A 56,484-nucleotide genomic window follows, 5' to 3' on the forward strand; every position below is an offset into this window, starting at 1 on the left:
ACCGCGTGGTGCGCTGGTTGGAGACGTCGATCGCCGAGCCCCCCTTCGCCGGGCGCCGGTCAGCCGATCTGCTCGACACCCCCGAGGCCGGAGCGGTGCTGTGCCGCCTGCGCGCCTGGCTCGACGCGGCAGACGGGCGCGTCAATCGCCGGAGTGGCCGCGCGTGACCGCCGACACGCTCCTTCCCGTCGCGCTGGACCCGGCCTTGCCCTCCGCGGATCTGGCGGCGCTGGTCGCCGAGGCCCAGGCCTTTGTCCAGCGCGCCAAGGCCGACAAAACCCGCACCATCTACCGGACGGCGTGGCGGCGCTACGGCGCGTGGTGCGATGCGCATGGGCTCGATCCGCTGAGCCCGGATCCGCGCCAGCTGGTGCTGTTCGTCACCGAGCTGGCGCGCGCCCTCAAGACCGCCTCGATCCGCACCTACCTGTCCGGGGTGGCCCACCATTTGCGCCAGGAGGGGGTGCCGGTCGACCTCCAGCACAAAGCCATCGTCGAGGTGCTCGCCGGCGTCGCCCGCACCAAAGGAACGCAACCCACCAAGGTGGCGCCGCTGCTGCCGGAGCTGATGCGCCCGGTGCTCGCCGCCCTACCGGCCAGCCCGCTCGGCGCCCGCGACGCCAGCCTGCTCCTCACCGGCCTGCACGGCGCCCTGCGCCGCTCCGAGATCGCCGTCCTCGATCGCGCCGACGTCGATATCCAGCCACGGGGTGTGCTGGTGACGCTGCGCCGCTCGAAGACCGACCAAGCCGGCCGCGGCGCCGTGGTGCCGCTGGTGGCGGCGCGCGAGGCGGCGGTGTGTCCACGCGCCGCCCTGCTGCGGTGGCTCGCGGTGCGCGGCGATGAGCCCGGTCCGCTCTATGTGCAGGCGACGCGGGTTGGGGACCTGCGCGACGGGCGGCACCGGTTGTCCGACCGCGCCGTCGCCCGCATCGTACAGAGCGCGCTGACCCGCGCCGGGCGTGACGCCACCGGCTATGCCGGGCACAGCCTGCGCCGCGGCCTGGCCACCGCCGCCGCCCAAAAGCAGCACACGTTGGCCGCCATCATGAAGCAGACCCGCCACAAGTCGGCGGACATGGCGCTGTCCTACGTCGCCGATGTCGAGCTGTGGGCCAGCGTGTCCGACGGTCTGTTCGACTGAGTGGTACTGTTCCGGGTCGACTCTTTTCGGTCACGCATAGCTCGGCTTCAAACCGGGTTTCCTCGTGCAACCAGAGGAGGGTGGGGGGGTGTGCTGACCGATGCGACTATCCACGTTCCCACCTCGATCTTCGTGGTCCAACTCCCTGAAGGCATACCCACCAACCCGGCCGCCTATCTCATGTATCTCCCCGCAACCGTTCCAAAACGCTGAAGAATGTTCCCAATTAGCACTCTTAGGCATTGCGCAATGTTTTTTCGACTTCCAAGATAAATGTTATCTAAATATCTTGAACCAATCAGGAGTGGAATCTAGAACAAAACATGAAATTCTGATTTGAAGGAGAAGACCTTGAGTTTTGTGGATAAAGACCAACTGATCAATGATATCTGTGATGCCATTAAAGGCATACAATCTTATACTCCGAAAGTTGGTGTTTTTGGAAGCTCAGGTGTTGGGAAATCAAGCTTATGCAACGCGCTTTTTGGGAAGGATGTCGCGCCGATTAGCGATGTTGAGGCCTGCACCAGAAAGCCTCAAGAAATCCTCATCGGAACCAGCGATGGTAAATCAGGAATTGTTCTTGTTGATGTCCCAGGGATTGGTGAAGATCAAGAACATCACAGAGAGTATACGGAACTTTACAAAAGCATCGTCCCGGAATTAGATTTAGTTTTGTGGGCTATCAAGGCTGACGACAGAAGCTATGCTTCCGGTCTTGATGCATATAAGTCTGTATTTGGATCTGAAAGCCGCCCTCCCGTTATTTTTGTAATTACGCAAACTGACAAGATTAGTGATGCCGACGACTGGGATCGTCAAGAATATAAGCCGGGAGGAACTCAAATACATAACATCACAGAGAAAGAACATGACGTTTCAAGGCGCTTTGAAGTGTCAACAAAGAACATCATTTCTGTTGCAGTATCTAAAAAGGGCAAATCTTATAACTTGATGCCCCTTATCGATCTTATCGTTGATGTTCTCCCAAACGAAAAGAAATATTCTTTTACACGCGAGGCAAAGGAAGAAAATGTAAGTGATGAAGCAAAAAAAAATGCAGCAGAAGGAATCTGGCAGTCTATTAAGAATGTTGCAGGTGAGGCTTGGGATAGTGTGAAGAATGAGATCCCAAAGATTATCGTTGCTCATGGTCCGAAGCTGATAGCTTTGCTTGGAATTTGGCTGAAACGGCGTTTTTGAGAGCATCGCACTGCGAGGCGTTGCTGCGGTAGCTCAACGTCCGCGGTGACGGTCCCGGTCCGCGTTGCCTACAGGCGGCGCGGACCAAGGTTTGACGCCACCGGCTATACCGGCGACAGCCTACGCCGCGGCTTGGCCGCCGCCCGGAAGCAGCACACGCTGGCCGCCATCATGAAGCAGACCCGACACAAGTCGGCGGACATGGCGCTGTCCTACATCGCCGACGTGGGGTGTGGACCAGCGTGTCCGATGGCCTGTTCGACTGAGTGGAGTCAGGCTACGGAGGAGTAAGGAGCGTTAGCCCGGTCGCTCTTTCTCTTCCTCACACGCCAGGTGTCGAACCGCGGAGGGGTGGCGACGTGCTGTTGTGATCTGCTGGCTGCGCCTGTCCGAGTTCGTCTAGAACATGCTGATAGTCGCCTGATGGCAGCGCGCGTGGATCCTCGGCCATGTGCCGCAAGGCAGCAAGGCCGGCCTCGGTGAACCGCGCTCGCAGCCAGTGGGCACCGTCATCCCGCAGCTCCAGCAGTCCACGGTCCAGCATCCCCTGGATGATCGTCCCGGGTTTAGGCTGACCCTTGTTCGGTCCGGTGGCCCACCGCTTCACCAGGATGCCGTTCTCCAGCCGGGGGGCCTGACCAAAGCGCACCATGAATTCGTTGCGGATCAAGGCGCGTTCCCGTGGCGTCAAGGTGGTGTCGCTCACCGGATCCTCTCCCTCAGTCCTGTCCGCGTGAGACGCGGAACCAATGCTCGGCATACTGCCGGCACAATTCCGCCTCCACGCCATCTCCGATGCGTTCGGCATCGGCGGCCCGGCCAAGCCACTGGGCCTGCTTCTGGACTGCCGATCCAGTGACCCGGACCGGCGCAGGACGGACTCCACCGGCACCGGCAGACCGTGCCGTGCTGACCCTAGGTTGAGACGCTTGGCCACTGCGGGGGATGAGTGCTGACATTCAACCTATCGGGTGTCTTGGAGAAAACAAAGGGACGGCTTGGATGACCCAGTGCCGTTCCTCAGCCATTAGGCATTTGCGCTTTCCTGACTTGGCGTCGCCAGAGTCTATCACACCGTCGATGGTCGTGGCGGTGCTCTATGATCTCGACTGCCCGCAGGTCAGGCTTCCCGACAAACACCCGCGTCAATGCAAGCCGCCAAGACAATGTCGGTGAGCGGCTGATGAAGCTCCTCGGGAAAGGTAACCGTCGGGCTCCACTGTCCATCAATGTCCCGATGAAGGGGCGAGGTGAGAGAGGTGGCATGATTGCCATCCATGATCTCTCTCGATACACGGAGGCCTCGAACCTTGAACTCGACGCCGTGGATGACAATGACGACATCAACCAACGCCAGAAGCTTCCCACCAACAGGAGCTTTCCGGACCCTGACGACTTCAGCCAGGACTGTCTCTTCTTCACTCACTACAGTCTCATAATGCTCTTTACGGGTTGGTTATGCTGAAGGGGGCTGCTCTGGTCAATGCTCCCGACCGCCAATCCGACAGCTCTCTGCATTTCAGCGGCGCCCCAGTGGTCAAGGGCAGCGGTGGCTGGACCGTTGACATCACCAAAATCCGGGCTGAGGTGGGCGACCCCCTGAAAGCCCGAATGGCACTCGGGACGGTGGATCGGCGCCCAATATCAACCAGCATCTGTACTCCAACATCTTGTTGGTTCATCGAAGGAAGAAGCTTGGTGATGGTTCTCCATCAGCGTCGACGCAGGGCCACCCTACACAGGAAATTCTATCAGCTGATCAATGATATAGCTCGTTGATCTGTATGGCTGCAGTTGGCCGTCGACCGCGAATGCGGCTGGCCCGGCGTTCGGGAATCCTGCACAATCCCGGCATGAGCGGGCAAGCCATCGTGTCATCGACGGAGTCCCTGGCCGGGCTGGTGGAGCGCGTGACTTTCCACAGCGCCGAGACCGGCTTCTGCGTGCTTCGGGTAAAGGTCCGCGGGCACCGCGACTTGGTTGTCGTCGTCGCTCACGCCGCCATGATCTCATCCGGTGAGTGGATCCAGGCAAGCGGCAGCTGGGTCAACGATCGCACCCACGGCCTCCAGTTCAAGGCCACCTTCCTGAAGGCGACCCAGCCGACGACGCTGGAGGGCATCGAGAAGTACCTGGGCTCCGGCATGATCAAGGGCATCGGCCCGGTCTACGCCAGGAAAATGTTGAAGGCGTTCGGTGAGGCGGTGTTCGACATCATCGAGGCCGAACCCGGTCGCCTGCGCGAGGTCACCGGCATTGGGCCCAGGCGGGCCGACCGCATCATCAAGGGATGGGCCGACCAGCGGGCGATCAGGGAGATCATGCTGTTCCTGCACGCCAACGGCGTCGGCACCTCCAGGGCGGTCCGCATCTACAAGACCTACGGGCAGGAGGCCATCCAACTCATCACCGAGAACCCATACCGGCTGGCCCGGGACATCCGTGGCATCGGCTTCAAGACCGCTGATGCCATCGCGGCCAAGCTGGGCATCGAGAAGACGGCCATGGTCCGCGTCCGGGCGGGCATCGGCTATGCCCTGGCCGAGGCGATGGACGAGGGGCACTGCGGCCTGCCGGTGGAGGACCTGGAGAAGCTGGTCAGCGACCTCCTGGAGGTCGGCACCGACTTGGTGGCCGAGGCGCTGACGGACGAGCTTCGCGACGGCGCCGTCATCGCCGACCAACTGGAGGGCAGGGACTGCGTCTTCCTGGCTGGGCTGTACCGGGCCGAGCAAGCCATCGCTGCCCGGCTGCGGGGCCTTGCGGGCGGGACGCTGCCCTGGCCCGCCATCGACATGGACAAGGCGCTGGAATGGGTGGCAGGGAAGACAGGACTGACGCTGGCGCCGAGCCAGCGGGAGGCTGTCCGGCTTGCCTTGGCATCCAAGGTCATGGTCATCACCGGCGGCCCAGGCGTCGGCAAGACGACCCTGGTCAACTCCATCCTGAAGCTCCTGGCCGCCAAGCACATCCGCATCCTGCTGTGCGCCCCGACCGGCCGGGCGGCCAAGCGGCTCTCGGAGAGCACCGGGCTGGAGGCCAGGACCATCCACCGGATGCTCGCCTTCGACCCGGCAGCTGGTGGCTTCAAGCACAGCGAGGAGAACCGACTGGAGTGCGACCTGCTCGTCGTCGACGAGACGTCCATGGTCGATGTGCCGCTGATGAACGCGTTATTGAAGGCAACCCCCGACAGGTCGGCCCTGATCCTGGTCGGCGATGTCGACCAGTTGCCGTCGGTGGGGCCGGGGCAGGTGCTGGCCGACGTGATCGCATCCGGCGCCGTGCCCGTAGTGCGCCTGACCGAGGTCTTCCGACAGGCGGCGGCCAGCCGCATCATCGTCAATGCCCACCGCATCAACCAGGGCCAGATGCCGGATCTGACACCCATAGAGGGCTCGGACTTCTACTTCGTCGAGGCGGCGGAGCCCGAGGATGGTGTCCGCAAGCTCATTGAAGTCGTCAGGAATCGGATCCCGAAGCGCTTCGGCTTAGACCCCGTGCGCGATGTCCAGGTGCTTTGTCCAATGAACCGTGGGGGCCTCGGCGCCCGATCGTTGAACGTGGAACTCCAGGCGGTGCTGAACCCGCCTGGCGATGTCCGGGTGGAGCGCTTCGGCTGGACCTACTGCTTCGGCGACAAGGTGATGCAGACCGAGAACGACTACGAGAAGGAGGTCTACAACGGCGACCTGGGCATCATCACCGCAATCGATCCCGAGAACAGCGAACTGTTGATCGACTTCGACGGCCGTGAGGTCGCTTACGACTTCGGTGAACTTGACCGGGTGTCGCTGGCCTATGCGACGACGATCCACAAGAGCCAGGGCTCGGAATACCCGGCCGTTGTCATCCCGCTGGCGATGCAACATTGGACGATGCTCAGGCGCAATCTCGTCTACACCGGCGTCACCCGCGGGAAGAGGCTGGTTGTCATTGTGGGACAGCGGAAGGCGCTTGGAATGGCCGTACGATCACACCAGGAAGGGCGCCGGTGGTCAAAGCTGAAGGAGTGGCTGTTGGCAAAAGCAGCCTGACCGGTGCGGGACCGTTGTCCTCTTCCACAGGGGGAGCACGTCCGCTCCGGAATAGCTTGCTTCCCCGAGCAGGGGGGCGGCGCGTTGTCATCCCTATCAGCGATGACGGAAACGATTTCTCGGCACGGGTTGGGCGGGCGCGACAAGGTTGCCCAGGGCTTGACGGGGGCGGATGGCTGGTGGTCGCGCGGGGGAGGCAGGTTGCTCGGAACACTGGACCCGCGAGAGGCGGGTGGAGATCGAACCTCTCTGGTCCCGTGTTCCTCCAGCTCTCCAGCTTCCGGCCGTCTTCCGTTATGCTGTCGGGCGCCAACTCCGGCGGACCAAGGACGTCGGGATCAGCATCCGCTCCGCCGTAGCTGTCTTTAGTTGATAATGGCGATGTTGTTTAGCTGACACCTATCGCGCTGCCCTCAGGGAAGCCTACGGAATGACCGGGCGCCTATCCGCAATGCCTACTCGCTCCGGCTGCGCTTGGGCTGTTAAAAAAGCGGCGGCAGGCGGGACGGACCCCGGCGCCGGCCGGTGGCTGTTGGCCGGACCAGACCGCCCTGCATATCGGCGATTGAGCGGAACGGCAGGGGCGGGGCTTGGCAAGCGGGCTGCAGGAAGGCGAGATCAGGCAAGCCCTCCTGGAGGGCGGCCGCATCCGTAACGTTCTCATCGTCTCCAAATGCGTCGGCGCCGCCGTCGAGCACCTGGCCTATCTGCGGGCGAGCTGGCGGCGCGATTTCCTGCCCCTGCGCACCTGGAACGACCGCGCCGACTTCGGCTTTCGCGGCTGCATTCCGGTCTACATCGCCGGCGACCCCGAGCTCGCCCGCTACAAGGCGTTGGCCCGGGAACTGCCGGTCGCCGGCCCGCTGCCGCCCCACTGCGGCACCGCTGGGCTAAGGGGGTGAGTAGCAATGGAATGGGAAACCTAGGTAAGCCCCCACCAAGCTGCAGCAGTCTGTCCGATTCGCACTTCATGCCCCTGCCTATAGAGCTAAACGTCTCCAACCAAACCAACTTATTCACAGGAATCTGGTTGCGAGAGAGTGGAGTCTGGTTGGCACGAATCAGCTTATTCAGTGGAATCTGGTTGCTAAGCAAATAGATATAATTCAAATAGCTTTCGAATAGCCTCGCAACCAGATTCCACCATTGACCGGAGCCATTGGCATCTGCCGAATGCGTGCCATGGGGAACATCCACCATCTCATCACAGCCCATGGGCTGGAACGTGCACGCGACCTTGCCGACACCAAACTGGAACGGCAAGAACTGGAGATCGCTGCCGCCGTCCTCGCCGATGAAGGTGAAAGCCTGGGCATTTGCCATGCGGGCTTTGCCCTGACCTCCCTGCCTCACAAGAACACACCAGAACGGCTGTGGCGCAGGGAGGGGCACCGCGTCACGCTGCTGGTGGAATCTGGTTGCACGGAGAAAGGCGAGCTGATCGGCGTGCCCTACGGCTCCAAAGCGCGCATGATCCTAATCTACCTCCAGACCCAAGCCATCCGGACAGGATCGCGGGAGGTGGAACTCGGGCGATCCATGAAGGCATGGATGACCGCCATGGGGATCGGTGCCATAGGTGGCGCGACCTACAAGGCCGTGACCGAACAGGCCAAGCGAATCTCTGCCTGCCGCCTGACCTTCTTCAGCGATCAGGGCGGCGCTCGCCAACGTGATAATGGCGCGTTCGTTGACAGCGCGATTGAACTGACCGGTGCCCTGAACGACGACGCTCAACCAATGCTGTGGCGTGAGACGGTCAAGCTCAACGAGGCGTTCTATCACTCCCTGATTGAACACCCGGTGCCGGTCTCGGAAGCCGCGCTGCGGACCATCGGCAACAAATCCCTGTCGATCGACATCTATGTGTGGCTCGCCTACCGCCTGCATAGCCTCAGCAAGCCAACACCCGTCTCCTGGCAGGCACTGTACGCGCAGTTCGGCGCCGGCTGCGCTTCTCTGCGCACTTTCAAGCAGCCGTTCACCGAGGCGCTGCGCATGGCTCTAGCCGCTTATCCGGACGCCCGGGTCGGAGTGGAATCTGGTTGCATCATGCTGCACCCCAGCCGGCCGCCGGTCACGAAGCGGCTGGCAGGGGCCGTGTCATGAAGATCATCGCTGTTGTCTCGCCAAAGGGCGGCAGCGGAAAGAGCACGCTGACACGCAACCTCGCTGCTGCTGCTGCTGGTGACGGGGTACCGGTGGCGGTCATCGACACTGATGCGCAGGGGACTTCCGCCGAATGGGCCCGTGTGCGGGCTGATGCCGACGCTGTGCCAGTTCCAGGGTTCACCGCCGAAACCTCCGCCGCGGCGCGACGGGCTGATGCGGCTGGCGCACAGCTCGTCCTGGTCGACACCCCCACTGCAATCGAGAAGGACCCGGAGGGCTTCAAGGCCTTGGTGCTGGCGTCGGAATTGGTGGTGATCCCCACCCAGGCGCTGCCTGACGATGTACGCTCGGTCGAAACGATCATGCGCGCCGTCCAGGCTCTTGATCGGCCGGCGATCTACTGCCTCAACCGGGTGAAGCCGCGGGTAAAAGAGACCGACGGAGCTCGCCTCCGGCTGATCCGCTCCGGCGATGTGGCGGCGGCGGCGATCCCCGACAGCGTCGACGTGGTGCGCGCGATGGCTAATGGCTATGGCGTGACGGAGGTCGGCGGACGCGGGGCGGATGAGGTCGCCGCGCTGTGGCAGGAAGTCCGGCGGAGGATCGGCCTGTGACACCGACGGCAAAGCCGGCCCGCAAGAAGCTGGGCTCAGCATTCGGCGACGATGGCTTGGTGCCGGCAGAGCGCCACCGGGACACCCGCGGCGATCTTCTGGTGTCTGCCCGGATCAAATTAGAAACGCGTCGCGAATTTATAGAGGAAATCGGGCGCCTGTGGAAGCGGGCGAACGACGCCTTCCTCGACGTCGGCCGCCACCTGATTGAAGCGAAAGCGCGCCTGGAGCATGGTGAGTTCGGCGAGATGGTGGAGCGGGACATGCCGTTCAGCCACCGCACGGCCAACATGCTGATGAAGGTGGCGGAGGCGGTCGACACTGGTGCGCTGCCCTTCCCCGCCGATCAGCTGCCCCCTTCATACGCGACGGTCTACGAGGTTGTGACCTTGAAACCGGAGGAACAGCAGCAGGCTGTGGCCGCCGGGTTGGTCAATCCTACCGTGCGGCGCGAAGACGTCGTCGCGTTCCGCCGGCAACTGCGCGTGCAAGCGTCGCGGCCGACCAGCTCACCCAGCCGAAAGGCGCTGGAGAAGGAACTAGCAAAGCTAAAGGTGGAGGAGCGCCGCATCCGGGAGCGACGCACTGAGATCGAACATATGCTGTCCAATTTGGAAGACTGATTTATCAGCAGAGCCGATGCCGTTCCGGCGTTCCGCATTGAGTATCCAGTTCGCCCTGCGATAGTTCATCCGGCACCCTGTGATGGAGCGTAGCGCAGTCTAGCAGCGCATATGCTTTGGAAGCAGAGGATCGCGGTTCGAATCCTGCCGGATCTACCATGCAGCAGTCCACACGGGTTTCCCTGTTTTTTGCCGGTCGCCCCGTCCGGTCTGCCCCCTCTTCAGAGGAACCACTGGTCTGAGGCCCCGTTCAGGAGAGGGGATCAACGCCAAGGTGAGACGATGCCGTCCTCGCACCGCAAGATCATGATCAACCGGGCGCCGGTGCTGACGCTGTGGGCCGCCGTGGTGGCGGAGCGGTTGGGCCTGGACCGGGACGAAGCCCTCACCCTGGGCAAGGCTCTGTCGGGTCTCACGGCGCAGGCGAAAGGCGTCCGGCTGGGGATCTATGAGCCGACACCGGAGACGGTGGGTGATCAGCGCAAGGCACTCCAGCTGGGCGAGGAGATTCCCATCGACCTGATGGGGCGATCGATCCCCGCCGTACACACCAAGGACGGCCTGCGCGCGGTGCGCCACGGCAAGCCGATCACGCCGGCGAGCGTAGAGCGGTACCTGGGCAGCAAGTTCGGAGCGGATCTGGAGGAGGTGCGCCACGCTATGACAGGGCTGGCCCACTCCATGCCAGCGGCGGACCTCGCCCGGCAAGCATTCCGCCTGTACGAGGCGTTCCGACCGGAGGTGAAGGCTGGCACGGCCGGCTGGGGCGCAGAGGGCGAATTGGACTTGGCGAAGCTCATGCGCGCTGCCCATCTCCCCTGATCAGCTGCCCCCGTCATACGCGACGATCTATGACGTCGTAACTTTGAAGCCGGAGGACCAGCAGCACGATGCTGGTCCGGCGTTCCGCATCAAGCATCCAGTTCCTCCTGGGATGGTTCAACCAAGCGCGGCCACCTTGGCGGTGAGGATCGTGCGAACCTGGAGGATTTTGTCGGCATCGACCTTGACCGACAACGCCGCCCGCGGCTTGCGGCCGAGGAAGAAGGCGATGCGCTCGGCGTTGGCGCCGCTCGGGTGGGGCAGGCCGGCGAGGACGCGGGCAGAATCGAGCACGCCTTGGCGGGCGAGCGCCTCCACCGCCTCGGCCACCTTGAGCCCGAGCGGCACCACCAGGGCTCCGGGTAGTGCCGCCAGTTCCGTTGCCAACCCGGCCTGCAGCTGCTCGCGCAGGAGGGGCGTGGTCAGCATCGACGGCGCGCCGCTGTAGTTGGCACCGTCGACGAACACCGGGTTGCGCAGCGCCGAGGTGAAGTGGACCAGACCAGCGTCCGCACCCCACAAGGAGGCGGTTGAGGCGAGCTCGAGCAGGCGATGAACCCCGATGCCATCGAGCAGGGCGACCAGGTTGCTGCGCATCGGGCCGGAGAAGCTGGCGAAGACCTTGGCGGCGGCGAGGGCGTCGGGGGCATTCAGGCCCTGGCGGAGAGCGCGGCGGGCTTCCCGTAGGGCGTTGCCCATCTGCTGGTGGCCCGGCGTCAACCCAACCAGAACGATCCGGGCACCCGGGGTGACGTGCTCGAACGGGGCGTAGGCGACGTCGATGCGCTTGCCGCCCTGGAGACGGCTGTCGAGGAGCAGACGCTGCGGCTGCCGGATCTCCGCGTCGAGCGCGTCGTCGCTGAGGTCGCGGAGAAGGGGGGCGAAGCGAGCAAACAGGGGCGTATCCATGGTAGCTCCTAGCGGAACAGGGGTTTTGGGGCGTAGGCGCAGGTGATGACCCGGCCGGCGGCGGCAATGACGTAGGCGTTGCGGCTGCGATAGGGCTCCAGCGCCTTGACGAGGGTCGGGCCGGCGCGGTGGCGCAGGGTACGCATGCTGGTGCGGGTCAGGGCGTAGGTGCGGGCGCCATCACCGGCGTCTCGGGACTCGCCATAGTCGAGGATGAGTTCGGCCACCAGCGGCGGAAACGCGCGCGCAGTGGCGCGCTCCCGCGCATGGCGGGTGAAGTTGTGTACCTCAAGCATGATACGGGCCCCTTGGGAGATCAGGAGGATTGGCGCAGAAGCAGTTCGACTGTGCGGCCGGCGACCAATGCCGGATCCAGGTCGAGGGCGGCGGCCAGAGCCACGGCAGTCCCAACGTCCAAATCGGGGGTGCCATTGAGCCAAGCGGCGGTCCGTTCCGGAACCACGGTGGATGCGGTGGCCAGAGCGGCGACCGACAGGCCCTTCTGTTCGGCACGCCGGGTGAGGGCGAGGCTGAGATCAGAGACAGTCCGGGCGGTGCGGAAGTCCAGGTGGGCGGCGTCGGGGGTGTATTCCCAGCAAGTGGTCGGAACGAAACTCCGGCGGCCGGCCAACCACTCCCGAGCAAAGGCGACATCGACAAAGGTCCGGCTGCCTTTGGCTTTAATGCCGGCGGCGGCGAGCGCGTTGCGGACAGCGCCTTCGGTCATGTTGGCCAGCAAGGCCAACTCACGCACTGAGAGCTCAGAGGGGTAGGGGCTTTCGAGCTTCCAACGGGCGTTGGCGGTCGTGATGGCGCGCCGGCACTTCCCGTCCTCGGTCATATAGGGGTGGGTTTCCCCCCCCTCAGCTCCCTGTCCACCGACACGCGGGATACCGTCAATAAAGACAAGGGCATCTTGCAGCAGGTCTTCATTGAAGTGGCGGGCCTCACCGACCTGGAAGGCATAATCGTAGATGATCGTTATCGTGGGCGCGATGCGGAAGGAGTCCAAAGCCACACGGCTTGGGGATTCGGAATGGTATTGCTCAGAGTCAAAGCCGATGAAGGCGGCTGCCGCTTCGGCGCTGCGCGTCATGGCCAGGAAATCGGCGGTGAACAGCAGGATGGTGCGGAGTTCATCCAGGAGTTCTGTGGCGAGAAAGGGAGCTTGAGGAGTGGGGGCCATTGCGTCTCACCATGCGATCGTGCTGCATGGTCACCATATTCTTCAACGGTGAGCGCCACAAGCAGAAAATGCGATCCTACTGCGCGTTTATCATATTCAATGAGCGATCGTTCCTCCAGCTGCGTCCAGGCTCCACAGAGCCCCCCCTTCTCTTATGTGTGATAATGTCCTTTATCACTTATATAGGAGGGGGTAAGCTCTCCTGATCAGCTCTAAGTGCAGAGAGGAACTGAGGTGGCAAAGTTCGAAAAGATATTCGGGATACCGTCCACCCACGTCCTTAAGACTGAGTTCCGCAGCCGTGCCGGCGGGCAGAACGAAAGTTGGACCCACGAAGAATACGATGAGCAGGGAACGTTGGTCGCGCGGTACGAAAGCTGGGCGCATACGACCATCCATGGCACTCCCACAAGTGAGGGCTGGAAGAAGTTTGATCCTGCAGGCACCCTCATCGTTTCGGGCGATAAGCTGCCCCTATGAACCAGATCATTTTCCCGCGCCGCACGGTGGTTACGGCGATCGACGTACTGAACGAGCACCTGACCCAGGCTGACACGTCGCATTTCCTTTTGACGCTCGGTCCGGACGTCAAGGCGGCGGTTCGAGGAGAAGGCGTCAGCGTCCGAAAGCGGATGAACGATCTGATCGGCTTTGTGGACGAGCATCCCGCGCATCCCGTCGATGGTGGGACGTTGGAAGCGGTCATCGTGGAGAAAGCGATGTCCCTGCTTCCGCCAACCGAACCCAAGCGTCCATGGTCGTCGCCGCCACGCCTGACGCCCGCCATGGAGGGCTTCAAGCGCGCTTTGGAGCAGGCGGGCTTCGTTGTCGCCGATGGGGGGCTCAGGCGAGTCCTGCCGGCCGACCTAGCCCTTCCGGAGACCGAGTCCGAACTGGTTCACCTGCTCGATCGGCACGGATTGGCCACGGCAAAGGGGCACCTGGAACAGGCGTTCGATGCGCATGCGCGCGGCAACTGGGCGTCGGCAAACGGTCAGCTCCGCACCTTCTTCGATGCGCTGCTCGACGAGCTGGCCGTCAGACTAGACCCGAGTGCCGGCGCCCTCGGCAGCGGGCAGCCACGGCGGACGAAGTTGGCGGCCCAGGGGTTCCTCAGCAGTGCGTTGAACGAGTGGGATGATAGGGGAATGGGCTTCATCAACGGGCTTGTGAAGCGCCTGCATCCGCAGGGCGCGCATCCCGGTCTCTCGGACGAGGATGACAGCACATTCCGACTGCACATCGTGTTGCTCACGGCGGCGCTGTTGCTGCGGCGCTTCGATCAGATGGCGGGCTCGTGAACCACCTGGAGCCCCTTCCTTCACCACTCCTTTCCGAGTTGGTCACGGCCGTCGGCGAACACGCGGCCGTTCGGTTTCTCGAATTCTTCGCCGTCACCATCCGCAACCCGCACACCCGCCGCGCCTACGTCCGCGGCGTGACCGATTTCCTGAGCTGGTGCGAGGCTGCCGGGGTGCCGTCGCTCACCGCGGTGCAGCCGTTGCACGTGGCGACCTGGATCGAGGGATTGACGCGCAGCCACACGGCGCCGACGGCCAAGCAGCGTCTGGCGGCAGTGCGCGCCCTGTTCGACTGGCTGGTGGTGGGCCAGGTGGTGGCGGTGAACCCGGCGGCCTCGGTACGGGGGCCGCGGCATGTCGTGCGGGTCGGCAAAACCCCGGTGCTGGATCCGGCCGAGGCGCGGGCGTTGCTCGACAGCATCGATGTCGGGACGGTGATCGGCCTGCGCGACCGCGCGCTGATCGGACTGATGGTCTACAGCTTCGCCCGCGTTGGCGCCGCCCTGGCGATGCGGGTGGAGGACGTCTATCCCCAGAGCCGTCGGCTGTGGGTGCGGCTGCGCGAGAAGGGCGGCAAGGCCCACGCCCTGCCCTGCCACCACACGCTGGAGGATTATCTGGTGGCTTACCTGGACGACAGCGGGTTGCGGGACGAGCCCAAAGGGCCACTGTTCCGGACGATCGGCCGCGGCACCAGCCGACTGTCCGACCGGCCGCTGCCGCAGGCGAGCGCCCACGCCATGGTGCGCCGGCGGGCTGCTGCTGCCGGCATCGCCACCCCGCTCGGCTGCCACAGCTTCCGTGCCACCGGGATCACCGCCTACCTGGCCAACGGCGGCACGCTGGAGACCGCCGCTGCGATGGCCAACCACGCCTCCACCCGCACCACCCAGCTCTACGACCGCCGCGGCGATCGGGTCAGTCTGGACGAGGTCGAGCGCATCCGGCTTTGAGGGGCAGATCTGGGGGATGCTGGCCGCACTGGTCCGAGGCCGATACAGCGGTCCCTTCAGGAGGTGCGGTCGGCACGGTTCGCCGCAGGCCGCTTTGAGTGGCACTGCCTTGTGCCCAGACACAAGTTGGATCATAATCCAACTTATGGCGGAATATCTGAAACAACTTGTCTAATGATCCCACTCATCCTCATGGCTCCTGGGGATGTGGCGCGGAGCGTGGCCGCGCGGGCTCGCGCCCGGCGGGTCGCTCTTGGGCTCACCCAGCAGGAGGTCGCCGACCGCAGCGGGGTGAACATCTGGACGCTGCGGCGGTTCGAGGCCAGCGGCAAGCTGGCGTTCGACGCGCTGATCCGCGTCGCCGTCGTGCTCGATGCGATCGAGGCGTTCGGCGCGCTGTTCCCGGAACCGGAGTTCCGCAGCCTCGATGAGGTGATCGAGCGGCCGAAGCGGCAGCGGGGCAAGCGCCGGACGGTGGTCCGATGAAGCATGTCGGCGTTCTGGCGGTGTCGCTGCGCTGGGGGGAGGGCGACGAGGAACCCGTCGGCCGCCTCGCCAGCCGTGACGGGAAAACCTATGTCGAGTTCGACGACGCCTTCCTCGCTTCCGGCCGGGTGCTGTCCTGGTTTCTGCGAACCCCGCGCCCAGGCGTTCTGCAAGGGCCGGACGCGCCGTTCTCCGGTCTCCACGGCGTGTTCGACGACAGCCTGCCCGACGGGTGGGGGCGGTTGCTGATCCATCGCCGGGCGACCACCAGCAAGATCAATCCCCTCTCGCTGACGCCCCTCGACATGCTGGCCTGCATGGGAGAATGGGCGATGGGAGCCCTGGTCTACCGGCCGGAAACCGAGGAGCCTGTGGACACCGGCGCCATCGATCTCGACCGGATCGCCGCGCAGAGCCGCCAAGTCCTCAAAGGGGCGCCCGAGGCGCTCTTCCCCACCTTGCTGCGGGTGGGCGGCTCGCCCGGCGGCGCCCGGCCGAAGGCGGTGGTTTGCCGCGACGATCAGAGCGGCGATCTGATCCATGGCGCCCTGGTGGCGCCGGAGGGCTGGTCGCACTGGCTGGTGAAGTTCCGCGGCAGGGACGACCCGGCGGACATCGGTCCGATCGAGCAGGCTTATGCCGGGATGGCGCGCGCCGCCGGTTTGACCCTGCCGCCCACCCGCCTGCTGCCGAGCGGAAGCCCGAAGACGCCCGCCTACTTCGCAGCGCAGCGGTTCGACCGTGTCGGTCCGGCCGGCCGAACTCACCTCCACTCCGCCTGTGGCCACCTCCACGCCGACTTCCGGCAGCCGAGCCTGGACTACAAGACGCTGATGATCCTCACCTTCCAGCTCACCAAGGATCACCGGCCGGTGGTCGAGATGTTCCGGCGCGCCGCCTTCAACGTGTTCGCCCACAATCGGGATGATCACGGCCGCCAGTTCGCCTATCTGATGGACCGGACGGGCAGCTGGTCCTTGGCGCCCGCCTACGACCTGACCTATGCGGACGGACCCGGGGGCGAGCATTTCACCGCCATCCTGGGCGAAGGGCGGGAACCCGGTGAGCGGCAGCTGCGGGCGATGGCGGCGGAGTTCTCCATCCCGCCGGCCGATGTCACCGGCATCATTGACCAGGTGCGCGGCGCGGTGGACCGCTGGCGCGACTTTGCCGAGGATAGTGGGGTGGGGCGGACCTCACGCAGCCGGATCGGCGCCGTAATCGCGCCGCGGCGGACCGGCAGAAAACCCTGATCAACGACGACACTGAGAGGGACGATGAACATCACCTTGTCCAATCCACCGTCGCGGGCGCAGCGGCGCTTCCTGACGATCGAGGGCGTGCCGGCCTCGACGCCGCAGGAATCCCTCTACGCACAGCATCCGTCGAGCACTCCGACCGGGGTTCCGGGCCAGCAGAAATGGCTGATCACCGATCCGACCCGGGACGCGCCGACCTCCCGCTGGCTTTCCTACCGCGAGACCTGCGTCAGGCTGGTGGAGCGCAACCCGGGCAATCCGCTGGCGGCGGCCTATCTAGAGGCGGCCGAGAGGGTCCTGACCTGGCGGGCGGCGCTGCCTGAGCACCTGCATTTCTGGCGTGAGGACTGATGATGAATACCAACGCCTCAACGCTATCGCTTCGGATGCAGCGGCGTTTGCTCAACATGCAGGGGATGCCGGCATCTTCGATGCTGGACTCGGTCTACGCACAGCATCCGCCGGGAACGCCGACCAAGCCAGTGAAGGGGCCGGTGTCGTGGTTGCTGGACAATCCTAGTCGGGAATCGCCGACGGAGGATTGGCTTGCCTACCGCGCGACCTGCGAGCAGCTCGTGGCCAGACATCCGAACAATCCGAGGGCGCAAGATTGCCTCGACGCGGCTCAGGAGGTTCTGACCTGGCGGGCGGCGTTGCCGGAGCACCTCCATTTCTGGCGTGAGGACAAGCATGAACCAGGAACGCGCTGACCAAGGGGGGCTGAGCTGGAGATTTTCCGTTATCCTGATCCTCCCTCGAACCGCCCTGCGAGGACGTCGGCACGCTCGCCGAGCGTAAGCGCCTTCGACGTGACCCGGTCGGGCGGGGGGACGGTGTGCTGAAACCCTGTTAACGCGCACACAGCGCTTTCCAGCACCGCTCATGCCGGCAGTCAGGGCCGTTTCTTATTACGAAGCTTTTCACCTCAACCTTCGCGAGGGACGCCTCTATGACGACGAAACCGCCCCCTTCACCGACCCCGGCCTTCAAGCCCGCGGGTCCGTCCAGTATGGGCTGGACCGAGACCACGCCGGCTGGGTCGCAGAGGAGGTTGGGGCTTATCGATCTGGCGAATGGAGTGCGGGCAGTGACAGTCCCGTTAACACCTTCGGTGACCGGCCCGGCGAAGCAGCCGCCTTTCGGGCTGCTCTCGGGCAAACGTCCGGTATCTGGCGAGAGCTAGCCGGCCATCCCATGCGAAGACGCGCGCCTTTGCGCGCGCAGCACCAATGGTGAGGGCTAAGGAGAGGGAAGCATGAACGATCCGGCACTCAAGCGTCATCAACGGGCTTGCCTCACCCCGCGGGGTGAGCCGACCGCCTCTGTGGCGGAGTCGATCCTGGTACAGCACCCGCCATCCCTGCCGAATCCGCTTCCGCAGCCAAATCGTTATCTCTGCATCCTGACCCCAAGCAGCTGGTCCTCGACGGCAGAATAGTCCGCATGCCATGCGAGATGGCAGGCAAGAGCCGAAGCCGTCGACGAGGCCACCGACCCCGTGCCCGCTGCCATGGCGCACGCTGCACAGGCGGTCCTGGACTGGCGGGCGGCGCTGTCCGAACAGCGGCAGTTCTGGCGTGAGGACACCCCTGCTTCGAGGAGCACTGACCAGGGGTGCCGAGCTGGAGATTTTCCGTTATCCTGATCCTCCCTCGAACCGCCCTGCGAGGAAGTAGGCACGCTTGCCGACCGTAAGCATCGTTCGGTGTGACCCGGTCGGGCGGGTGGCGGCGTGCTGAAACCCTGTTGACGCGCGCACAGCGCTTTTCAGCGCCGCTTATGCCGGCAGTCAGGACCGGAGACTGCGATGGACCGTCCTTTTTCCATCCCGCACCCCGTGTCGGCTCCAGGCGCCCAAAGGGTCGACCATCACACGGCCGGGACGGTCGCGGAGCGGCAGCCGGCGAGGCAACAAACGTTTTTCGTCCTGTTCAGTCCACCACAGCCAGAGCGATGGATGGCGGCAGGCCGCGTCGGACGAAGGCTGGTTCCTCGCGGTCCAGCCAGGTCGACGGAGCGCGGGCCCGCAGGACCTTGTGCCCTTCGGCAACGCACGCCAGCAGATAATCCTCGATCGACAGCCCGAGATCGTCCGCAACGGCCTTCGCGCGTTCGAACGCAGGCCCCTCCTCGCGGAACCGCAGGGTCACACTCATCACCGCCTCCATCCGACCTGGTTACGCAGGGCCCGTCAGCCAAACACCGCGCGATGCGCCCTGTCCAGCCTCACGGGGGCGGCCAGGAGGCGCTTCGCGAGGAGGAACCGTCGGCATCCGGGAGGACGCGCTGCGAAGGGGGGAGGATTCCCTGATGACGACCGTCCTGACGCGCGCCGAACTCCATGCCCTGGTCTGGGAGCGGCCGATGACCAAACTCGCGGCCGAGTTCGGGCTTTCGGGCACGGCGCTCCAGACGCTCTGCAAAAAGCATGAGGTGCCAACCCCGCCCTGCGGCCACTGGATGAAGAAAGCCCACAACAAGCCGGTGCGCGTGATCCCGCTGCCGCCGCGGCCATCCGATGGGGCCGGTAGCGACCGCATCCTTATCCACCCAGGGCTGGGATTGGCTGTCAGTCCGGCGGCCGCCGCAGCACGCGAGGCGGTGAGGGCAGGGACGGAGCCCGCGACGGTTTCCGTTCCGGCGCCGCGCGACCGGCTGGTCGACGCCACTCTCGCCAAGTTGGCAAAGGCCAAGCCGGATCCCCAGGGTTTGGTGAGCGTCCGCGGCGCCGGCGTCATCCAGGTCACGGTCCGTCCAGTCTCGGTTGGCCGGGTGGGCGTGGTGCTGGATGAACTCGCGCGCGCCGCCGCCAGCCGTGGCGTCGTCCTCGACGCCCGGGAGGGCTCCGCCCGTTTCGAGGTGGAGGGGGAGACGGTCACCGTCGAGCTCGTGGAAGTCGCCGACAAGGTCGCGCACACCGCCACCCCGGCCGAGCTCCAGGCGCTCGCGGTCTGGGAGGCGAAGCAAGAGGCCGACCGGAAACGCTATGGCCATGCCTCTGGATGGGGGCGGCCGCACATCCCGAAATGGGAAGAGCGTCATCAGGGCCGTCTCGCCGTGCGTTTGGAGGAGGTCCGCGTCCGTCGGGACAGTCCATGGGGACCGGCCATGCGCCGCACCTACGCCGACCACGGCCGGCGCAAACTTGAGGCGATGGCGGTGACGATCGTCGCCGAGGTCGTCGCCATGGCGGTCACCAAGCGGGAGAACCGCGACGCCGACGAGCGGCGGCGCCGGGAGGCGGAAGAGCAGGCGCGTCGGCGGGCGGAGGCCGAGCGCCGTGCGGCGCTTGAAAAGCGGCGGAGCACGGCGCTCGACGAACTGATCGTCGAACATGAGCGCATCCTCCAGCTTGAGCGGTATGTCATCGCCCTCGACGCGGCGCTTGCCGGGACGGAGATCCCGCCCCGGGTCGGCCGGTTCGTTTGTTGGGTGCGCGCCCGTCTTGACCGCCTGAAGGCCGAGATGGCACCCGCGGCTCTCGAGACGCGCCTCGAAAGCCGCGGCTTGTTCGCCGAGGACGAGTGAAGTGGTCAGAGCACCGGCCTCACATCTCGTACCCCCGGTTCCGGTTGCGGTTGGCTTGTTGACGTCGTTGGATAGTCTGCCGGAAGAGCGCCTCCTCTTTTTGTCCGAGCGACTGCTTGCCGGCGTCGATCATGCCGCGTTCGGCCATTTCCTGACGAACAGTGGCCAAAGCCCGGACAACCATTTGTTCGGCCGTGAGTCTCTCACCAGCCAGCAGGAGGCGATCACCCCAGATCCTCTTGATCTCCGCGACCTGCGTCAGTTCCTGCCGACGGATGTCCTCGTTGGTGACCGTGAGCAGGTGTTCCCGCAACCGCTCCAGGCCGCCATGGTCATCGGCCTCCAAGGTCAGCACCGGCAGCGGTGAGTGTGCAGGAGGAGGGGCTGCGGGAGGGGGAGCCACCGGTTTCGCGGTTCGGGTGATCTCGGCAGTAGGAGGCTGGACAGGGCCATGGTCGCGCGTGACCGAACGCAGGGGCTCCGTCTGGGCGTCGCTCTTCCGGGGAGTGGGGGGAGCACGCGTGAGAGAAACCTCCTGGACCTTCTGGATATCGAGCGTCAGTTCTGCGCAGTCGGACCCAGACCCCCCAAACGTGGAAAAGCGGAGAAATCGCCGGAAGCGACGTTTTGTTTCTCGCTGAATCGCGATAAGCGCGTTACTGATGCGAATACTATTGTGTTCGAATATGTAGCCGCGCCTTGCCAATAAATCCGCTTGTGCCGTTCCTTCGTGGTACTTTATCAGAAGATCCTCGTCGCAATCCTTCAGATTTATTGGAACGTATTTTTTAGATTCGATTTCTTCTTCCGTGATGCGGATCAAATATATGATTTTCTCCATCGCACTCCTCATTCGCTGAAAAAAGCGGAAAGCGCTTTCTTCTGAAAAAGGAGGAATCGTAAGTGATGAATAGGTCAACCGAATTCCGATAAGCAAGAAGTCAAGTCTTGACTTATTCGCGATTCTGTGCTATGCCCGTAACCAGCAATTCAATAAGGCATAGCACAGACTGACGCAGAAAATTTTCTGCTCTTCTTGGCTTTCTTTTCGACATTGATGCTCCTAGGGCAGCCGAGAGCGGAATTTCGGGACAGTCTGTCTCCCGAGTCGCCCATGGAGGCGATAGTCGGAGGAGCCACCCTGACGCAATCCAAGGAACGCCGATGCTCCTGCTGAATGCAGGGGGCTTCCGGTCGCTTCATTGTCTGGATGCCGGCCATGCGCCGACGCCGTCCGCCTCCTTCCGTCCGATCTGCCGAACTCCCTCTCGTGAGCGCTGCAATGTGCGGATTGCCCAAGGGCCGACGACCCGATGGCCAGCGTCTGCCCGAAAGCAGTACTGGTGTGGCGCGCAGCCCGGCTTGAGATCTTGCGCACCGGAGCGGGCGATCGACCAAACCGCGGGACGGTCCCGCTGGTTCAAGAAGGTCTCGGTTCCATCCTGCGCACCTGGGCTGTGCCGCGCGGAACAGCCGCTCCAAAAGCGCCGGGGACCTCGCCACTGACGAACGCGCCGGTAGCGCACGGCCGCGTCCCGGCTTTTTGTCCGCGCCACCACGTGGTCGACCATCGGCCCGCCAAGACGCCGTGCGCGGCGACGGAACGCATCCCGATCTGTTGGGCGGTGGTCCCTGCGCGGGACAGGCACCCGCGCCGCGGCGTCTGCGCGCGGGCGCGCCACCGGCGCGCGCCGGGACCAGCAAGGGCGCGCGCGGCAGCGCGCGTGCATCCGAGACGCGCGCTGGGCGCGCCGCGCGATGACGTCTCGGATGTGGCCATACGCTGTGGCTGAGCCGTGAGACTGAGCCTCGTCCATGAAAGCTGCGCGCGTCAGCATCCGGCGCGCGCAGCTCCCGCCACAGCCGCGCGCGCCGTGACCTTTGGCTCCCGGTCCTGCTGGAATTGCCTGCGATTTCGGTATAGCCTACCCCAATAGACAGTGATCCATGCCCAATTACTTTTTCGTCAAAAAGGTATTTGGGTATGGATCACTGCCAAAACGGTCAAGGGTGGAGAAGCGCATGCCCGCGCGCGTCGAAGAGGACTGGCAGGTCGGCCGCTACCGCGAGGTCGCCGCGCGCGCGCCGAAAGCCTCCGGTCGCGTCGGCCGAGGCGGCCGGACCTTCCACGCGCGCGTCACCTCGATCACCCACGCCAATGGCGGCGCGCGGCGCGCGGCCGGCGGGCTCGACTATGACGCGCGTGTCGAGCGCCACCGCAGCCGCGCCGACGAGCTGGAGAGCGAAGGGGGGCAGGGGCGCGCCGAGATGCGCGCGGCACTCGACGCCTGCGCCGATGCGACCACGCGCAAGAACGGGGTGGTCGCCCGGCGCGTCATCGCCGAGCTTCCTTGCGAGATGGACGCCGCCGCGCGCCGCGCGGTGGCCGAACGCATCGCCGCCTGGTTCGAGCAGGCCGGGCATCCCGCTCATTGGGCGGTGCACGCGCGCAACGGCAAGGGCGAGTATCAGCCCCACCTCCACATGACCGTCGCCGCGCGCCACTGCAGCCGGCGCGCCGACGGCGCCTGGGAGGCCGCGCCAGCCGGGCGTTCCGGAGTGAAGGGCGGCGGTGGCGCGCGTCCGGTCCTCGCCGGCCCGGCGGCGCTGCGCGCCTGGCGCCGCGAGGTGGTGGCCGCCGCCATCAACGCGGTGGCGGAGGAGCGCGGTATCCAGCTCGCCGCGGCGTGGCATGGCGGCCGCCTCGCCGAAACCGGCATCGATCGTCCCGCCAAGCGCCGGCGGCCCGAGGTGGCGTTGCGCGCGCCCGACCGGGCACGCGCCAGCGACCATGGTCTGGGCTTGGCCAACAGGATGGCCGAGAGCGAGGCCGATGCGGTTCGCCAAGCCCGCGAGGCCCATGTCGCCGAGCAGCGGCGCTGCGCCGCCGGTGCGGCGGCCGCCGCGCGGCATGTCGCTCTGGCGATGGATGTCGCGGCGGTCCGCGCCGGCCGCGGCCGGGTGTCGGCGGCCCGGATGAAGCCGATCCTCGACCAGCTCCTGGTGTGGAAGGACCGCGCGGAGCGGCTGCGGGTCACCATCGCCGAAGAGCGGGCGCGCACAAACGCGCCGCCGCCCAGTCCAAAACAGCGCCAGACCGCCGCCGACCTGGCGACGCAGTTGGAGGTGGAGTTGCCGGACGGCTGGGACGTGACCGCCGGTGCCGCCGGCGCCGCGGTGCGGCTGCTGATGGCGCTGCGGCAGGCCCGCCGGGTGGCGCACGCCGACAAACAGGCCCGTGCCATGGCGGAACAGGAGCGTGACCGGGCGCGCCAGGAGGAGGCCGCGGTTTTGGCCCGCCCGCCCCTGGTGCGCGAGGTGGTACGGGAGGTCGAACGCACGGGCGTCGCCCTCGATGGGAAGCCGGCCACCCCGGACCAGCTCATTGCCCGGTTGCTGGACGATGAGGACACCATCCGCCGCCAGAAACGGGAGCTGGACGTCCTGCGGCAGCGGCCTGATCCGGCGGATCTGCAACAACTTGCCGGTCTCCTCCAGTACCTGAGGAAGACCCCCAACGGGAAAGGCGCATGGACCGCGGAGTGGGTGAAGAGCAGCGCCGAGCAGCTCCTGGCATCGACGCGGTACCGCGGGATCGAGATGTGATCCTGCGGTGGTGGGGGCGCCAGAGCGGGGCCAGGTGATCCGCCGTTGGTTTGGCGGTCATTGCGCCGAACCCGAGGCGCTTCACCGCTCTTTGAAGGGAGAGGAGCGGTGACGTCCCCGCTTCACGGGCACCGTTTCCCTTGTCTGCTTGGCACGCTCACGTGGCTGCGGATCATCGCTCCAGCGCTGCGGCACGGGACACGATGGCCCGCACCGCCCGGAGGGCCGACGCGTTGTCCTGAATGCCGGTGAACAGCCGGCGCAGCTCGACGACCGCCGCCCACTCACCGGCTCTTTGGTAGGCGGCCAGCACCGCGGCGGTCTCCGCCTCGGAGATGATGAACATGACGAAGCAGACGCCTTTCCAGTTGCGAGGGGCGGAGCGGGGGCGGCGACATCAACAGACGGATCTGTACCATGTCGCGGTGACGCCGGGGCTGCAGCCATTCGTGACCGTTGCTCATCGCGAGCTTGCCGTCGATGTACCGACAGCGTTCCCGCCTCCCTCGAGGAGGGGAAAGCCATCAATCCGGAGGCGGTGATCGGTCCGACGATGGCCACCGCCGTCCATTCTCCGATTCGCCAGGCAAGGACGGGAACAGGTATTCCGGCGGCATCCACGCCGCGCTCCCGCTCTCCCGCTTATCCACAGCCTGGCGCTTTGTCCCGTGGGGTTGGGACACGGGTCCGTGGGGTTGGGGCACGCGGAACCGGGTTATCCCGTGGGGTTGGAACACAAAGCAACTAATAGAGAATCTACTATCTCCAACTGGCTTCGTGCCCTAACCCCACACTTGACGCAGAGTATCCGGAGCCGTCACCGTGTGTCGCCATGGGTGAATTACACGACGTGATCATCGCCGGCGGCCGGGAGGCTGCCCTTTCCAGCGCCGACGCCAACCTTGTTGACATCGCGGCAGGGGTTCTTGGCGATGAGCGGGGCACCCATGGCTACACATATTCGGGTTTGTGTTTGACCGCTCTCCCCCATCGCCGGATCCCCGACGACCAGGCATGGGAACGTGTGGGACACAAGATGCGGCTGGTCGTGGAGCCCGGCCGGCTGCAGATCGGCGATCACCTCCGGCTGTTCGGTGTGCCCTATGGCGCCCGAGCCCGGATGATCCTGATCTATCTCATCACCCAGGCCGTCAGGACGAACAGCCGGGAGATCGCCCTCGGGCGGTCGATGCGGGCATGGCTGGAGGCCATGGGGGTATCGGTCGGCGGCGAGACGGCGAAGGCTTTCCGGGAGCAGGCGATGCGGATCGCCGCCTGTTCCATGAAGTTCTTCTGGGAGGCTGAGGGTGGTGCTTCCGGCTTCGACAAAGGCGGTGTCGTCCGCCGCGGCCTGATCTTCGATGGCAACGACGACAGCCCCCTGCCGCGCCTGTTCGACGAAGCCGTGATCCTCGACGAGGTGTTCTATCACACCGCCCGGCAGCATCCGGTCCCCCTGCTCGACGCCGCGGTCCGGCATCTGCGTGACCGCTCCATGTCCCTCGACATCTATGTTTGGCTCGCCTACCGGCTGCATGCCTTGGCCAAGCCAGTGCCGGTGTCGTGGACCGCTCTCCATGCGCAGTTCGGCGGCGGCTTCAAGGAACCGAGGTTTTTCCGCCGGCCCTTCCTCGAGGCTCTGACGGTGGCACTGGCAGCCTATCCCGATGCGCGGGTCGAGATCGCGGATAGCGGTGCTGGGGTGATCCTGCATCCGTCGCGGCCACCGATTGGCAAGCTGCTGGACGGCTGATCCATCTTCGCAGCCAGGCTCTCTGTCAGGGAGAGACGCGGTGCCCGGCCAAGAGTGCGCACCTGCCTCAGGGGTACATCCTCGGCTGTGCCTGCGCTGAGGCGTTTTGAGTCTGCGCCCACCTCTCCGTCATCATTGTAGGCGCGCGGTCGCTGAAGATTTGCGCGCTCGACAGGCAGAGGCGCGCACAGCGCGCGCACTCCGTGCCACCGGCATGCGCGCGCCGCGCGCCAGCTTGGGATCGACGCGCGCGCGGTCCGGCGCGCGCGCGTGACCTAACCCCACAACAGGTGGTCGGCGCGCGCGCCATGCTGCACGCCGGCACTGCGCGCAGCGCGCGCGCAGTCCACGCCATCGGTGCGCGCGCCGCGCGCCAGCTCGGGATCGAAGTGCGCGGTCCGGCGCGCGCGTGACCTAACCCCACAACAGGTCGCTGGCGCGCGCGCCATGGTGCGCGCCGGCACTGCGCGCAGCGCGCGCGCAGTCCGCGCCATCGATGCGCGCGCGCCGCGCGCCAGCTTGGGATCGAAGTGCGCGGTCCGGCGCGCGCGTGACCTAACCCCACAACAGGTCTCTGGCGCGCGCGCCATGGTGCGCGCCGGCACTGCGCGCAGCGCGCGCGCAGTCCGCGCCATCGATGCGCGCGCGCCGCGCGCCAGCTTGGGATCAAAGCGCGCGCGGTCCGGCGCGCGCGTGACCTAACCCCACAACAGGTCTCTGGCGCGCGCGCCATGCTGCACGCCGGCACTGCGCGCAGCGCGCGCGCAGTCCGCGCCATCGATGCGCGCGCGCCGCGCGCCAGCTTGGGATCAAAGCGCGCGCGGTCCGGCGCGCGCGTGACCTAACCCCACAACAGGTCTCTGGCGCGCGCGCCATGCTGCACGCCGGCACTGCGCGCAGCGCGCGCGCAGTCCACGCCATCGGTGCGCGCGCCGCGCGCCAGCTCGGGATCGGAGCGCGCGCGGTCCGGCGCGCGCGTGTCCTAACCCCACAACAGGTCGCTGGCGCGCGCGCCATGGTGCGCGCCGGCGCTGCGCGCAGCGCGCGCGCAGTCCGCGCCACCGGTGCGCGCGCGCCGCGCGCCAGCTCGGGATCGACGCGCGCGGGGTCCGGCGCGCGCGTGTCCTAACCCCACAACAGGTCGCCGGCGCGCGCGCCCTGCTGCGCGCCAGCTCGGGAACGAAGCGCGCGCGGTCCGGCGCGCGCGTCCTAACCTGATGACAGGTCACCGGCGCGCGCCGTGGTGCGCGCCGGTGCTGCGCGCAGCGTGCGCGCTCCTTCAGGACCAAAGCGCGCGCAGCGTCGTGCAAGCGAGATTGTGCGACCTATTCAATAAGAGGGACCATGCCGGATCCTCTGAAACGCACTGCATCAAACAATCATCTGCTCAAATATGTGGGATTGCATGGTCACTCGCTGGTGACCCTCGTCATATGATAGAGCCAGCCGGAACTTGTGGAGGGGCCGGCATGCCAACGACAACGACCTGGACGACACGGCACGCGGTGACGCGGATGCATGGCTGCGATCTGGCGGTGGTCTGGCGGGGTCCGGATCTGTGGAGCTGGACCGTCACGGTTGCCGGTGAGCAGGTCCGCTCCGGAAGTGCCCGGACGATGACCGGCGCTCAGGACGCCGCGCTGCGCGCCGCCAAAGCCCATACGGACGATGGCGGACGCATCCAGCTGCCGCTGTTCTGATCGACTACAGAGTGCTTTTCGCAAAAAGGGAGTAGATGCGCAGATCTGTGGCGCTATTCACAGGTCATTAACGTGGAGCACCCTATGGTGACTTCAGGTTCTCATCCTCCCTGAACCGAAACCTAAAGGCCGCACCTGGTTGGTGGCGGCCTTTTTCTTTTCTAAATCTTTGACCAGGCTGCTGCTCAGTTACCGCTCTACACACCTACAGCAGGTCGGCGGCCGGGTTCTGATGCACGGCGCCGGTCTGGAAGTAGCGGGCGGCGATGCGGTGGCTCTTGTGGCCGGAGAGCTGCATCAGCAGGTCGAGCGGGATGCCGTCGCGCCCGCCGGTGGTGAGGAAGCCCGAGCGCAGGGAATGCGCGGCGTAGGCGGCCGGATCTAGGCCGGCGGCCCGGGCAACGCGCTTCACCGGCACGTCGGTGCCCGCGCTCTGCTGGTCGGTCCTCGAGCGGCGGATCTGCAGGGTGAAGTCGCGCCCATCTCGGACAATCCGCGCACTTTCGTGTAGTGCCCCCGACACCTCGATGCCGTAGAGCTCCCGAAGATGCCCGGTGATCTCCCGCGTCGACATGCCCCGCGCGTACATCGACACGATCTTCTCGTCGAAGCCGGGAAAGCGGCGCTGGTATTTGCCGATCAGCGCCGGATCGAACGTTCCCGTCCTATCGCGCGGGATGGACAAGCCCAATTGAGCCACCCTCGGTCAGCACCGTCTTGTGGCCGTAGCCGTTGCGGCGGTTGCCGCTCTCGTCACCGGCGAGGTGATGATCCAGCTCCGCCTTCAGCGCTCGCTCCGTCAGCGCTTTCTTCAGCTGGTCGAGCAAGCCGTTCTGGTCGAATGCCGGGACTAAACATCTAGGATAACCCCGCCGAGCACGAAATTCCGGACACTCCCCCTCAAAGCGCCCTCTACCGATCATTTCAGCAGGCGGCTGTCTCACTCAACGTTGGCACAGAGGGATCGGCACGGTCCAGTCATAGAGAATTGATCAAGCTGCGTCCGATCACGCCCAGCAGAACCTCGCTCGTCCCACCCCAAATCGACTGTACGCAACTGTTGATGACGTCCTGAGTTGCCCGTGTTCCGCTCGCCCCGCTGATACCCATGGCACCGCGCAGCTGAACGCCCGCCATGGCCAGTTTCTTTAGGGTCTCGGTCGCCCGCAGCTTGGCGATGCATGCCGACCGGGGATTGGAACGGCCCATGGCCTGCTCGGCTATGCAACGGTCGATGAACGCCTGATTGACGGCGCACTGGCTGAACAGATCGCCCAGCTGAAACTGCGTATTCTGGTAATCGAGGACGGTCCCCGCCGATGCCGGCCGGGCGCCGCAGTCGGCGATAAGATCGCGCAGGACAACGACGGCCGACGCCTGGGCATAGATCGCCAGAATCAGGCGTTCGATGCTGAGGAACGTCATGAGGTAGAGGAAGCCCATCCCCTCGGCCCCCAGCAGGCGGTCGGCCGGGAGCCGGCAATCGTCGAAGCACAGCCGGGCGGTGTCCAGGGCCGGAACCCCCGACTTCGGGATCCTTTCCCGGAAAAGGCCGGCACAAGGCGCCTCGACCAGGGCCAGGCTGATACCGGCCTGCCCACCGATGGCCCCGCGGTCGCTGCGTGCGGCCACGATAACGAGATCGGCCAGCGAACCGTTGGAAATGTGGATCTTCTCGCCGCTCAGGACGAGTTCGTCGCCATTGCGCAGGCACCGGGTCTGCATGTGGTGGATGTCGCTGCCCGACCGTGGCTCGGTCAGCGCTATCGCCCCCAGCACCTCGCCGGAACAGAAGCCGGGCAGGTAGCGCCGCTTCTGCTCCCCGGTACCGAGCCGAACCAGAAACGGTGCGACGATGTCGCTCTGCAAACAGGTCAGCAGCCCCGAAATCCGTCGACGAGCGAGTTCCTCGATGATCACCACCGAATCGAGGAAACCTCCTCCCCGCCCTCCGTATTCTTCCGGAACCATTCGGCACAGCAACCCGTTCGCTCCCGCCCGGCGCCAGATGTCGGCAGGAACGTGCCCGGCTTCGGCCCACGCACGGTGATGGGGAACCACTTCCGCATCGAGAAAATGTCCCACCTGCTCCCGCAGCAGATCGTGATCGGAATTGAATATATCGCGTTTGAGCATCCTGCCCCGTCACTTTCTGGATCAGCCCGCACTGCCGGCCGGCCGGCCATTGCGACCGGCCGCTGTAACCGGCCGTGGCCCCCGGTTTCAGGCCGGCTCCGGCACCAATGGCCGGCGACCGAGCTCAAGAACGTGCAGGATATGGGAGAGATCGGCCTCGTCATTGACCGCGTCCAGCACCAGCGTGCGATAGCCGAGCGCGCGGTAACGGGCGATGCAGTCGGCCACATCGTCGTAACTGCCGACCAGATACGGACAGAAGGTCTTGTAGTTCCTCAAGGGTTCCAGCCAATAGACACCGAATCGCCCGTCTTTGGCCTTGTCGGCGATGGCGCCGAGCTGCTTGAGCCACACGGAATCGCTGACGTTCATCGCCATCCGGTGGGCCAGCTGACCCCGCCGGTCGGCAGGAAAGCGTGCGTGCGCCACCTCCCAGGCCGCGGCACTTTCGGGACGGGCGATGATTCCCAAACGCAGGGCCAGCGGATGCCGGCTTTCCGCATCTCCGCGCGTCTCCAGCGCTTCGGGCGGTCCGGTATAGCCCAGCTGCGTCGCCCCCACCGCCGCGGCGGCGGCGGCGGCGGCCTCGGATGCACCGGAAACATAGAAATCCGGCATCAGAGCGGTGTCGAGTGCCGGAGCCAGCCGCAGTCCCTCGACACGGTAATATTCGCCGCGGAAGGTCGCCGCCTCCCCGCGCAACAGGCTTTGCAGCACGCGGGTATATTCGATCAGGCGAGCATAGCGGTCATCATGCGCCGTCCCGTCTCCCAGCTGCGTCAGGTCGCGGGCAAAGCCGCCGGCGACCATGTTCAAAGCCAGCCGCCGGCCGTAAAGAAAGGCCAGCGAGGAGACTTTGCGCGCCGCCGTCAGGGGATGCATGTAAAGCGGCTGGGTGGCGACAAGGGGAACGAAGCGTTCGGTCCGTTCCAGCACAGCCTGCGCGACCGTCCACGGGTCGGCCAGACTGTTGTCGGTATAGATCAGCATGCCGGCGGCTCCAGCCGCTTCGCTCCGGCAGGCCACCGCGGCGATCTCGTCCAGATAGGCTCGCGGCATGAAACGATCCGAGGGCGGAGCGGTCGTGAAGAGTTTCATTGTCTGCCTTCTTTCGGTGTCGGTGAAGTCAGGGGAAGGCCATGCCCGTACCGGAGACCACCGCCGGCCCATGGCCACCAAGGATGCTGTCGAGGCTTTCCGGCGCGTCCAGCAGGTGCAGCACGCGGTCCACCCGCTCCATCAGGCGGGGCCGTCCCAACGAAGCGGCGAAAGCCCGCCGGAGCATCCGGTTGAGCTCGAGCGCCTCCGGGCAGCGGTCGCCACGGAACTGGGAGTAGTTGAGATCCACCGCCTGTCCCAGCAGCCATGCCCAGCGGGCGGGAACCATGGCTGCCGGAACATAGGCTTCCGCCAGGCGGCGGCGCCATCCTTCGCCGGCGCCGGCGGCGGCCAGGGCATGCTCCAACGGGCGCGCCTGCAACGCGGCGACCGCCATGCCTTGCGCGTAGAGCGGATTGAATGTCGCCAGCGTGTCCCCGATGGGAAGGTAGCCTTCCGGCAAGCGGCCTGCGATCGCGTCGAACCGCTTCAGCCTTACGCTGGCAATGCGGAAGCTGCGGATATCGGTGAGCAGGCGCTCGCGCGCCAGAAGCGAGGCGATGCGGCCATCCGACAGGGCCGCGATGAATCCACGGAATCCCTCTTCGTCTTTGGGCAGGCCGCAGCTGAAGCGATCCGTCGCCGTGGCGATCCAGCGCCCCCTTTCCACCGGCGCCAGCACCGCCCCGCAGGTTGCCGGTGCGTCGGCCAGATTGAGCCAGCCCGCCAGTTCGTCGCCCGCAGTCACCGACCGGGAAAACAACGCACTGGTGTAACGGACCTCCGGGAAGCTCGTCTCAACGGGCGGTGCGGGACAGCCAACGGCGGTAAGCCAACTGTCACCATGGCCGCCGCGGCCGGTCGCATCGATGACCAGTTCCGCGCGCAGCCTCTCCGGCGATTGTCCGTCCGTAAGGCGGACTGCCGCAACCCCTCCCCGGCAATCGGTTTCCAGCCCGCAGACCCGGCCCTTGACCAACCTTACCACCGGCAGTGCCAGAACCTGGGTGCGCAGCAGATGCTCCAGCAGCGGCCGGGTCTGCGACAGGATGCTGAGGCCGGTATCCGTCGGTTCCATCCATCGGCCGGAGCTGAAGGTGCGCCACTGGGAACGGACCTTCAGGTCCAGACACCCCGCCGACCGGGCCGCCGCCTCGAAGCCCGGAAACAACCGGGCCAACACATCGCGCCCGGATTGGAGCAGCGCATGGACATGCACCGCCTGGGGTGTCGCCTTGCGGCCCTGCGCCCCGTCCGGCAGGTCGTCCTGATCGACCAGGAAAACCCGCTGGAACGACTTGGCCAAGACGGCACAAGCAATCAGTCCCGCAATCCCGGCACCGATCACTGCTGCTTGCTGGGTGTTGCCGTGCTCTGTCATCTGAGAGTTCCGCTTGCCGGGAGGCTGCCCCCCGATCGCCGTCCGGCATGGGGCGGGACCGCGCCCCGGCCGGTCCTGGCTTGGTTGAAGCAACGCGCCATCTATCGTCAGCCCCGGCCCAACAGAGCCGTGCGCAAAGGAAGACCGGCCGCCCGCAGCGCGGGAAGGCCGCCGCCGACGAGCCCGATCGCCAGCGACAGGATCACGGCACTGACCACCTGCCCCCACGACATGGCCAGCTCGAAGCCGATCCGCGTGCTGTCCATCCCGCGGGTCGACGCGGCCCAACCGTCCAGCGTCAGCCACGCCAGCGACACTCCCAGACCGCAGCCGGCTAGGGTCAGCGCCAGCGCCTCGCACAAGGTGCCGACGAAGGCCGAGCTGCGGCTGAAACCCAGCGCCCGGACGGTGGCGATCTCCACCTTGCGTTCGGAAACCGAACTGTACATCGCCGTCATGGCTCCGATGGCGGCCCCGAAGGCCATCAACGCCGCCAGCGGCCATCCCAGCCAGAGAATGATCCGGCTCACTCTTTGAGACTCCACCGCGAAATACTGCGCTTCGCTGCGGGCGGTCAGCCCGAGCTGCGGGGCGTCTTCCACATAGCGGGTAAAGTCGGCCAGGGCGGCTGCGTCCTGAAGGGCGACGCGCACGCTCTGCAACTGGTTGAGCCGATTGAACTGGGATTGCACGACCGAGCTGTCGGCCAGAATCTCCGATTCATAGACCGATCCCGCAGCGGTGAAATGCCCGACGACCGTCCAGCGCGATCGCCCGAAAGTCACCGTGTCGCCCACGGCCAATCCGCGGTAATCGCTGGCCAGACGCGCGCCGACGATGATCTCGCCGGTGCCAGGGGTGAAAGGCCGCCCGGCCGACAGGGTCACAAGCGGACGGACCGACAGCCCGGCGGCGCCAAGACCCCGCAGCGACACGGTTTCCGTCGCTCCGGCGTCTCGGGCCAGCACGTCGACCGGCACCACCAGCTCTTCGGACACCAAGGCCCGCCCCGCCCCATCCCGCGCCACCCGCGGCGCCTCCTGAAGCAGGTGGAGCTGCTGGGATCCGATACGGCTGGTGACCTCCGACAACGCACCGCGGCTCAGGACCACGGCAACCGTATCGGACCCGGCGGTCGTCAACGACAGGCGAAAGCCGTTCGCCATCGCGAGAAATCCCAAAAGCACAACCACCACCAGGGCCACCGAGAGAACGGTGGACAACGAGGTCGACCAACGGCGTGGCAGGCTGGACAGGTTGACGCGGATCAACGCCAGAGACGGCTGCAAGAAACCAAGCATCGGTTCACCTGTGTCTAAGGGCGGCGGCGGCCGACAGGCGCAAGGCATGCAGCGCCGGCACAAGCCCGGTCAGCAGGGCGAAGGCCACGGCCTGCATGACGGCCAACATGATGATGCGGGGAGTGAGATAGAGACCCGGGACGATGGAGCTCAGCCCTTCTTCGAGAATCGGAATCGCCGCTGCGGTCAAACCCAAACCCGCCAGAAGGCCCATGAAGAACAGAAGGAAGGTTTCCGAAAGGACGATTCCAACAATATGCTTTTGGGAAAAGCCGAATACCTTCAACACGCCTATCTCTTCCGTCCGTTCCCGAATGGCGAAGATCATGGTGTTCGCCACGATTATCAGGATCGTTACGAAGGCAACACCCACGACCAGGCGGACGATCAGGGCGATATCGGCGAACTGCTCCAGAAAGGCCGACATGAACTCGGTCTCCGTCCGGGTGCGGGTTTCGGCCCCGGAATTTGCGAACAGATCGTCTATGGAGTGGGCCAGTTCGTTCACGTCCTGGCCGCGGGCGGGAAGCACGCCGAACAGGGTCACCAGGTCCCGCCCGGATTGAAGCGAGTCGTTGATGTAGTCCTGGCGCACGATCATGAAGCTGGTGTCGACGGCCTGCCCGCGGCCGTCGAAAATTCCGGCCACATCGAAGGTCCAGTTGCGGCTGCCGTCGAGGTTGGCATGTTGGAAGCTCGTCACGGTGACCCGCTGGCCGATCTGCCAGCCTTCCCGCTCGGCCAGATTCCGCCCGACCAGCGCCGTGGTGCGCGACCCCAGGAAAGCCTTCGCGGCCGCGGGCGGAAAGTCGTAGGTGGCGGCATAGACGCGCAGATAGCTTTCCGGCTCGACCGCGTTGGCCCCGATGATGTTGTACTGGTTCATGAAATAGGCCCGGAGGCGGGTGATGTGGGTCACCGCCTCCACCCCCTTCACTCCGGCGATCCGCTGGAAATGGCTCAGCGGCAAACTCTCGCCGCTGCTGATCTTGTTGGCCACCACCAGCCGCTCGGCCGTGGCCTCGCCCCCTTCGAATCCCTGCTGGAAACTCGACAGGACCCCGAAAATGAAAAAGGCGATCGCGATGGAAAGCACGAGAAGCAGGCTACGCAACAGATTGCGCCTGAAATTCTGGCGGGCCAGGAAGAGGGAGGTCATGAGCATGCTGCCAGCTCCCTGGTGGCGAAGGCACCCTTGTCGAGAACCAGGGTTCGGCGGGCGGCGCGGGCCGCCGCCTCATCGTGGGTCACCATCACGATGGTCTTGGCCAGCTCTGCGTTCAGCAGGCCCAGAATTTGGAGGATCTCGTTGGCGGATTGGCGGTCCAGATTTCCGGTCGGCTCGTCGCACAGCAGGATTTTCGGATCCGTCGCGATGGCCCTGGCCACGCCGACCCGCTGCTGCTGCCCGCCGGAGAGCTCGGAAGGCAGATGCCCGGCTCGCTCGGACAGGCCGACGATTTCGAGCACGGTCCGCGCGCGCCTGCGGCGTTCACGCCCGCTCAAGCCCGTCAGGAGCAGTGGAAGCGCGACGTTCTGCTCGGCCGTCAGCATCGGCAGCAGATGGTAGGACTGGAACACGAGGCCGACATTGGCCGCCCGCCACCGGGTCAGTGCCCCCTGTCCCATCCGGTCGATCCGCTGGCCGCCGACCGTGATCTCGCCGCTGTCGACGCCATCGATGCCGCCGATCAGGTTGAGGATGGTGGACTTCCCCGATCCTGAGGGTCCCATAAGCGCCAGAAAATCGCCGGGCGGAATATGAAGCGACAGATCTTCGAAAATGTTCAGACGGCTCTGTCCCACTGCATAGGACTTGCCGACATGGCTCAATAGCACGCCTTCGTTCTGCATCATTGCCCCTCGCCTTTTTCCTTTTTCTCCGATCCAGGCCGATCGGAGCCGGACATGCGATCGAAAACCACCTTGGCCGCCATGTTGGCCAGCATTCCGCCGCCGGTGTTCGGCAAAGACAGCCGCACCGTCACCGTTCCCTTCTGCCGCGACGCCGAAGGCTCGATCAGCAACACCGATGCCGCCCGCTCCTGCTTGGGATAAGCATCCAGCACCACCCGCGCCGGCTGGCCGGGGGCGATGCCGGCAATGTTCGTTTCGGCGATGTCGACGTCCACGAACAGAGTGTCGGTATCCACCAGCGTCATCAGGACCGAAGGATCGGAACCGCCGCTCTCTCCAGAGGACACGACCTGCCCAGGCACCGTGGCGATGTTGACGACCGTGCCGGTGAAGGGGGCGCGGATGACCAGATGCTCCAGATCGAGCTCGGCCTGCTCCAGATAGAGCCGGGAGGTTTCCAGTGCGTGGTTCTGGACATTGACCTCGTGGCGCAGCCGGGCAGCCTTCAGGCGGGCGTCGGCGACGCTGGCTTCCGAGGCGATGCCCCGCGGCGCCAGCGCCTCCAGACGCCGCAGCGGGTCCAGCGACTGCGAGAGCTCGGCCTCGGCCGAAGCGACGCGGGCCACCGCCATGTCGACGTTGGACTGGGCGATGCGGCGATTCAACAGCGCCTGCGCCATATCCAGGCGACCCAGGATCTGCCCGGCCTGAACGCGCTGGCCCAACTCCACGTCCAGCGTTGCGACACGCCCGCCTGCCTGCGGCTTGATCGCCACCGAGCGCGGCGCGACGACATACCCCGACCCGACAAGCCCCGAAGAGGGCGGCGGAGCCGGCAGGGGGACCGAAGCCGCAACGGGAGCGGCCGAGGCGACCGGCGCGACCGGTGCGTGGGCGGAGCGGGCGGAGAACAGGGCGGGTGCCTGCACCGCCACCCCGGCGGCGGCGGCCGACACCAGGCCCACGGCCAGAACCCACAGGCGCCGCTGCGGTGCCCGGCCGGGCTCATGCTTGGGCGCATCGCCACGGTCAATCGACAGGGACCGGAGTTTGCCGATCAGCTCATGGTTTTGGGCCATCGTCATCTTGCACACTTCATCGGTTTGACCGGACCCGCGGCCAGATGTCCGTTCCAAAGACAGTCGCCGGGCCGCGGAACCGGTCCGTACTGTGGGCTGCGGGATCGTCGTCCTCGACCTGGATCGCAATGAAGGACGTCCTTTATCAGGAACCCGACCGGAAACATGCCGGCCTCAGCCCGAAACCGCCCGCGGCTCATCCAGCAGCGCCCGGGTGTCGAGCTTCCCGTTCACGGTCACCGGCAGATGGTCGATGAAGCGGATGTCGCGGGGCGTCATTGTCCCTGGCAGAGCCCGCGAAAGCCCTTCCAGGATATCGATGCGCGACGGCGGGAGCCGGGGGCACGGACGTACGAACAGCACGATTCCGTTCACCCGGCCGGCGGCATCGTACTGCGGCAGGCACACCGCTCCCTCCACCGCCGGCAGCGCCCGCGCCGCCAGCTCGATCTCGTCCAGTTCGATGCGGTTGCCGTTCCATTTCACCTGTCGGTCCGCGCGGCCGGACAGGACCAGCCCCCCCTGGGCGTCGAGCTTTCCGATGTCGCCGGTGCGGTATGTCGGCTGGCCCAGATGCCGCCCGAAGGCGGCATTGCCGGGATGGTCGCGGGGAAGATAATGGTGAACGACCTGTGGACCGCTCAGCTCGACCTCCCCCCATTCGCCGACGGCAACCTCGCGCCCGTTCCCGTCGAGGATGCGCATCCCCGAAGGAGCGATGACCCGCCCCAGCGGCAGCGGGCCGTCACCCTCCGCATCCTCGGGAACCAGCCGGTACACATGCGTCATGCAGGTGACCTCGGACGGGCCGTACGCATGGAGGATCCGCGCCTGCGGAAAGCGCTTCATCAACGTACACACCAATGCCCGTCGGACCATCTCGCCGCCGACGAAGAAGCAGCGCAGGCCGGGAAGGCACTCTTCACGGAAGTCCCGCTCGGTGCACATCAGCTGCAGCAGCGTCGGGGTGGAGAACCACGATCCGGGCACGACCTCTCCAGCCGACAGAAGCTGACGGATGTTGTTCCGGGGCATGACATTGTTGCGGTGGTCCAGCAGAACCACCGCTCGTCCGAGCGCTAGGGTCGGCCACAAATCCAGCATGCCCATATCGAAGGCGAGACTGGCATGGTTGACATGGGCCCCGGCGGGACAGGCATCGCCCAGCATCGGCCCGTACCAGCCGTGGAACACCGCGAAATTGCGGCGCGTGATCGGGACGCCCTTCGGCTCGCCGGTGCTGCCGGAGGTGAAGATGATATAGAAAACAGCCTCGTCGGCCACCGCCTGCGGACATTCCTCCTGCAGCGCCCGCTCTGTCAGCCGCGTCAGATCGAGGACCGGCAAGCCGGGAATCTCGCATTGAACACGATCCCCCGCGCCCAGCCCGTGGACCGCCCCGGCCACCGCGGCGATACGGGCTATCCGCGACGGTGGGTTGGCACGATCGGCGAAGACGAACGTCCGCCCCGTGAAGGCGCAGGCCAGCATCGCCGCCACGACCTCCGGTTCCTTGTGGCCTGTGACCAGGATGTTGCCCGGTGGCAGGCGCGAAAGGGCGTCGATCACCCCTTGCACATGCCGGCCCAGTTCCCCGAAGGACACCACCCCCGCCGTGGTCAGCAGGGCTGGGGCGGAGGGGGTGGACAGCATCGATGCATGGATCGCGGCAAGCATGGGCTGGAGCATTGCGGGACTCCCTATGCGCGCGGCGTGAAGATGACGGGCACCGGCCCTCGCGGCGCGAGGGTCGAGCGCAAGATCGGACGCAGGTTGCCCGGACGGCAATTCGGCGCCAATGCCATCCGGTGGGTGGTGCAGATGGCCCGGACCGCGATCGTCAGTTGATGCAGGATGAAGCGTGCCCGCGCCCGAATGCGTGGACCGACCCCGAATGGCAGGTAATGACCGGTATCGATGCTCCGGTCGAGGAAACGGCGGCCGCAAAACTGTTGGGGGGCTGCCCAGTAACGGGGATCCCGATGAACCAGCCATGGCGCGAACAGGACTGTCGCGCGGGCTGGAACCGTGACCGGGCCAAGGGTGACGGCCTGACTGGTGATGCGGTAGATAAACGGCAATTCGGGGTACAGGCGCTGCCCTTCCTGTACCACCGACCACGCGAGCGGGCTGGCCTGGTCGGGAAGGCCGAAGATGTCGCGTCCGTCCAGTTCCGCCGCGACCTCGTCCGCCAGCGTCGGGTCCTGGGCGAGATGGACCAGCGTCCACAGGAGGCCCAGCCCATCGATGTTCAGCTTTTCCAGCAGCATGCGGCCCAAGGTCGGACGCAGGCAGGCCACCCGGTCGGCGATGGAAAGCCCGGCCGGAACCGCTTCGGCGATCCAAGCGACGACGGTGCCGTCGCCGGGAGTGGATACGGTCAGCGCCGCTTCGACCACGCGGTCCAGGAAATTGCGGGCGGCCTGGAATTCCGCCATGCTTTCCGGGCTGGCGGTCTGCGAGGGGTCCCGCGTGCTCATGGCAAAATAGAATTCTTCGATGCGCAGAAGACCGTCCGCCATCTCCTCGTCGCCCAAAGCCGGGCCGAAGAGGACCGGACAGACGGCGCGGATCGCCCACATCCGGCACAGGCCGCGCAGGTCGACCGCCTGTCCGCCGGCCGGGATGTCGGCCAGAAAGGACCGGCACGCCGCCACGAGGGCATCGTGGAACCAGCCGTCCCAGACTTCGGCCACCGCGGCAAGGCGGTTGCCGGTCGCCATCCACACCTCGCGATGTTCCGGCTCGTCCAGCCAGTCGCCCAGCAGCAGACGGGAGATGGCGGCGTTGCTCGCAATGTCGCCCAGTTCGGTCTGGAAGTGCCCCTGATGGCTCTTCCAGTATCGAATGCTTTCACTGCCGCCCAGAAGATACAGGTCCCGCACGTCGCTGGCGCGGATCACCACATGGTCGCCATGCTGGCGCATTGCGGTTTCCGCCACCTTCAGCAGGCCGAGGTTCTGGCAAAATTCGGAATTGGCGTCGAACACCGGGATGGAACTCGCGTCCATGAGCTTTACTCCGAATGTGTGGAGGCCGGCGACGAGGCGGCCTCCTCCTTGTGCATGTGGATGTGGCGGAATTTCGCGTGCAGGGCGGCGGCGGCCAATTGCGTGCCGTCCAGCTTGGAGTTCGCGTTCAGCGCCGCCGGAAAGCCGCCATACCAGTGGCGGGGCACCAGATACGGCGGCAGTTCCGCCGCCAGCGCGTCGGCCAGGCGCCGCAGGCAGGCGTCGCTCTCCACCCCCAGGACGAATGCCGACAATGCCCGCGCTTCGCCGTGCAGCAGGTAGGGCTGAACCACTGCATCGTCGACCCCCGCTTGCCGGCGCAGGTGGGCCTCGATCTCGTTCAGGTCGATCCGAACCCCTTGAACCTTGATCTCCCGGTCCATGCGCCCGCGCAGGTACCAGTTTCCCCCCGGTCCGGCGATGCCCAGGTCGCCGGACCGGTAAAGGCCGGATTCGGGAAACGCACGGGCCTGCCGTTCCGGCAAACCGATGTATCCCAAGCCGACGCTGGCCCCGCGGATCAGGATCTCGCCGGGCTCGCCGGCCGGGGTGCCGGGGGCCGTCTCCAGCCAGGTGCCGGGACGGGGGGTGCCGATCGGCAGCTCGTCGGGCGCCTCCAGGTGCTCCCGCGAGATCTCCACCGAGGTGACCGCCACCGTGCATTCGGTCGGCCCATAGGTGTTGATCACCCTGCAGCCGGGAAACCGCTCGAACAGGCTCGCCACGGCCGGCTTGGTCAGCGGCTCGCCGCAGAACAGGAAAGTGGACAAGGACGGCAGCGTCCGGCCGCTGAAACGGCGGTTCTTCAGCATCAGGCGCACGATGGACGGCGTCGACACCCAGAGGGACGCCTCCGCAGCCGCCAGCCGCGCGATGTAGTCCGTCGAATTGGCGATGTCGGCATGGTCGAGGACGACGAGCGGCAACCGATGCCGCCAGGACATCCACAGCTCGTACAGGGAAACATCGAAACAGTGGCGGATGATGCCCGTGACTGCCCCCTTCCCTGCCGCCGTTGATGAGGGAACGGGAAGCAGGATGTCCAGCCAGGCGATGAAATCCAGCAGATTGGCGTAGCTGATGCCGATCCCCTTGGGCCGACCCAAGGTTCCGGATGAAAACATGATATAGGCCGTGTCACCGCATCGGATGGCCGGATCGGGCGCGGCGGGTGCGGGAACGGGGGGTGCGGGGATAGCGGGATCGGGGACCGCGGTCCCTCCGTCGCACGGGTCCGCCATTTCCAGCACCGCGAAGCGGCCCGGCCGGGCAAGGGCGGCCAGCCGCCCGGCAGCCGCGGAATCGCCATCGGCGACGAGCAGGGCACAGGCATCGGTCGTTTCCACGATCTGGCGCACCCGCTCGGGCGGCGTTTCCCGCTCCACCGGCACCAGGGCATGGCCGGTCAGCAGACATGCCCAATAGGCGACGGGATAGCGTCCGTCCTTATGCCCCCAGATCAGGATGGGCCGGCGCTGCGGATGCCCGGGCATGCCCGCAACAACCGGCAGAAGCCGCAGAACCGCACTGTGCAACCCGGCAAAGCTGAGATCGGCCGACGACTGCCGGTACGCTGGACGGTCATCGCCGGCAAAGCGGCCGAAGATGTTCCACAGCGCCGCCACACACGGGGAAACGACGGGGGAAACGACGTCCTCGCGCCGCATCACGCCGGTTCCCTGGCCTTCAGGCCGCCTTCGATCAGCGCCGTGAAACTGCCGACGGTGGCCAGCTGCTGCGGCTTCAGACCCGCAGGATCGACCGCGACCTCGGGAATCCGCTCCTCGATCAACATGAAAAGCTCCAGCAGTAACCCGCTGTCAATCCCCAGGTCGTCATCAAGCCGGGTATCGACGGTGATCGTGCCGCCGTCCGGCAGGTCGAGCAATTCGCAGAGGGCGGCGATCACATGATCCAGAATGTTCGTCATGGGGAATCCTCTCGGGTTTGGCATGCTCATCCGATAGTCGCGGGTATCGCCGTTTCCGGTTCGGTGGAGGAAAGGGGCGACGGCGGGACGGCGGCCGGGCGGGACGCGAGTTTCCGACGCAGCAGCTGCTTGTCGATCTTGCCGTTCCCGTTCCGCGCCAGGGCATCGGCGACCACGATACGGGCCGGAACGGCATGGGGTTCAAGGCGGGACGCGCACCAAGCCTTGAGACCGGCGGCATCCGGCTCGATCCCGGCACCGCCGGCCGGCCGCAGGGTCACAACGGCGCAGCATTGCTGGCCATAGACGGGGTGGTCGATCCCCAGGACACAGACTTCGGCCACGGCGGGATGCGCGCTCAGGACGGCTTCCACCTCGGACGGCGCGACCTTCTCTCCAGCAACCTTGAGGATTTCGTCCGAACGGCTGATGAAATAGAGGAACCCTTCCTCGTCGAGGCGGCAAATGTCGCCTGTGTAAAGCACAAGCTCGCTGGGCCAAGGGCCGGGACGCAGTTTCTGAGCCGTCTTCTCTGGGTTCTTCCAATAACCCTTCATAACGGTGCTGCCGCGGATCACCAGTTCGCCGGTCGCGTCGCGTCGGCGCGCAACCCCGGCTTCATCCACCACCCACAGCTCGGTGTTCGGAATCGCCTTGCCGACGCTCGACTTGCGCCGGTCCAGTTCGGAGGGGTCGAGGTAGGTGCAGCGGTGGCATTCCGTCAGCCCGTACATCGAAAAGAGACGGGCGCCAGGGAACAGGGTGGTCAGAGTGTCGATGCCATCCACATGGAGCATTGCCGCCGTGCTGGTGATGCAGCGCACCGCCGTCAGATCGAACCGGCCAGCCAGGGGCGCGATGAGCGGCACCATTGTCGGCACCACGGGGAAAACGCTGGCCCGGCTTTGCGCCAGATGCTGCAACGCAAAGAACGGCTGCGCGAACGATGGCTCGACGTAGAGGCAGGCCCCCACCAGGGTCGTCATGGTCAGCTGGTGCAGCCCATAATCGAAGGTCAGCGGAATGGCGCAGAACACCAGGTCGTTGGAACGGTAATCCAGATACTGCGCCACCGACCGCGCGGCGCTGGTCATGTTGAGATGGGAGAGCATCACCCCCTTGGGTTCGCCGGTCGAACCCGAGGTGTAGATGATCGCCGCCAGATCCTGATCAATGACCCGCCCGGTCGCCACCGGCGTCCCGCCCGTGCCGTCGATCAGCAGGTCGAGGCTCCCCGGTCTCTGTTCCTTGCCGTGAACCAGCAGATGCGCCCGTATCCCGGCTTCGCCGCAGGCGTCCGTCACCAGCCTTTCCAGATCGTCGTCGCACAGGATCGCCGCAGGCGAGCAGTTGCCGAAGATCCAGGCAAGCTTGGCCGACTTGGAGCCCGGATTGAGCGGTACCGCCACGGCACCGGCATAGAGCACCCCCCAGAACGCTATGCCGAAGGCTGCCGAATTGGCCATGATGATCGCCACCCGGTCACCGGGACCGACACCGCCGGCGGCCAGTTCCGCGGCCACGCGCCAAGCCGCGCGGCGAACCTCGGCGAATGTCAGATCGCGACGGCTGTCCTGCAGGGCCGGCGCATCGCCGCGCTCGTCGGCGCTTGAATCAAGGAAGCTCGTCAGAAGCGTGGGAAAGGCGGACACGATGCGGCCCTTTCAACTGATTGGGGAATCCAAGGCCCGGCCGATTGGACAGCCTCGCGCGACAGCCGGCAGGCGCCGACGAACCCACCCATGCCGACGGAAAGAAGCATGATCCCGTCGGCATCCGGGGTGACGTCCGGGGCGGCGGCATCCAGCCGGCTGCCGAGCAGCAGCAACGGATCGCTTGTGTAGCAATGGCCGATGTCGGGCAGCAGCCCTAGGTCGACACGCTCCGGAGCGACCCCCGTCTCGCGGCAGAACATCAGCCAGGCCAAGCTATTGACGTTATGCGGCAGAAGCGGCGACCGGCCCTTCCAGGCAAAGCCCGCGGCGTCCAGCGCTTCGCGCACGATCCGGGTGTGGGCGGCGAAAAACGTGCCGATCTGGGCCACGCTGCCGGCCCGGCCGAAAGCGAATTCCGGATGGGTCCGCAGCACCACATCGCCGAAACGCAACCCGCCCGGCCCGCGGTCGAGGACCAGACCGCAGAACGCATCGCCCATCAGCGTGCATCCCGCGACATAGCGATCACCGAGCGGCAGGCCGGCATGGCAGTCCCCGGCCAGGACCGCAACGGACCGCGATGTCCCGGCATCCAGCAGCGTGCGGGCCAGATCCAGCGCCCAGAACAGTCCGCTGCAATTGGTCTGGTCGATCTCGTACTGCCGGACCACCCCAGAGAGGAAGGCATGACGGCGCACCAGTTCCGGAAACAGAGCCTCCTCCTCCGGAAACGGCATCGGCAGCCCGCGCACATGGACCAGCGTGTCGGGTGGTTCACCCCGGTGCCGCGCGGCGAGGCCGGCGACCACCCGGCCGAACTGCTCGCTCGCTTTTTCATTCGCCGGCACCGCCGCCACGCCGTCTATGCCGAAAAGGCGGCGGAACACCCGCGCTTCGGCAGGCGAGCCGCCGGCCGCGCGCACCACCGCCTCCGCATCGATCCTGCCGCCGGGAACATGGGTGGCCAGGGCCGCCAGTCTCATGCCGGTTCTCCGCAACCGGCTTTGAAGGCCACCGCCGTCAGGCAATCCTGCTCATGGATGATCATGAGGACATCGCTGCCGGCATCCGGGCAACCGGCCAGCGCCGCGAACGGCGCCGAGCATAGATGCTGCGGCCGCTGAAGCAGGACCGGCCCCGGAAAGTCCGACCGTTCGGCGACGGCGGGATCGGCGATCAGAAGGGTGCCTGCCGGATCGAGACCGAAATCCCGGCACAGCAGGCCGATCCGCGAGGCGAGCATGGCCGCCGTCACGCCCGGGCAGCGCCGGTATCCGGCAAGTGTCAGCCCCGACGCGCCGTCCTGCTCCAGCACCATGATGCAGGCCGAATTGACCGGGTCCAGGCTCTCGACCAGCGGCGACCGGTACAGCAGGTGCTTCTGGTCCATCGCCATCAGCAGGGCCCGGCGACGGCCCTGGCCGAGGTAGCGGGCGATGCAGTGGACGGCGAACAGGGAGGCCGAACGGCCACGGTCGGAAATGGCGAAACCGAACCCGTTCTCCAGGCCGAGCCGATGCAAGGCATAGTTGGTGACCGATGTTCCGAGGTGCAGATCGGGCAGCCAGTGGGCCAGCAGCACGAAATCGATGTCGGAGAGATCGGTCCGCCGCTCCAATGCCGGCAACAGGTCGCGTACCATGAAGGCGAACGGCGCCCGGTCCGGTGCCTGAAGCCAGGACGCGACGTTGCTGTCGGCAGCCGTATAGGTCAGCCCGTTGGAACCGAAGAACTTGGCGTTATAGTCCTCCCAATAGGCCACATCCTTCCGCCAATCTGGCTCAACCGGCTCCAGCCCGGCGAACTCCCTGAAGACGATCGTCGCAGGATCGAGGCGAAGCGCCATCACGCCACCCCGGCGACATAGGAACGGAAGGCGTTCAGCGCATGGATGTTCGACGCACCTTCCATATATTCGAAGGCTTTGGCATCGCGGCACTTGCGACGCAGGTGCGGATCCCGCAGAAGGCGGGCCGGGCAATGGGAAAAGACCCGCTCCACCACCGTGTCGGCGAAAGCGACCGCCTGCATCTTGATCAGGCTGATATCGTGGGACTTGGGGCGGCCGCGTTCATAGGCATCGATCACCCCTGCCAGCCGTCGCAGCAGGGCGGCATGGCTGATGCCCAGGTCATGGAATTGCTCCTGCAATCCAGGCTCGCCGGCGAGGTGGTCCAGGATGCCGCGACCGACGCCCAGGGCCAGCGCCGCCACGACCGGGCGGTTGCGCTCGAACACGGCGTTGATGGCCATGAAGCCATCCCGCAGCGACGGGCGTCCGTCTCCCAGGATCATGTCCGGCGTCACCGGAAAGTCGGTGAAGGCGATGCGGCACAGGTCGGCGCCGCGCAGGCCCAGGCTGGAAAGCCGCTCGATGCGGACATGCTCGTCGGCGCGGGACGGTTCCACCATCACCAGCCCGGTCCGCCCAGCCTCTTCCAGATGGCAGAAAACCAAACCGATCCGTGCCCGCATCGCGCCGCCCACCAGGGTCTTGGTCCCGTTGAGCACCAACCCGCTGTCCCGGCGCGTCAGCCGGGCACGCCCGCCTGCCGGATCGGATCCGGAGTTCGGCTCGGTCACGCCGAAGAAGGTGCCCTGGGGGCCCGTGCGATAGGCGGCGAAAAAGCGCTGGATCTGGTCCGGCCCGCCCATCTGCAGCACGGCGTTGCCGGCCAGCGACGGTCCGGGCAACGCCAGGATGCAGCCGGCATCCAGCCGAGCCAGACGTTCGATCATGGCCACATGCAGGGCGTGCCCACACTGATCGATGCCGAGTTCCGTGTCGGCCAGAGGGAATCCGTTGCAGTCGTCGGGAACGCCGATGGCGGTCAGCGCCCGGACAAGCGGATCGGCCCACAGATCCCGCCAGGCACCGGGATCCTTCTCCAGCCGTTCCCCCGTGCGCCTGAACAGCGGCCCCAGACCTTCCAGACGATCCAGACAGGGATTCCCGAATGGCGATCCGTCATGCCGGCCGGCCGATGGAAACGGACGAATCCGGCCAGCCGTGGGCGCGGTCATGCCGATGTCCCGCGGTTCCTGAACCGCCAGCATCGCCTTCACGCTGTCGCGCCTACGCACCAGCTGGATCCGATCCCCGTCGACCATCACCTCGGCCGGCGCACCGAATCCGATGAAATGAACGGGAGAGGCGGTCGGGCCATAGGCTCCGGCCTGCGGCAGGCAGATCAGATCGCCCGGCTGCGGATCGGCCAGCGGCACCGACTTGGCGAGCACGTCCATGGGAGTGCAGAGGGGGCCGGTGACCGTCCAATCCGCCACGGCGCCATCCCCGTCGCCGCCACCGTCGGCGGGCAGCAGGGCCAGGGGAAAATTCCGGCGCAGAAGCGACCCCGTTCCGGCCGCGGCACCGTTGACGTTCGATCCGCCGTCGCATACCGCGAAGCGCTCGCCCTTGTTCGTCTTGACCTGCCTGATCCGCGTGATGAAACGGCCGGCTTCGGCCACGGCGTAGCGGCCCAGCTCCATCACGATCCGGGTGGCCGGATGTTCGGCACGGAACGCCCCGATCTCGGCTGCCAGCCCCTCGCCCAAAGCGGCGAGGTCCAACGCCGTCTCGTCGGCATGGTACGGGACGCCGAAACCGCCGCCGACGTCGACGAAGGTCAGCGGCGCCGGCAGCCGGGACTGGAGCTGGCGGGCCAACCCAAGTATCCGGCGGGTGTTGGCCTGCACCACCTCATGAGACAGGATGCGCGTCCCCATGTAGACGTGCAGCCCCTCCAGCCGGATGTTGCGAAGCTCCGCCAGGCGGGCCAGCACCTCGGGAAGCCCCGCCTCGTCAATGCCGAACTGTGTCGGCCGTCCGCCCATGGACAGCCGCGCTCCATCGACCCGGAAATCGGGATTGACCCGCAACGCGACCGGACGGCACAAGCCGAGGGTGCCGGCGATGCGGTCGACCTCGACGACCTCTTCCGGGGATTCGGCGACGATCGCCTTGATGCCCAGCGCGACCGCCCGGCGCAGCTCCTCGTCGGACTTGCCCGGTCCCGGCATCAGAATGCGGTCCGGCGCCGCTCCCGCCGCAAGGGCCGTCTCCAGTTCGAGAAGGGAGCTGACCTCGCACCCCATGCCGCAGCCGACCAGGACACGCACCAGCGACAGGTTGGGATTGGCCTTCAGGGAATAGAAGAAATCGACGTCCGGCAGTGCCTGTTTCAAGGCGGCGCAGCGTGCGCGCACCGCCGCTGCGTCATAGACGTAGAAGGGGGTGCCGAACTCCGCGGCGATCCGGTGCAGAAGGGCGGCCTCCGGCGGGGACAGGGAGAATCCATCCATGGTTCAGCCCTCCAGCGCCACGACCGCGCGGCGATCCAGAAAGGCGCACAACGCATCGACATTGCGGAAGATGTTGCCGGCCTCGCTTTCGAAGCTATCCATCAATTCGAAGGTATCGACCCGGCTGTGCTCGCTGAGGGCGGCGATGAACTGAACCAGTTCCAGCGAATTCAGGATGCCCGCCGTACCGAAAAGCTCGGCTCCGCCAAGCGCACTCGTCATGCGTTCGGGTCCGAGGCCAACGATTTCAAGGCTCTGGCGCACCAGGCTGCGGGGAGCGGTCATGACTTTACTCCTATGGCTTTGCAGGCCGCTTTCCACAGACACGCATCAAGGCGCAGGAGGCCGTGGCCCCCAGTCCGATGCTGAACAGCAGAACCAGATCCGAAGGATCCAGCTCGCCCCGGTCGTCGGCATGCACGAGGTTGATGAAGGGATCGGCACCGAAACAGTGCCCGTATTGCCCGATGGTCGAGAGTTGCAGTTTGCCGGGATCGAAACCGGCGCGCCGGGCGATCTGGTACCAGGACGGCACATTGACATTGTGAGGCAGCACGTAGCGGATCTGGTCGAAGCCCAGCCCGAAACGGTTCATCGCGCCGCACAGCACGTCACAGGCGAATTCGAGATAGACCTCGTCGAAGCCGTCGAGATAGCGCTCGCCACGCCGGCCGCTGTTCAGCCAGAACCGGCTTTCATGAGACGTGTGGGTGCCGAGCATCTGGAAGCGGCCGGGCCGGTGCCCTACGAGCACCGCTGCAGCGGCCTCGCCCATCACCGTGGTGTTCTCAATGAGCCGGATGGCCGGATGGAACGCCTTGTCGCCGATCAGGATCAGCCCGACCTCGTCATCACCCAGGACCCGGTCCAGCACCCCCAGCATCGACACGCCGGTGGCGCAATGGTTCATGGTAGCGCTGAAGACATCCAGCCCGCGCGCCGCAAATGGGGCAAGGATGGGCGGATGTTCCGCATCGAAAACGCAGGTGCTGAGCAGGGTGTGGCAGTAGGCAACGTGGCTGAGGCGCGCATCATGCTCCGGGTTGCGGGCCAGCACCGCTCCGCAAGCCTGCCCGACCAGGGTTGCCAGCGGCAGATCGTGATCGCAATGAAACCGGTCCAGGCCGAAGAAGCGATCGAACATCCGCATCTGGTTGCGGGACAGCGACAGTTCGTCGGACAGGGAGGCCAGCCGTTCGCACCGTTCAGGGAAGGCCAGGGCAAGATCCAGCACGTTCAACATGGCGATGCACTCAACATGCCCTCGCCCCCTCCCGGCAGGGCACGGCGACAAAGGAGGCGATGGCCCTGGCCAATGCCGGATGGCGCAGAATGGTGTGGTGGTTGCAGTTCTCCAGAATCACCGGCGCGCTCCCGGGGCGGGCGGCACAGATCTGCCAAGCCTCGTCGAGCCGCACCTGCCAGTCGCCGCGGGCATGGATCACCAGATGATCCGCTCCGAAACGGCCGTAATCCTCCGGGCCAACAGCGGCGGCATCGCGTGCGCGCAGCGCACGGTATTCCGGCAGGATCGCCTCATACAGGGCCAATGGCGCCTGGGTTCGCTTGAGATAGGCGGCCAGCAGGGATGCCATGGATGCCGGGGCGCAGACAGTCACGAGCCGGTTGGCCGCCAAGCCCTCGGCCACGGCCATGGCGCCGATCAGACCGCCGGCCGAATGGCCGATCACCGCCGCGAAAGGACCAAGCGGGCCGCAATCCCGGGCGAGCCGGCGTGCCTTTTCCGCAAAGCCGGCGTGCCGTGCCCGCCGGAGCTTTCCCCCACCCCGCCCCTCACCCTTTTCCAGATCGGGCAGAACGACGTGAAACCCCGATGCCGCCAGTGCTGCGGCCAGCGGCAGCAACATGGAACTGTCGGCATTCCAGCCATGTACAAGCAACAGCCTCGGTCGATGCTGCGATCCCAGCACGGTCGCCGGCAGACGGCCCGCAGGGGTCGCGCCGCAAACGACCGCAGGGGCGGCCGCGGTATGGATTGCCGGCACCGGTTCGGGGCGGCTGCCCTCGAACCGGCGAAGTGCCAGCCTTGCTCCGGCCTTGGGCGACAGGCGCGTCAGCAAGCCAAGGTCAAGGCGCCGCAACCGGCACTTCGCCGCGCGAAAGCGGAAGACGGGGGTCGCGCGGCAGGTCCCGCCGCTCGTCGGTTTCGACAGCCTGCGATGCAGCCAGCGGCAGCTGTCCCGGACGATCAGCGCCGGCAGGGCAAGTTCATACAGCATTGCCCCTCCCGATCCCGCGCATCAGTCCAAGGAGTTGAAGCAGCAGCAGAACGAAGGTGACCCCCGCCAGGACGACAAGGCTCCACAGGACCATCTCCAGGCCGGCATTGTCGTACACGGCATAGACCACGGTGGCGCAGGTTGCGGCCTCGGTGGCCAGGGTGATCAGCAACACCTGCCGTCCGCGACCAAGCTGCTCCAGGATCACCTGGAGCATGGTCGACCCCGCTACGACGAAGAATGTGACGAGAAGCCGGCTCATCATCAGGTCGGCGGAGGCGCGCAAAGCGACGGCATTCGGCGGCACCAGCAGATCCAGCATCCCGCCGCCCCATTGCGGCAATGTCAGGGTCATCAGGGCATAGAATGCCAGCATCACCGGCACCCCTACCTGCAGGTAGCGCAACTGTCCCCCTCGTCCGCCCTCTTCGGCAGCCTGGTTGGCCAGGATCGCTATGGCCGATCCCAGTGCGATCGCCGGAATCATGAACGCGATGCGGAACCGTAAGACCACGAAGAAGGCCGACGCGTTGTCCCGCCCCAGGTCGCTGAGGATCGGGAACACGACGGACGCGCTGATGAATCCGATCATGATCGACCCGAACACCGGCAACCCCACCCCGACCAGCAATTGCCGGAGACGCGCGTTGAAGACCGGCGGCGGCACATCCTCGGCCCCACCCTCGCGCCCAGGCGTTTGCCGGCGCAGCAAGAGCACCATGACCGGCAGGACCGCCGCCGGACCGGCCAGGTTGCCCAGCAGGATGGCATCGAACCCCCAGCCGAGACGGCTCACCAGAACGTAGGTCACACCCAGATCGATGGCCACGAGCACAAGGAAGGGAATCAGCCCTTGAAAAACCCGCCCCTGTCCTCGCAAGGCGCCATACAGGACATCGAAAACCAGGAACAACCCCATCGACATCAGAAAGCCGGGAAAATGGCCGACCATGATCGCGATCGCCGGATCGTCGAAGGAGAAGGCCTGCGACACGGCGTAACCTGCGGCGGCCAGAAGCACGAACAGCCCCAGCCCCCCCAGCGACAGGCAGGCCGAAGACCGCAGCACCCCGCGGCGCGGCCAATTGTGCTTCGACCTTGCGCTGAACACCTGGTTGGTGATCGCCAGCCCTTCCATCAGGGCCAGGATGAGGATGAAGGCCGGCTGCATCAGGGACAGCACATGCAGAGCACCGGTGTCTGGAACACGGGCCAGCATGGCAACCTTCCCGAGGTGGAGAGCCGAGGTCACCGTCGCGCCGATCACAAGCGGAAGGCCCAGCACAAGGATTTGGGACAGGATGCGGAGCAGCGGAACCCGTTCGGGCACGGCCAGCATCACCGGCGTCACGGAAGGGGCGTTGTCGGGTTGCATGGCGCTATACCTCGACAGTCTGTAATGATGGTTGCGCTTTGGCCGGAGCGTTGCCCCGCGCCAGGATCAGGTAGCGCAGCGGCCCGTCCGGGGTGTTCACCGCCGCCAGCCGCCTTGTCGGGTCGTGAAGCAGGAGCATTGCATCGGTGCGGCTCGCCATGGCCCGTGCAAAGGCCAGCGCATCGGACAGCGCCGGACGGCTTTCCACCCGCAGCGCATGCACCGGCCCACGATGGCCGAGAAGGTCAAGAAGCTCCGGCAAAAGCGGCAGGCGCGGATCGTGATGCTGGCCGCGGTGCAGATAGAGAAGACACGGCGTGCGTCCGCCCGCCATCCGGCAGGCCTTCTCCCACAGGCGGACCAGTTCGGCACTGAACAGGCCGGACGGCCCGGCATCGTCGAAGACCGTGCGGTACAGCCTTTTCGCCGATGGCATGCCAAGGCGCCGGCTGCGGCCCTCCAGTTCGGAACAAGCGGTCCCGCCCACCGGAAGGCGCCGGGTGACGGCGTGAATTCGCCCCTGCGCCAGAAGACGGGGAGCGATGGCGGTCGTGCAGTCCGCCGGGAGCCGCTCCGCCGGAGACGTCATGGCATGCTCCCGGCAGGCGAGCGGCCGGCCGGGGCATAGACGGCAAGGATCAATCCGGCAAGATATTCCAGGTTATGCGCGCTGCCCGCAAGGTAGCCGTGCCCGCCCATCAGCTTGGCCGCCTCGGTGAACTGTCCGCCGATGCTGCGGTGCATGACCGCCGCCGTCGCCGGATCCAGCTCCGGGCCTGCCAGGACCAGTTCCTCGACCATGCGCGCGATGGCCGCATGGACCCGGGCGAATCCCACCTTGACCAGTTGATGGTGGAGAATCTTCTTCCCGAAACTTTCCCGCCCCTCCAGATGGCTGAAGGCGGTATCCAGGCAACGGGCCAGAAGTCCCAGCCGTAGAGCCACGACCCCCGCCTCCAGCAAAGGCGGCCGGGGCAATGGGGAGACGGCCGGCCCCGTCACCGAAAGGGCAAGATCGAAGGAATCCAGCCCACCGTCTTCGAACGTCTCGACCGGCTGCATGGGGCAGTCGGGAGCCGTCAAATCCCGGATTTCCAGGTCGTTCGACACGGCATGCAGCGCGTGGCCGCCATATGCCGGGTATCCCGCCCGCCCGGTGACGAACTGGGTGAAGGCAAGCAGAGCGGCGCCAGGAGCATTCGCACGGGCACGAGCGACCAGTGCCTCCACACCGTCCGGGGGAGCCACCTCAAGCATGTTCGGACACCATCGGCTGGCCGGTACGTTCGGCGATGTAATCCACGAGGCTCGACAAGACGTTAAATTCCGCCTGGCCTATGGCTTCCGGGTCGAAATGCAGATCCGCGATCTTGTCTTCCAGCAGCAAAAGGAATTGAACGAACATGTAGGAATCGAGATCGAAATCGCGATCGAAGCGTGTTTCGGGGGTCAGGCCGACAACCGGACGCTCCGTCAGTTCGCTCAATGCCTCTTCGACGGCTCGGGTGATCTTGCAGTCCATGAATGATGGTCCTTTCGGTCAGACAGACGGAGCGCGTTCGAACAGACAGGTCGCGAAAGTCACACCCGTCCCGGCCGCCAGGATGAAAAGCTGGGTTCCGGCGGGAACGGGATCGTGACAGCGCTCGAAACGGCGCAGGTTGATGAAGCCATCCGAGCAATAGGCGTGGCCCTGATGCTCCAGGTCGCCATGGAAGGTTCTTTCCTCCCAATCGAAATGGCGCAACACGGCCTGGGTTACGGGACGATTTAGGTTGTGGGGCAAGAAAACGAAGTCATCGCATAGGGCATCTTTAAAGGCGTGCAAGCTCTCGCCGATGAAGGCAATGAGCGCGTCAGTGTAGACATCCTGCAGGTTTCGGCGGTCCGAGGCCTCCATGGCATCAGGATTCTTGTAAAAGCGCGGTAGATGCCGGACCCGCGTTCCCCGCATGTGCCAGCTTCCCGGCCCCGCATTGAGCAGGGCCGCCGCCGGGATTTCCGCCAGCAATCCGACGGACAGCCGCGCGACGCTGGGGTGAAAGGCCTTCTCACCGGTCAGCACGATCACCGGCTCCTCCACCGCCGCCCCGCAGCCGGAGGCCAGCCCGGCAAAATGCAGATGCACGAGGGCCGAAGCGCAGCTCGTCATGCTGAGCGCATAGGTCTCCCAATGTACCAGCCCATGCTCGTCGGCGAATCGGCGCAGCCAGTTCCTGTCGCTCAAGGTATTGTGAGTCTGCGTCTTACAGTAGATCAGCTGTCCGGTCCGTGCCCCGGTATCGGGCAGCCGCTCCAAGGCGGTCCGAAGCACTCGGCTCAACATCGGTCCCAACGCATCCGGACTGCGGCCCGCGGCTTTCAACCCATAGAAGCGCTGATACATTCTGGTCGAGGCGACCGAAAGGCCGTGGCTGGCCCCCAGCGCCTCAAGCGGCACAGAGAGGATCGTTTCCTCCGCCAGATCGACACTGTTCAGCCAGGACATGGAAAATTCACGTCGATTGAAGGAAGGGGAGCTGGCGGTGGAAAGAAGTGATGGTCATCCGCCGCCGGAACACCGCTCCGTTTGCCCCACCCGTTCTCGGCTATCGTCCTTGATTACGATTTTGGACGTCCAGGATCTTGATCCAGCACAAAGAGCCGAATAAAATTATGCATTACCAGCGCAAGTCGCATTAAAATTTTATTTGAAGCCTAAGCAACATAATTCCATACAACGCCCTGCAAATTGTTCGCCAAGCCATCCTGCACACGTCCGTCGTCATTTGGCCGCGCCACTTCGGCCTCCTCCAGATGCCGGCCCGGCCGGCCGGTTGATACCCGGGTTTGGTTCAGGGGATGCCCGGCTTACGCGCCACGTCGTCATCGAAGGCCACCTCGGACAACAGCACTCCGACATCCAAAGCGACTGCCTCCCGCGCAATCCTGGAGGAAAATTTCAGCTTGGCGATGGCCATGCCGCTTTTCAGGCGGAAACTCTCAGCCATGCCCTGGAAATCGATGATCGAGACCTTGCTTTTGATATCGACGGCATGAAAGCGCCCACCGACATCGGCAACCACGTTGTCCACTTCAATTGCAAGATCGAGCGCGGCCGGCATCAGGACGGTGACGACGGGCTTGCACCACCACCGCATGGTGATGCCTGTTCTCTCAAAGTCGATCACCAGCGTCTTGCCATCCTGGCCGATGCGTGCGGCCAAACCACAGCCGACATTGTCCTGAGTGCTTACCCTGACTTCCCGCACTCCAGCATTGGCGGTGCGCAGGTGCAGCGCAATCTTCTCGTCGCTCAGCCGGACGGTGCTTACGCCTTCCGATACGGCCACGGACTGCTCAACGCTTTGCGCGGTCGCAGGGAAAGCCACCACGAGACATAGGGCGAAGCACAGCAGCCCGCCAGTCGTCAGAAATGCTCCCTTTTCCGTCATGGCATTCTCACGGCATGTCCACCCGGTCCCCGAAACCTTCGGGCCGGGTCCGATACCGCAACCATCAACAACTTACCGCACTCTGACGACCTGATCCCGGATACAGGACATCCGCGATCCTGCAAAGAGGCTGTTGCAGAATCGCGTCGTGACATTGCGGAAGGTGTCCAGCATGCCGCGCGACCGGGTTGCCGGTCGGCTCGCCGTGGGTGTCATGGTTGACCGTCCCACCCTCGGATTTCCAGCTGTAGGTCAGTCTCGCATCCTTGGTCATCACCGCCTTGACCTCGGCCCCTTCGCCGGGCTTCAGCGTGACCTTCACCGTGTCGGATTGGGCGGCCTGGGCGATCTGCAGCGGCAGCGTCTGCGCGGCGGTCGGCGAAACGACCAGCCCAGCCTGTCAGTGCCGGCTGGATACTGGTCCATCCGCATTCTCGGTGCAGGATAGCAGCCTAGGGTGGGCATTCAGGCGGCCTCAAGCACGCGATGACGCAGCAGATCGAAGCCGCCGCGGCCGTTCATCATGCGCTTGATCGTCTTCAGCCTGCTGATCTGCCCCTCCACCGGCCCGGTGCTCCACGGCAGAGACAGAGCCGCCCGTACCGCGGCGAGATCGCGCTTCAAGCCATTGGCAAAGCCCGCCAAGCCAGTACCGTCCGCCGTCGACAGCCAGCCATCCAGTTCTCCAGCCCTTTGCCCTCGGACCATTGCTCGAAAGGCGCGGGCCACCGTGATCGCTTGGGCCAAGTCCGGCGAACGGGCGATCAGGGCCGAGACAAAGGCCTGCTCGGTCGGATCAATCTCTTGGGCGTCGGCAATCACCAACCATGCTGCCCGCCGGCGCGATGGTGCTGGCCATGATGCCGATGCCATGGACGCTGCGCTTTGTACGGCCTGTCTCAGAGGGCTGGCCCAATCCCGAACTATGCTCCGCTGACCGGTAAAGCCGAGGGCCTTGATCTCCCGCCAGAGCTGAGCGGCGTTGTGGCAGCCGTCATCCCAGCGCTGCTGCAGGTGGTCGAGGAACGGATTAAGCCGGCTCCCCTTGGCCGGTTGGCGCCATGCCGGCGGTTGCCCCGACCGCAGCCACACCCGCACCGTCTTGCGGTCGAGGTGGAGCGTTTCCGCGATGCGCGTTTGCGACCACCCGCGGGTTTTCAGCGCGACGACTTCTTCATAGTGGGCCTGGCGAGCGGCATGAACGGCAGCGCTTCGCTGCTCTCGCCGGGTTGGTGGCCTGGAAACCTCGTTCGCCTGCGGCACAGTCAATTCTGTCTCGGCTTCTCCCACCGGAGCGACAGCCAACTTGGCGGCTGCTCGAAGATGGGATCTGAGTAGCAGCGGAACAGATAACCTAGGTAAGGTGGCCTCGCGCTTGTCTGCCTGAATTGACCGGGTTCGCCTATCCTCATCGACCAGCGTCAACGATCCCATTTCGTGCGTCCCAGCCCCGTCCGGGCAGGGTGCTGGTCAGCCGGTGGAGTGGACGGGGTTGGCCAGGGTGTCATACCAGAAGGGGGGCGCCAGAAAGGGAGGCTCCCAGCACGCCTCCCAGTGCATTCCGAACCGGTGGTTCAGGATGTAATAGGACAAGTCGGAAAGGCATTGCCTCGAATTGGCCAGAACCACGGCCCCCTCCCGGCGGGAGGGAACGAGGATGCAGTTGGTCGAGAAACCGGCCGTGAGGCCACCCTTCAAAACGAAAATGTCCGGCGAGAAGCGGTAACTCGTCTCCCATCCGAGGCCGATGTCCATGCTGAACCCACCATAACGGCGTGGCCGAAGAGCACTGGTTATGGCCCGGCCGAGCGGGCCGCCCGGCGGCTTCAGACAAGCGGCAACCAAATTCAGGAGGTCGCACGCCGGTGCCCTCAGGCCTCCCGCCGCATGAAGCAGTTCAGGAATTTGCCACGCCGGGAGGCCATGTCCTTCGGGGGAGTGCCCGGTCACGGCGCCGCTTTCCGGCATGCCGAAGCCCGTTCTGGTCATGCCAAGCGGAAGCAGCACGCGCTCGTTCAGCAAGGCATCGAACGGACGCTTGGCCCGTGCAGACAGGCAGAGCCCGAGAAGGCCGTACCCAAGATTGCTGTACTGGTAGCGCCGCACATCGGGCGGAGCAATGGACGACATAAAGCCGGACAGCGTAGCGAGCGGATAGTCGGGGTGCTGAGCTTCCAGATCGATGCCCTCCAGTTCCGGAGGCATCATTGGAAGGCCGCTGTGATGCGTCGCCAAGTCAAGCAGCGTCACTTCGTCGAAAAAGGCGGAAGATATTTCGATCTGGTCCCGCAGGAACATGCCGACGGGCTCGTCCACGGACAGTTCGCCAGCTTCCTCCATCAGAGCGAGCAGCACGCCGGTGAGCGCCTTGCATATGGAGCCGATTTCAAACAACGAAGTGCCGTCGAGCGGCGCGCCTGTTCCGCGGTCAGCCACCCCACGGCCG

At 65.6% G+C, this 56,484-nt stretch carries 56 protein-coding genes and 3 pseudogenes (2 of these 59 only partly in view); 21 read left to right on the forward strand and 38 right to left on the reverse strand.

What is annotated here, in order from left to right:
- The 3 genes from ABNQ40_RS34520 to ABNQ40_RS34530 all read left to right on the forward strand — a co-directional run.
- Positions 1-167: the 3' portion of a hypothetical protein gene (locus ABNQ40_RS34520; RefSeq protein ID WP_391349601.1), read on the forward strand. 7 nt of this gene lie to the left of the window's left edge; only the last 167 of its 174 coding nucleotides appear in the window; its start codon lies beyond the left edge, outside the window; the stop codon is at positions 165-167.
- Positions 164-1,144 carry a tyrosine-type recombinase/integrase gene (locus ABNQ40_RS34525; protein ID WP_391349603.1) on the forward strand — a complete coding sequence of 327 codons (981 nt, stop codon included), beginning with the start codon at positions 164-166 and terminating at the stop codon, positions 1,142-1,144. Before ABNQ40_RS34520 ends, ABNQ40_RS34525 begins: the two co-directional genes overlap by 4 nt.
- A gap of 336 nt (positions 1,145-1,480) precedes the next feature.
- Positions 1,481-2,347 (forward strand): GTPase family protein, encoded by an 867-nt coding sequence (locus ABNQ40_RS34530; protein WP_391349604.1) that lies wholly within the window; start codon positions 1,481-1,483, stop codon positions 2,345-2,347.
- A 322-nt stretch (positions 2,348-2,669) separates the two neighbouring features.
- Here the strand turns inward: ABNQ40_RS34530 and ABNQ40_RS34535 are convergent, their stop codons facing one another.
- From ABNQ40_RS34535 to ABNQ40_RS34545, 3 genes are all read right to left on the reverse strand, one after another.
- The gene (locus tag ABNQ40_RS34535; protein ID WP_391349606.1) at positions 2,670-3,053 is read right to left on the reverse strand and encodes a hypothetical protein; all 384 of its coding nucleotides are present in this window, start codon (positions 3,051-3,053) and stop codon (positions 2,670-2,672) included.
- 13 nt (positions 3,054-3,066) lie between these two features.
- Positions 3,067-3,306: a DUF4167 domain-containing protein gene (locus ABNQ40_RS34540; protein ID WP_085086860.1), complete on the reverse strand. Its 240-nt coding sequence runs from the start codon at positions 3,304-3,306 to the stop codon at positions 3,067-3,069.
- A gap of 161 nt (positions 3,307-3,467) precedes the next feature.
- The gene (locus ABNQ40_RS34545; protein ID WP_391349608.1) at positions 3,468-3,773 is read right to left on the reverse strand and encodes a hypothetical protein; all 306 of its coding nucleotides are present in this window, start codon (positions 3,771-3,773) and stop codon (positions 3,468-3,470) included.
- 427 nt (positions 3,774-4,200) lie between these two features.
- Here ABNQ40_RS34545 and ABNQ40_RS34550 point away from each other — a divergent pair, with 427 nt between their 5' ends.
- The 7 genes and pseudogenes from ABNQ40_RS34550 (at position 4,201) to ABNQ40_RS34580 (ending at position 10,555) form a co-directional block, all read left to right on the forward strand.
- Entirely contained in the window at positions 4,201-6,384 is a 2,184-nt protein-coding gene (locus ABNQ40_RS34550) for an ATP-dependent RecD-like DNA helicase (protein WP_391349610.1), read from the forward strand.
- 244 nt (positions 6,385-6,628) lie between these two features.
- A pseudogene (locus ABNQ40_RS34555) lies at positions 6,629-6,757 on the forward strand (IS1595 family transposase); the annotation flags it as partial.
- A gap of 217 nt (positions 6,758-6,974) precedes the next feature.
- On the forward strand, positions 6,975-7,286 hold the full coding sequence (locus tag ABNQ40_RS34560; protein ID WP_391349612.1) for a hypothetical protein: 312 nt from the start codon (positions 6,975-6,977) through the stop codon (positions 7,284-7,286).
- A gap of 280 nt (positions 7,287-7,566) precedes the next feature.
- Positions 7,567-8,493: a replication protein RepA gene (locus tag ABNQ40_RS34565; protein ID WP_391349614.1), complete on the forward strand. Its 927-nt coding sequence runs from the start codon at positions 7,567-7,569 to the stop codon at positions 8,491-8,493.
- Positions 8,490-9,110, forward strand: a complete 621-nt coding sequence (locus ABNQ40_RS34570) for a ParA family protein (RefSeq protein ID WP_085086852.1) — start codon at positions 8,490-8,492, stop codon at positions 9,108-9,110. Before ABNQ40_RS34565 ends, ABNQ40_RS34570 begins: the two co-directional genes overlap by 4 nt.
- Positions 9,107-9,733 carry a DUF3102 domain-containing protein gene (locus tag ABNQ40_RS34575; RefSeq protein ID WP_391349615.1) on the forward strand — a complete coding sequence of 209 codons (627 nt, stop codon included), beginning with the start codon at positions 9,107-9,109 and terminating at the stop codon, positions 9,731-9,733. The genes ABNQ40_RS34570 and ABNQ40_RS34575 overlap by 4 nt, the downstream gene beginning before the upstream one ends.
- 282 nt (positions 9,734-10,015) lie before the next feature.
- Entirely contained in the window at positions 10,016-10,555 is a 540-nt protein-coding gene (locus tag ABNQ40_RS34580; protein WP_391349617.1) for a hypothetical protein, read from the forward strand.
- A 117-nt stretch (positions 10,556-10,672) separates the two neighbouring features.
- Here ABNQ40_RS34580 and ABNQ40_RS34585 read toward each other — a convergent pair whose 3' ends face one another.
- From ABNQ40_RS34585 to ABNQ40_RS34595, 3 genes are read right to left on the reverse strand one after another with little or no spacing between them, the layout of a single operon-like run.
- Positions 10,673-11,464, reverse strand: a complete 792-nt coding sequence (locus ABNQ40_RS34585; RefSeq protein WP_391349618.1) for a hypothetical protein — start codon at positions 11,462-11,464, stop codon at positions 10,673-10,675.
- Between the two features lie 8 nt (positions 11,465-11,472).
- Positions 11,473-11,760: a hypothetical protein gene (locus ABNQ40_RS34590; RefSeq protein ID WP_391349620.1), complete on the reverse strand. Its 288-nt coding sequence runs from the start codon at positions 11,758-11,760 to the stop codon at positions 11,473-11,475.
- Positions 11,761-11,780: 20 nt separating this feature from the next.
- On the reverse strand, positions 11,781-12,650 hold the full coding sequence (locus tag ABNQ40_RS34595; RefSeq protein ID WP_391349621.1) for a hypothetical protein: 870 nt from the start codon (positions 12,648-12,650) through the stop codon (positions 11,781-11,783).
- A 234-nt stretch (positions 12,651-12,884) separates the two neighbouring features.
- Here ABNQ40_RS34595 and ABNQ40_RS34600 point away from each other — a divergent pair, with 234 nt between their 5' ends.
- The 7 genes from ABNQ40_RS34600 to ABNQ40_RS34630 all read left to right on the forward strand — a co-directional run bounded on the left by ABNQ40_RS34600 (position 12,885) and on the right by ABNQ40_RS34630 (position 17,359).
- Positions 12,885-13,130, forward strand: coding sequence for a hypothetical protein (locus ABNQ40_RS34600; protein WP_391349622.1), 246 nt, complete (start codon positions 12,885-12,887; stop codon positions 13,128-13,130).
- Positions 13,127-13,951, forward strand: a complete 825-nt coding sequence (locus ABNQ40_RS34605) for a hypothetical protein (RefSeq protein ID WP_391349623.1) — start codon at positions 13,127-13,129, stop codon at positions 13,949-13,951. The genes ABNQ40_RS34600 and ABNQ40_RS34605 overlap by 4 nt, the downstream gene beginning before the upstream one ends.
- Positions 13,948-14,904 carry a tyrosine-type recombinase/integrase gene (locus tag ABNQ40_RS34610; RefSeq protein ID WP_391349624.1) on the forward strand — a complete coding sequence of 319 codons (957 nt, stop codon included), beginning with the start codon at positions 13,948-13,950 and terminating at the stop codon, positions 14,902-14,904. Before ABNQ40_RS34605 ends, ABNQ40_RS34610 begins: the two co-directional genes overlap by 4 nt.
- Positions 14,905-15,123: 219 nt before the next feature.
- The gene (locus tag ABNQ40_RS34615) at positions 15,124-15,390 is read left to right on the forward strand and encodes a helix-turn-helix transcriptional regulator (protein ID WP_252141555.1); all 267 of its coding nucleotides are present in this window, start codon (positions 15,124-15,126) and stop codon (positions 15,388-15,390) included.
- Complete coding sequence (locus ABNQ40_RS34620; protein WP_391349625.1) at positions 15,387-16,643, forward strand: type II toxin-antitoxin system HipA family toxin; 1,257 nt, start codon at positions 15,387-15,389, stop codon at positions 16,641-16,643. Before ABNQ40_RS34615 ends, ABNQ40_RS34620 begins: the two co-directional genes overlap by 4 nt.
- 24 nt (positions 16,644-16,667) lie before the next feature.
- A complete protein-coding gene (locus tag ABNQ40_RS34625) occupies positions 16,668-17,000 on the forward strand; it encodes a hypothetical protein (RefSeq protein ID WP_391349626.1) in 333 nt (110 codons plus the stop codon).
- On the forward strand, positions 17,000-17,359 hold the full coding sequence (locus ABNQ40_RS34630) for a hypothetical protein (protein ID WP_391349627.1): 360 nt from the start codon (positions 17,000-17,002) through the stop codon (positions 17,357-17,359). Before ABNQ40_RS34625 ends, ABNQ40_RS34630 begins: the two co-directional genes overlap by 1 nt.
- 1,221 nt (positions 17,360-18,580) lie before the next feature.
- Here ABNQ40_RS34630 and ABNQ40_RS34635 read toward each other — a convergent pair.
- On the reverse strand, positions 18,581-18,805 hold the full coding sequence (locus ABNQ40_RS34635) for a hypothetical protein (RefSeq protein WP_391349629.1): 225 nt from the start codon (positions 18,803-18,805) through the stop codon (positions 18,581-18,583).
- 154 nt (positions 18,806-18,959) lie between these two features.
- Between ABNQ40_RS34635 and ABNQ40_RS34640 the strand changes: the two genes are divergently transcribed.
- Positions 18,960-20,177 carry a hypothetical protein gene (locus ABNQ40_RS34640; RefSeq protein WP_391349630.1) on the forward strand — a complete coding sequence of 406 codons (1,218 nt, stop codon included), beginning with the start codon at positions 18,960-18,962 and terminating at the stop codon, positions 20,175-20,177.
- Between the two features lie 19 nt (positions 20,178-20,196).
- Here ABNQ40_RS34640 and ABNQ40_RS34645 read toward each other — a convergent pair whose 3' ends face one another.
- Positions 20,197-21,096, reverse strand: a complete 900-nt coding sequence (locus ABNQ40_RS34645; RefSeq protein WP_391349632.1) for a hypothetical protein — start codon at positions 21,094-21,096, stop codon at positions 20,197-20,199.
- 1,103 nt (positions 21,097-22,199) lie between these two features.
- Here ABNQ40_RS34645 and ABNQ40_RS34650 point away from each other — a divergent pair.
- The gene (locus ABNQ40_RS34650) at positions 22,200-23,783 is read left to right on the forward strand and encodes a hypothetical protein (protein WP_391349633.1); all 1,584 of its coding nucleotides are present in this window, start codon (positions 22,200-22,202) and stop codon (positions 23,781-23,783) included.
- 172 nt (positions 23,784-23,955) lie between these two features.
- Here the strand turns inward: ABNQ40_RS34650 and ABNQ40_RS34655 are convergent, their stop codons facing one another.
- A complete protein-coding gene (locus ABNQ40_RS34655; protein ID WP_391349635.1) occupies positions 23,956-24,129 on the reverse strand; it encodes a hypothetical protein in 174 nt (57 codons plus the stop codon).
- A gap of 504 nt (positions 24,130-24,633) precedes the next feature.
- Between ABNQ40_RS34655 and ABNQ40_RS34660 the strand changes: the two genes are divergently transcribed.
- Both ABNQ40_RS34660 and ABNQ40_RS34665 read left to right on the forward strand, forming a co-directional pair.
- Entirely contained in the window at positions 24,634-25,536 is a 903-nt protein-coding gene (locus ABNQ40_RS34660) for a replication protein RepA (protein WP_391349637.1), read from the forward strand.
- 1,469 nt (positions 25,537-27,005) lie between these two features.
- Positions 27,006-27,236 (forward strand): hypothetical protein, encoded by a 231-nt coding sequence (locus tag ABNQ40_RS34665; protein WP_391349639.1) that lies wholly within the window; start codon positions 27,006-27,008, stop codon positions 27,234-27,236.
- Positions 27,237-27,441: 205 nt separating this feature from the next.
- Here ABNQ40_RS34665 and ABNQ40_RS34670 read toward each other — a convergent pair whose 3' ends face one another.
- The 29 genes and pseudogenes from ABNQ40_RS34670 to ABNQ40_RS34810 form a co-directional block, all read right to left on the reverse strand.
- Entirely contained in the window at positions 27,442-27,759 is a 318-nt protein-coding gene (locus tag ABNQ40_RS34670) for a tyrosine-type recombinase/integrase (protein ID WP_391349696.1), read from the reverse strand.
- Positions 27,754-28,081 (reverse strand): annotated as a pseudogene (locus ABNQ40_RS34675) (transposase); the annotation flags it as partial. The gene ABNQ40_RS34670 and the pseudogene ABNQ40_RS34675, both read right to left, overlap by 6 nt.
- Before the next feature lie 133 nt (positions 28,082-28,214).
- Positions 28,215-29,372 (reverse strand): acyl-CoA dehydrogenase family protein, encoded by a 1,158-nt coding sequence (locus ABNQ40_RS34680; protein ID WP_391349641.1) that lies wholly within the window; start codon positions 29,370-29,372, stop codon positions 28,215-28,217.
- An 87-nt stretch (positions 29,373-29,459) separates the two neighbouring features.
- Positions 29,460-30,431 (reverse strand): LLM class flavin-dependent oxidoreductase, encoded by a 972-nt coding sequence (locus ABNQ40_RS34685; protein ID WP_391349643.1) that lies wholly within the window; start codon positions 30,429-30,431, stop codon positions 29,460-29,462.
- A gap of 67 nt (positions 30,432-30,498) precedes the next feature.
- Complete coding sequence (locus tag ABNQ40_RS34690) at positions 30,499-31,851, reverse strand: FAD-dependent oxidoreductase (protein ID WP_391349645.1); 1,353 nt, start codon at positions 31,849-31,851, stop codon at positions 30,499-30,501.
- Positions 31,852-31,958: 107 nt separating this feature from the next.
- Complete coding sequence (locus ABNQ40_RS34695) at positions 31,959-33,140, reverse strand: ABC transporter permease (RefSeq protein ID WP_391349646.1); 1,182 nt, start codon at positions 33,138-33,140, stop codon at positions 31,959-31,961.
- 16 nt (positions 33,141-33,156) lie between these two features.
- On the reverse strand, positions 33,157-34,317 hold the full coding sequence (locus ABNQ40_RS34700; RefSeq protein ID WP_391349647.1) for an ABC transporter permease: 1,161 nt from the start codon (positions 34,315-34,317) through the stop codon (positions 33,157-33,159).
- On the reverse strand, positions 34,308-35,009 hold the full coding sequence (locus ABNQ40_RS34705) for an ABC transporter ATP-binding protein (protein WP_391349648.1): 702 nt from the start codon (positions 35,007-35,009) through the stop codon (positions 34,308-34,310). The genes ABNQ40_RS34700 and ABNQ40_RS34705 overlap by 10 nt, the downstream gene beginning before the upstream one ends.
- The gene (locus tag ABNQ40_RS34710; protein ID WP_391349650.1) at positions 35,006-36,094 is read right to left on the reverse strand and encodes an efflux RND transporter periplasmic adaptor subunit; all 1,089 of its coding nucleotides are present in this window, start codon (positions 36,092-36,094) and stop codon (positions 35,006-35,008) included. Before ABNQ40_RS34710 ends, ABNQ40_RS34705 begins: the two co-directional genes overlap by 4 nt.
- 168 nt (positions 36,095-36,262) lie before the next feature.
- Positions 36,263-37,777 carry an AMP-binding protein gene (locus ABNQ40_RS34715; protein ID WP_391349651.1) on the reverse strand — a complete coding sequence of 505 codons (1,515 nt, stop codon included), beginning with the start codon at positions 37,775-37,777 and terminating at the stop codon, positions 36,263-36,265.
- An 11-nt stretch (positions 37,778-37,788) separates the two neighbouring features.
- Positions 37,789-39,078 carry a cytochrome P450 gene (locus tag ABNQ40_RS34720; protein ID WP_391349653.1) on the reverse strand — a complete coding sequence of 430 codons (1,290 nt, stop codon included), beginning with the start codon at positions 39,076-39,078 and terminating at the stop codon, positions 37,789-37,791.
- Between the two features lie 26 nt (positions 39,079-39,104).
- Positions 39,105-40,766 carry an AMP-binding protein gene (locus ABNQ40_RS34725; RefSeq protein ID WP_391349655.1) on the reverse strand — a complete coding sequence of 554 codons (1,662 nt, stop codon included), beginning with the start codon at positions 40,764-40,766 and terminating at the stop codon, positions 39,105-39,107.
- Positions 40,766-41,029 (reverse strand): acyl carrier protein, encoded by a 264-nt coding sequence (locus ABNQ40_RS34730; protein WP_391349657.1) that lies wholly within the window; start codon positions 41,027-41,029, stop codon positions 40,766-40,768. The genes ABNQ40_RS34725 and ABNQ40_RS34730 overlap by 1 nt, the downstream gene beginning before the upstream one ends.
- Before the next feature lie 26 nt (positions 41,030-41,055).
- Complete coding sequence (locus ABNQ40_RS34735; RefSeq protein WP_391349658.1) at positions 41,056-42,681, reverse strand: class I adenylate-forming enzyme family protein; 1,626 nt, start codon at positions 42,679-42,681, stop codon at positions 41,056-41,058.
- On the reverse strand, positions 42,657-43,607 hold the full coding sequence (locus tag ABNQ40_RS34740) for a hypothetical protein (protein WP_391349660.1): 951 nt from the start codon (positions 43,605-43,607) through the stop codon (positions 42,657-42,659). Before ABNQ40_RS34740 ends, ABNQ40_RS34735 begins: the two co-directional genes overlap by 25 nt.
- Before the next feature lie 56 nt (positions 43,608-43,663).
- Complete coding sequence (locus tag ABNQ40_RS34745; protein ID WP_391349662.1) at positions 43,664-44,530, reverse strand: hypothetical protein; 867 nt, start codon at positions 44,528-44,530, stop codon at positions 43,664-43,666.
- Positions 44,530-46,989: an acyl-CoA dehydrogenase family protein gene (locus ABNQ40_RS34750; protein ID WP_391349664.1), complete on the reverse strand. Its 2,460-nt coding sequence runs from the start codon at positions 46,987-46,989 to the stop codon at positions 44,530-44,532. Before ABNQ40_RS34750 ends, ABNQ40_RS34745 begins: the two co-directional genes overlap by 1 nt.
- Positions 46,990-46,992: 3 nt before the next feature.
- Positions 46,993-47,274, reverse strand: a complete 282-nt coding sequence (locus tag ABNQ40_RS34755; RefSeq protein ID WP_391349666.1) for a hypothetical protein — start codon at positions 47,272-47,274, stop codon at positions 46,993-46,995.
- Between the two features lie 10 nt (positions 47,275-47,284).
- Entirely contained in the window at positions 47,285-48,232 is a 948-nt protein-coding gene (locus tag ABNQ40_RS34760) for a 3-oxoacyl-[acyl-carrier-protein] synthase III C-terminal domain-containing protein (RefSeq protein WP_391349668.1), read from the reverse strand.
- 10 nt (positions 48,233-48,242) lie between these two features.
- Positions 48,243-49,229, reverse strand: coding sequence for an alpha/beta fold hydrolase (locus ABNQ40_RS34765; protein WP_391349670.1), 987 nt, complete (start codon positions 49,227-49,229; stop codon positions 48,243-48,245).
- Positions 49,219-50,604 (reverse strand): hypothetical protein, encoded by a 1,386-nt coding sequence (locus ABNQ40_RS34770; protein ID WP_391349672.1) that lies wholly within the window; start codon positions 50,602-50,604, stop codon positions 49,219-49,221. The genes ABNQ40_RS34765 and ABNQ40_RS34770 overlap by 11 nt, the downstream gene beginning before the upstream one ends.
- A gap of 4 nt (positions 50,605-50,608) precedes the next feature.
- Positions 50,609-51,193, reverse strand: coding sequence for a hypothetical protein (locus ABNQ40_RS34775; protein WP_391349674.1), 585 nt, complete (start codon positions 51,191-51,193; stop codon positions 50,609-50,611).
- Positions 51,190-51,861 carry an acyl-CoA dehydrogenase family protein gene (locus ABNQ40_RS34780; protein ID WP_109086647.1) on the reverse strand — a complete coding sequence of 224 codons (672 nt, stop codon included), beginning with the start codon at positions 51,859-51,861 and terminating at the stop codon, positions 51,190-51,192. The genes ABNQ40_RS34775 and ABNQ40_RS34780 overlap by 4 nt, the downstream gene beginning before the upstream one ends.
- On the reverse strand, positions 51,854-52,126 hold the full coding sequence (locus tag ABNQ40_RS34785; protein ID WP_109086646.1) for an acyl carrier protein: 273 nt from the start codon (positions 52,124-52,126) through the stop codon (positions 51,854-51,856). The genes ABNQ40_RS34780 and ABNQ40_RS34785 overlap by 8 nt, the downstream gene beginning before the upstream one ends.
- An 18-nt stretch (positions 52,127-52,144) precedes the next feature.
- Positions 52,145-53,092, reverse strand: a complete 948-nt coding sequence (locus ABNQ40_RS34790; protein ID WP_391349676.1) for a hypothetical protein — start codon at positions 53,090-53,092, stop codon at positions 52,145-52,147.
- A 346-nt stretch (positions 53,093-53,438) separates the two neighbouring features.
- A complete protein-coding gene (locus tag ABNQ40_RS34795; protein WP_391349678.1) occupies positions 53,439-54,038 on the reverse strand; it encodes a hypothetical protein in 600 nt (199 codons plus the stop codon).
- A gap of 64 nt (positions 54,039-54,102) precedes the next feature.
- The gene (locus ABNQ40_RS34800; RefSeq protein WP_391349680.1) at positions 54,103-54,360 is read right to left on the reverse strand and encodes a hypothetical protein; all 258 of its coding nucleotides are present in this window, start codon (positions 54,358-54,360) and stop codon (positions 54,103-54,105) included.
- Positions 54,361-54,503: 143 nt separating this feature from the next.
- A pseudogene (locus ABNQ40_RS34805) lies at positions 54,504-55,361 on the reverse strand (transposase); the annotation flags it as partial.
- 147 nt (positions 55,362-55,508) lie between these two features.
- Positions 55,509-56,484, reverse strand: partial view of a serine hydrolase domain-containing protein gene (locus ABNQ40_RS34810; protein WP_391349682.1) — the 3' portion only. The gene runs 107 nt beyond the window's last position; the window shows 976 of its 1,083 coding nt (coding positions 108-1,083); its start codon lies off the right edge, out of view; it ends in the stop codon at positions 55,509-55,511.

The sequence above is a fragment of the Azospirillum sp. A23 genome, assembly GCF_042938965.1.
Lineage (GTDB): Bacteria > Pseudomonadota > Alphaproteobacteria > Azospirillales > Azospirillaceae > Azospirillum > Azospirillum melinis.

Excerpts from the sequence above, each read along its gene's own strand:
- ABNQ40_RS34765 (WP_391349670.1), bottom strand. The coding sequence starts at position 49,229 with ATGCTGTATGAACTTGCCCTGCCGGCGCTGATCGTCCGGGACAGCTGC.
- ABNQ40_RS34790 (WP_391349676.1), bottom strand. The coding sequence starts at position 53,092 with ATGTCCTGGCTGAACAGTGTCGATCTGGCGGAGGAAACGATCCTCTCT.
- ABNQ40_RS34540 (WP_085086860.1), bottom strand. The coding sequence starts at position 3,306 with ATGTCAGCACTCATCCCCCGCAGTGGCCAAGCGTCTCAACCTAGGGTC.
- ABNQ40_RS34795 (WP_391349678.1), bottom strand. The coding sequence starts at position 54,038 with ATGACGGAAAAGGGAGCATTTCTGACGACTGGCGGGCTGCTGTGCTTC.
- ABNQ40_RS34605 (WP_391349623.1), top strand. The coding sequence starts at position 13,127 with ATGAACCAGATCATTTTCCCGCGCCGCACGGTGGTTACGGCGATCGAC.
- ABNQ40_RS34630 (WP_391349627.1), top strand. The coding sequence starts at position 17,000 with ATGATGAATACCAACGCCTCAACGCTATCGCTTCGGATGCAGCGGCGT.
- ABNQ40_RS34715 (WP_391349651.1), bottom strand. The coding sequence starts at position 37,777 with ATGCTCCAGCCCATGCTTGCCGCGATCCATGCATCGATGCTGTCCACC.
- ABNQ40_RS34755 (WP_391349666.1), bottom strand. The coding sequence starts at position 47,274 with ATGACCGCTCCCCGCAGCCTGGTGCGCCAGAGCCTTGAAATCGTTGGC.
- ABNQ40_RS34760 (WP_391349668.1), bottom strand. The coding sequence starts at position 48,232 with ATGTTGAACGTGCTGGATCTTGCCCTGGCCTTCCCTGAACGGTGCGAA.
- ABNQ40_RS34570 (WP_085086852.1), top strand. The coding sequence starts at position 8,490 with ATGAAGATCATCGCTGTTGTCTCGCCAAAGGGCGGCAGCGGAAAGAGC.
- ABNQ40_RS34710 (WP_391349650.1), bottom strand. The coding sequence starts at position 36,094 with ATGACGATGGCCCAAAACCATGAGCTGATCGGCAAACTCCGGTCCCTG.
- ABNQ40_RS34690 (WP_391349645.1), bottom strand. The coding sequence starts at position 31,851 with ATGACAGAGCACGGCAACACCCAGCAAGCAGCAGTGATCGGTGCCGGG.
- ABNQ40_RS34665 (WP_391349639.1), top strand. The coding sequence starts at position 27,006 with ATGCCAACGACAACGACCTGGACGACACGGCACGCGGTGACGCGGATG.
- ABNQ40_RS34620 (WP_391349625.1), top strand. The coding sequence starts at position 15,387 with ATGAAGCATGTCGGCGTTCTGGCGGTGTCGCTGCGCTGGGGGGAGGGC.
- ABNQ40_RS34565 (WP_391349614.1), top strand. The coding sequence starts at position 7,567 with ATGGGGAACATCCACCATCTCATCACAGCCCATGGGCTGGAACGTGCA.
- ABNQ40_RS34635 (WP_391349629.1), bottom strand. The coding sequence starts at position 18,805 with ATGAGTGTGACCCTGCGGTTCCGCGAGGAGGGGCCTGCGTTCGAACGC.
- ABNQ40_RS34640 (WP_391349630.1), top strand. The coding sequence starts at position 18,960 with ATGACGACCGTCCTGACGCGCGCCGAACTCCATGCCCTGGTCTGGGAG.
- ABNQ40_RS34770 (WP_391349672.1), bottom strand. The coding sequence starts at position 50,604 with ATGCAACCCGACAACGCCCCTTCCGTGACGCCGGTGATGCTGGCCGTG.
- ABNQ40_RS34595 (WP_391349621.1), bottom strand. The coding sequence starts at position 12,650 with ATGGCCCCCACTCCTCAAGCTCCCTTTCTCGCCACAGAACTCCTGGAT.
- ABNQ40_RS34650 (WP_391349633.1), top strand. The coding sequence starts at position 22,200 with ATGCCCGCGCGCGTCGAAGAGGACTGGCAGGTCGGCCGCTACCGCGAG.
- ABNQ40_RS34775 (WP_391349674.1), bottom strand. The coding sequence starts at position 51,193 with ATGACGTCTCCGGCGGAGCGGCTCCCGGCGGACTGCACGACCGCCATC.
- ABNQ40_RS34725 (WP_391349655.1), bottom strand. The coding sequence starts at position 40,766 with ATGCGGCGCGAGGACGTCGTTTCCCCCGTCGTTTCCCCGTGTGTGGCG.
- ABNQ40_RS34785 (WP_109086646.1), bottom strand. The coding sequence starts at position 52,126 with ATGGACTGCAAGATCACCCGAGCCGTCGAAGAGGCATTGAGCGAACTG.
- ABNQ40_RS34625 (WP_391349626.1), top strand. The coding sequence starts at position 16,668 with ATGAACATCACCTTGTCCAATCCACCGTCGCGGGCGCAGCGGCGCTTC.
- ABNQ40_RS34730 (WP_391349657.1), bottom strand. The coding sequence starts at position 41,029 with ATGACGAACATTCTGGATCATGTGATCGCCGCCCTCTGCGAATTGCTC.
- ABNQ40_RS34780 (WP_109086647.1), bottom strand. The coding sequence starts at position 51,861 with ATGCTTGAGGTGGCTCCCCCGGACGGTGTGGAGGCACTGGTCGCTCGT.
- ABNQ40_RS34580 (WP_391349617.1), top strand. The coding sequence starts at position 10,016 with ATGCCGTCCTCGCACCGCAAGATCATGATCAACCGGGCGCCGGTGCTG.
- ABNQ40_RS34700 (WP_391349647.1), bottom strand. The coding sequence starts at position 34,317 with ATGCTCATGACCTCCCTCTTCCTGGCCCGCCAGAATTTCAGGCGCAAT.
- ABNQ40_RS34745 (WP_391349662.1), bottom strand. The coding sequence starts at position 44,530 with ATGGCGCTTCGCCTCGATCCTGCGACGATCGTCTTCAGGGAGTTCGCC.
- ABNQ40_RS34680 (WP_391349641.1), bottom strand. The coding sequence starts at position 29,372 with ATGCTCAAACGCGATATATTCAATTCCGATCACGATCTGCTGCGGGAG.
- ABNQ40_RS34585 (WP_391349618.1), bottom strand. The coding sequence starts at position 11,464 with ATGGATACGCCCCTGTTTGCTCGCTTCGCCCCCCTTCTCCGCGACCTC.
- ABNQ40_RS34550 (WP_391349610.1), top strand. The coding sequence starts at position 4,201 with ATGAGCGGGCAAGCCATCGTGTCATCGACGGAGTCCCTGGCCGGGCTG.
- ABNQ40_RS34750 (WP_391349664.1), bottom strand. The coding sequence starts at position 46,989 with ATGGATGGATTCTCCCTGTCCCCGCCGGAGGCCGCCCTTCTGCACCGG.
- ABNQ40_RS34655 (WP_391349635.1), bottom strand. The coding sequence starts at position 24,129 with ATGTTCATCATCTCCGAGGCGGAGACCGCCGCGGTGCTGGCCGCCTAC.
- ABNQ40_RS34685 (WP_391349643.1), bottom strand. The coding sequence starts at position 30,431 with ATGCCGCGAGCCTATCTGGACGAGATCGCCGCGGTGGCCTGCCGGAGC.
- ABNQ40_RS34705 (WP_391349648.1), bottom strand. The coding sequence starts at position 35,009 with ATGATGCAGAACGAAGGCGTGCTATTGAGCCATGTCGGCAAGTCCTAT.
- ABNQ40_RS34590 (WP_391349620.1), bottom strand. The coding sequence starts at position 11,760 with ATGCTTGAGGTACACAACTTCACCCGCCATGCGCGGGAGCGCGCCACT.